Origin of the sequence: Sphingomonas sp. Leaf25, from assembly GCF_001421635.1 — a bacterium.
In the GTDB taxonomy this organism is placed as follows: domain Bacteria; phylum Pseudomonadota; class Alphaproteobacteria; order Sphingomonadales; family Sphingomonadaceae; genus Sphingomonas.
In genome coordinates, this window is the sequence record NZ_LMKU01000029.1 from 1 (window position 1) to 57,671 (window position 57,671).

The window sequence follows — 57,671 nt, forward strand, 5'->3', positions numbered from 1 at the left end:
CTAAGCCCACCCCGCCAAACCGTCAACAACTCTTTTCACTTTTATGGCCACTCCGTTGCAGTTCAGGGACTTGGATAAGGGTTTGCGAGGGAACCAGGCATTGGATCAGGGCGCTTGGCGACGCCCTGCCACGACGAATCAGGCGATTCCGATCCGAATCAGGGCCGTCCCGCCCCCCATTCGCCCATCGTGACATAGTCCAGCTTGCCGGTGCCAAGGACCGGCAGCGCCTCGACGATCCGCAGGTCGCGCGGGATCGCCAATTCGGCCACGCCATTCGCCCTCGCCCATTCCTGCAGCGCCGCGACGGTCGCGTCGGTGCGGGTGGTGAACAGCACCAGTTGCTCGCCCTTGCGCGGATCGGGCCGGGTGACGACCGCGTGCTCCGCGCCCGGCCATAGTTTCGCGGCATAGCCCTCGACCGCCGGGAGCGAGATCATCTCGCCGCCGATCTTGGCGAATCTTTTGGCGCGACCGTTGATCGTGACGAACCCCGCCGCGTCGATCGTGACAATATCGCCGCTGTCGTGCCAGCCGTTCTCGGGCGGTTGCAGCAGTCCCGGCGCATCCGCCTTCAGATAGCCGGCCATGATGTTCGGTCCCCGGACGAACAGCCGACCGCCCGCTGCGATCCCCGGAACCGGATCGATCCTCGCTTCCATGCCGGGGAGCAGCCGGCCGACGCTGCCCGCCTTGAAGTGCATCGGCGTGTTGACCGCGATCACCGGCGCCGCCTCGGTCGCGCCATAGCCTTCGAGGATGCGCAGACCGAATTTTTCGGCATAGGTCGCGCGAGTTTCGGGGCGCACCCGCTCGGCCCCGGCAAAGATGTAGCGCAGCGAATAGAAATCATAGCCGTGCGCCATCCGCGCATAGCCCGACAGGAAGGTATCGGTGCCGAACAGGATCGTCGCATTGGCGTCATAGGCAAGCGCCGGCACGATCCGGTAGTGCAGCGGACTGGGATAGAGCAGCGTCCGAACCCCCGACAGGATCGGCAGCAGCGTGCCCCCGGTCAGCCCGAAGCTGTGGAATACCGGCAGCGCGTTCAGCACCACGTCGCTCGAGTTGAAATCGATCCGCGCCGAGAGCTGGAGACAGTTGGCGAGCAGGTTGCGATGGGTCAGCACCACGCCCTTGGGCAGCCCTTCCGATCCGCTGGTGAACAGGATCACCGCCGGCGCGTCGGGCGATACCCGGTAGCGGCGATGACGCTGTCCCGCCCAGCGCGCGGCGATCAGCGCGCGCAGTTTGGCAAGCCGGCCGATGCTAGCACCGACATCCTCAAGATAGAGAATCCGCAGTCCCTCCGCCTCGAGTCCGGCAAGCATTTCGGACAGCTTGGCCTGAGTGACGAAGGCCCGCGCGGTGACGATCGTGCGCACCTCCGCCGCGGTGCAGGCCGCGCGCAGACTGGCGAGGCCGGCGGTATAATTGAGCATCGCCGGCACCCGGCCGATCCCCTGTAGCGCGAAGAAGCTCGCCACCACCGCGTTGACGTTGGGCAGCAACAGTCCGACCGCCTCGCCCGGCACGGTGATCGGCGCGAACGCCCGGCCCAGCGCGATGCTGCCGGTCAGCAACCGGCCGTAGCTAACGGACTCGCGCTTCACATCCTCGACGATCGGGGTACGGCTGCCGTGGATGTCGCTCGCGTCGACCAGCGCCTGATAGAGCGTGCGATCGGTGTCGGACGTGGCGAAGATCATGTCGCTCATCACGTCGTAGAGCTTCGCCCCCGCCGCCGCACGACGCTGGCGGGCAGTGTCGCCCGTTACCTCGAACCGGCGCGGTGGCAGGATCGTCAGGTCGATCTTGGGGAAGGTCCTGAGCCGCACCTTGCCCTTCAGCCGCGAGAACGGGGTATATTGCGCGCCGGCGATCCGCACCGGCACGATCGGCGCGTCGCTCTTGTCGGCGACCATGCCGGGGCCGTCGAACACCTTCATCAACGCGCCGGTCACGGTGATGCGGCCTTCGGGAAAGATCACCAAGGTCCGCCCCTCGCGCACTGCCTTCACCATCGCCTTGGCCGCCATCGGGTTGGTCGGATCGACCGGAAAGGCATCGAACAGGCCAAGGAACGGCCGGACCCACCATGCCCTGGCGATGCGGGTGGCGACCGCGAAGGTCGGTTTGCCCGGCAGGAACGCGGCGAGCAGCAATCCGTCGAGGAACGAGACGTGGTTGACGACCACCACCGCCCGCTCGCCGGGGCGCGGCATGTTCTCCTGCCCATGCACGTCGACGCGGTAGAGCAGCACCAGCAGCGCCCGGATCAACGCCTTGAACACCGTTTCGGGCAGCAGCCAGCACGAGATCAACGCCACCGCCAGCGTCGCGAACCCCATCGCACCGATGACTCCCGGCACCGACGTGCCCGAGGCGAGCAGGCCGGTGACGACCCCGACCATCGCGACGGTGACGATCGCGTTGACGATGTTGTTCGCCGCGATCACCCGCGAGCGTTCGGCGGGTTCGCTGTGGACCTGCAGGATGGCATAGAGCGGCACGATGAACACCCCACCCGACTGTGCGATGCCCGCCAGCGCGACAAGGATATGCCAACTGCCCGGTGTGGTGAGAAACGCCGGCACGTCCGCGCCCGCCACGCCCGGCGCGAAGCCGCGCGTCGCGATCCACAGGTCGATCAGGAACACCGCCATGCCCAGCGCCGCCGCCGGAACGTAGCGCGCCGACACTTCGCCGCCGAGCAGCTTGTTGACGACCAGCGAACCAGTCGCGACCGACACCGAGAACACCAGCAGGAACAGTGTCACCACCCCTGCCCCGGCGTGCAGCGTGCCGCTGACCAGCGGTGCGAATTCGGACAGCAGGATCGCGCCGATCGCGAAGAACCAGCTAATGCCGAGGATCGCCAGCCACAACCCGCGCCCGGCCCGCGCGACCGACAGGATGTCCCAGGTGCCACGCCACAGGTTGCGGTCGATCCGCACCCCCGGCGCCTGCGACGGCGCGGACGGAACGGCAAGGCTGACGAGGAAGCCAAGCACGGCGATGCCGACCGCCACCAGGCCCGCCTCCCATGCCGGAAGGATGCCGCCGAGCAATTGCCCGCCGAGGATGGCGAGGAACGTCCCCGCCTCGATCAGCCCAGTGCCGCCCATCAGTTCGTGGCTGCCGAGCTGTTGCGGCAGGATCGAATATTTGACCGGTCCGAACAGCGTCGAATGCACCCCCATCAGGAACAGGCAGGTCAGCAGCACCGGCACCGACTGAAACCAGAAGCCGGCCAGCGCCAGCGTCATGATCCCGATCTCCGCCGCCTTGATCCAGCGGATCAGCCGCGCCTTGTCCCATTTGTCGGCCAACTGCCCGGCCAGCGCCGACAGCAGAAAATAGGGCAGGATGAACAGCCCGGTCGCCACCGTCGCCAGCAGCTCCGCCTTGTCGGGCGCGGCGCGGTACAGCGTGAAATTGGCCAGGAACAGCAGCGCGAACTTCAACAGATTGTCGTTGAACGCGCCAAGGAACTGGACGGCAAACAACGGTGCGAAGCGGCGCTTGCCCAGCAGCGACAGATCAGGTGCGGACATGATCGAAAGCTCCCTCGAACGTGAGCGATAGCGGCAAAAGCTTAACGGGACCGGCCGGGCCGACCCGATTACGAGTCGCGATCATAATGATAAATGAGCATCGCTCAATATAATAATTGGACGGCGCTCAATTTTAGTTTTAGGGAGGGGACATGGGCCGCCGATCCGATCATAGCCGCAGCGAACTCGAAACCCTGATCCTCGACGCCGGGGCTGGCCTTGTCGCCGAAGTGGGGTTGAGCGGCTTTTCGGCACGCGAGGTGGCGCGGCGGATCGGCTATTCGATCGGCACGATCCACAATGTCCACGGCACCGCCGACCGGCTGATCGCGGCGATCAATACCCGCAGCTTCGGGCTGTGGGCGGCGTATCTGGAGGAACGGCTGGCGGCTGGCGATGGCGACCGGATCGCGGCGCTGGTCGACGGCTATTTCGGCTTCGCGCGCGACCACACCCATTTGTGGACGGCGATCTACGACCACCGCCTGCCGCCCGACATGAACCTGACCGAAGCGGATGAGACCGGGCGCGGCCTGCTCACCAAGATCGTCGTGCAGGAGGTCGCCGGAGCACTCGGCCGGCCGATCGACGATACGGTGGCAGCCCTTGCCCGCTCGCTGATCGCCACCGTTCACGGCCACTGTGCCTTCGCGATCAGCGGCGCATGGGAATTGATGGGCGAGGCCGCACCCGAAGCCGCCGCGCTGGCGCGCGTGCGCGAAACGCTGGCGGCGTTCAGGCCATCGCCTTCCCGTTGAACAGGAAACCCAGCAATCGCGAACGGCCGATGACCGCCCAGTGGAGCAAGAGGCACGTCGCATAGGCGATGACGATCACCGCCAGCCACTTCGCCACGTTGGCGACAGGCAGTCTGGCGATATAAAACCCCAGTGCCGCAATGACCGCGACGTGGAAGAGATAGACGGTGTAGGACGCATCCGACAGGAAGCCGATCGTCCTCGACGGGCGGTTGCCCCAGCGCGCGAACGCCCACAGCAGCGCGGTGCAGATCTGGAACCCGGCAAAGCCCTTCACCAGAAATTCTACGCTTTCACCGCCCACGACGCCGAAGCGCAAGCGGATGGTCTGGTCCAGATACACCGCCAGCGCGAGCAGCAGCACCGCGAGCGTGGCGGGAATCGGGTGGAAGCTGTGCATTGTCCGGTAGATCGCCGGTTTCCGGCAGGCGAGTATGCCGAGCAGGAACCAGCCGCTGAACACCCATGTTTCCTGCACGATGAAGTTGAACGGTCCGCCGGTCAGCACCGGCTCGGTAAGCAGCAGATGGGCGATCCTGCCCGCCACGAACAGCAGCGTCATGACGCCCGAAAGGATCAGGTTCGCGCGCCAGCCTTCGGGATCGGGGAAGGCGCGGGCGATCAGGTTTCGCATCACCGCGCTGTCGGCCAGCCGCAGGAACGCCGCCGAGGTCAGGCAGTAGAACAGCACGACGATCAGGAACCACAAATGGCTGTGCCACGCCACGAACGGAGGAACCGGTCCCCAGTCGAAGCCGGCGGTGTTCCATGCCGGGGCTGCGAACACGATGTCTGACAGCGTGCGCGGCGCCCCGAACAGGTTGATGAAATAATAGCGTTCGATCCAGCTCACCGTCAGGAGGATCATGACGGCGGGTACGCCGAAGCGGATCGCCCGCTCGCGCAGCACCACCCCGGTCGGCCGCTTGCCCAGCAGCAACGCCATGAAGAAGCCGGCGATGAACACGAACAAGCTCATGCGGAACGCGCCCGACAGGATGGCGACGATCCGCGCCGGCGCGCAGGGCGCGACCAGTCCCGCGTGGAGCGGAACGCCGATGCTCATGATGAGCGCGCGCAGCGTATCGAAATGATGCAGCCGGCCGGCAACAGGCAATGTCACGGTCGAATCCCCCGAGCCCCAAGCGATCCCGCCCCCGGCGCGCTTCGCCGCCATCCATAGGCGGCGATCGCGGACAAGGATAGTTGCCGCCCGGCCCGTCAACGCCCCGGAAACGGCGTCGCCCGGCCATCCCCGTCGACGCTGACCATCGTGAACAGTGCGGTGGCGGCGTGCCGCCTTGCCCCGGTCAGCAGGTCCTCGGCGGCGAGGTCGACGCCGATCCGTACTGAACTGCGCCCCGCCATCCGCACCTGCGCGCTCAGCTCGACCATTTCGCCCTCGCGGATCGGCGAGGTGAAATCGATCCGGTCCGATGCCGCCATCACCATCACCCCGCGCGCATGGCGGGTCGAGGCAATGAACGCCGCCTTGCCCATCATTTTCAGCGCATCGCCGCCATACAGCGTGCCGTAATGGCTGGTCTGCGTGGGGAATACGATGTCGACCATGCGCAGCACGTCGGCCGGTTCCTCGTCATACGCCGGCACCGGCGGCAACGGCAGGCGAACCCCGCCACCCTTCACCGCGACCAGCGTGAAGCGCCCGCGCGTACACAGCCGCCGCTCACCCGACACCGGCGCCTCGGCGACCAGCTCGACCTCGACGTCGAGCGAACTGGTGCCGACCCGCACGACCCGCCCGGTCACTTCCACGATGTCGCCGTGGCGGGCGGGCTGCGCGAAATCGATCTTCTGCGACGATGCGGTGACGAACGACGCGCGGCCATGGCGCGAGGCGGCGAGGAACGCGACCTTATCCATATGCGCCAGCGCCACCCCGCCGAACAGCGTGCCGTGATGGTTGGTATCGCCGGGAAAGACGATGTCGACCAGCCGGACGGGGCTGGCCGGCGGTTGCAGGTCGAAGGATGGGGTGTCGGTCACGGGCGTTCTCGATACTGGAGCGGAGACGCGGACCGGACGCGATGCGATACCGCCGGACACACCGACGGCGGGCGATGACGCGACCCGACCGGGCACCCCGCCGGTGAGTGGTATGGCGCCCAAGGCAGGTCTCCTGGCTCGCGGGTCGGTGCGGAGCGACCCGGCCTTCCCAGCACGCGAGGCACCAGTGACACGCAGGGGGTCGTCCACTCGCCGCTTACAGTTGCGGGGGCAGCGCCGGCATCGCACCGGCTTCCCGTCTTAGCTCCGCCCGGCGACGCCGGCCGAAGAACCTCGAACCCCCTGCCCTTCGGCCGGTGCGTCCCCCGCGTCAACCGCGATCAGTCGCGCGCCGTCCCCGGATTGTCGGGCACATGCTCGGCATAGGTCGGCGCGACCCGCGCGGCGGCGGCCTGTTCATAGGCATAGCCCGCGCCGATCAGCAGCGCATCGCTGTTCGCCGTTCCGATGAACGACAGCCCGACCGGCAGGCCAAGCGCCAGCCCCATCGGCACCGTCAGATGCGGATAGCCCGACATCGCCGGCAACTGGCTGGCCGACGGGCCGGAGAACTGGTCGCCGTTCACCGGGTCCGACAGCCATGGCAGCCCATAGGTCGGCGACACGATCGCCTGCGCGCTCGCCGCCGTCAGCACGCCGTCGATCGCGCCCGCCGCCCGCGCCTGCCCATCGCTGCGCGCTTTGCGATAGGCGGGATCGTCCAGCCCCGGCATCGCCTGCGCCGCGACGAACAGCTCCTGCCCGAAATAGCGATGCTCGCGTGGCGCTTCGCGTTCGTTGAAGGCGATCACGTCGGCCAGCGTCCGGGTCCGCACACTCGCCGGGGTCGTCGCCAGATAGGCGTCGAGGTCGGCCTTCAACTCGGCCTTGAGCACCGTCAGCTCCTGCTCGCCCAGTCCCGGCAGGTCGGGCAGCGTCGCCTCCACCAGCACCGCGCCCGCGCCGCGCAGGCAACCGAGCGCACGGTCATAGGCGTCGGCCAGCGCCTTGGGCATCGCCGGGCGCAACACCGCGATCCGCATGCCGCGCAGCGCGCCCGCCGACAGGCCGGCGGCATAGTCGCGCCGCCGGGTGTCGGCACTCTGCGTCGCCGGGTCGGCGGGGTCGCTGCCAGCCATCGCGGTCATCAGCAGCGCCACGTCGCGCACGCTGCGTCCCATCGGCCCTGGCGTATCCTGGCTATGGCTGATCGGCACGACATGCGTCCGGCTGACGAGGCCGATCGTCGGTTTCAGCCCGACCAGCCCGTTCATCGCCGAGGGACAGACGACCGACCCGTCGGTTTCGGTGCCCACCCCGATCGCCGCGAAACTGGCGGCGATCGCCGCGCCGGTGCCCGACGACGACCCGCACGACGTCCGATCGAGCGCATAGGGATTGCGCACAAGACCGCCGACCGCGCTCCACCCGCTCATCGAGGCGTTCGAGCGGATGTTGGCCCATTCCGACAGGTTGGTCTTGCCGAGGATCACCGCGCCCGCCGCGCGCAGCCGCGCGACGACCGGCGCATCGCGCCCGGTGCGATTGTCGGCGAGCGCGAGGCTGCCGGCCGTCGTCGCATTCTCGCGCGTCTCGATATTGTCCTTGATGAGCACCGGTATACCGTGGAGCGGTCCACGGACCTGCCCGGCGCGCCGCTCGGCATCGCGGGCGCGCGCCTCGGCGACTGCCTGCGGGTTGATCGCGATCACCGCGCGCAGGCTCGGCCCCTTGCGGTTCATCGCCTCGATCCGCGTCAGATAGGCGCGGGTCAGCGCCTCGGCGGTGGTGCGGCCGGCGGCCATGTCGTCCGCCAGCGCGGAGGCGCTACGTTCCTCTACCCGGTCCGTTTGCGCCATTGCCGGGGCAGCCACCAATAACCCGAATAGTACCGCGGCCTTGCGCATATCGATCCCCGTCCAGCCATCATCGTCGGCGAGTGTCGGCCAAGCCAGCATTCTTGTCACGTCGCCTAAAGATAAACATTATCCCACTAAACGAATGGGAATAGTGCCATCGTCCGCCAGCCGGCTAGGATAGCCCTACCGCCAGCAAAGGCGGCTCGCGACGCCGGGGGCGACCGCGACCGGCGAATTTCGGGAGAAGCAGGTTGAAGACCATCGTTGCAGCATTCGGACTGGTTCTGGCGGCGGGCGTCGCCGGGTGTTCGGGATCAAACGGCGTCGACAATTCGGTCGCCGAAACCAACCTGACGACCATCGACGAGCTGCCGGCGAAGGATGCGGCCTTCGGCAATGACGCCGCGCTGCTGAACGACACCGCTTATGGCAACGCCGGCGAGCCGCTCGAAGGCGCCGGGCTGAACGCTGCCGACCCGATCGGCAATGCGATCGAGAACGGCGCCGGCCTCTGATTTCGGCGGCGGCCGCCCACGGCCGCCCGCCACCGTCAACGCTCTGGTGAGGCTCCCTAAGCGACCAAGCGTAGCCTCAAGGCCGGGCGATCCGTCGCCCGGCCGCTTTGTATCGGACGAAGGGGATGCCCGATGACCGCCGATGCCGATCATACCCAAGCGGTGCAACAGGCAGTGCGCGCGCTGTCCGCCGCGCGGGCGGCATGGCGGCATGCCCAGCCGAGCCGCCCCGCCCCGGCACGCTTTCCCTCGCGGGGTCCACTGGCGCGCGCGGTATCGCTGCTCGCCGACGCGCTGTTCCCGGCGCGGATCGGCCGGTTTCGCGGCGATGCGGCGGACGAGGACGCCTTCGTCGCCGACCGGATCGGCGAGGCGCTGCACCTGATCGAAGACGAGATCGCACAGGAACTGGCCTATTGGCACGACGTGCAGGGGCTGGTCGCCGGGGCGGACCGGCCGCGCCAGATCGTCCGGCTGTTCGCCGGCACGCTGTCGCGCATCCGCTCGCTGCTCGATACCGATGTCGCGGCGATCTTTCGCGGCGATCCGGCGGCGCGCAGCGTCGATGAAATCCTGATCTGCTATCCCGGCGCCACCGCGATCCTGCACCACCGGATCGCGCATGAACTCGATTCGCTGGGCGCGCCGATCGTCGCGCGGATCGTGTCCGAACTCGCCAACGAACGCACGGGAATCGACATCCATCCGGGCGCGACGATCGGCCCCAGCTTCTTCATCGACCATGGCACCGGCGTGGTGATCGGCGAGACGGCGGTGATCGGCGCGCGCGTCCGCCTCTATCAGCATGTGACGCTGGGCGGGCGCGGACGGCGCGCCAACGGCCACGAACCCGAACGCGGCCCGCATGGCGAACGCGAGGCGCGCCATCCGATCATCGGCGACGACGTGCTGATCTATGCCGGGGCGACGATTCTGGGGAGGGTGCGGATCGGCGACGGCACAGTGATCGGCGGCAACGTGTGGCTGCTGAGCGACGTACCGCCGCGCAGTCTGGTACTGCAACCCGAAGCGGTCGTGGCACCGCGCTGACGCTTCAGGCGAGGACCGGGTAGCCCGCCGCCCGCGCGGCGGCGTCCTGTGCCAGAATATGCTCGCGCAGACCGGGCCGGCTCGCGACCAGACCGGTGATGCCCAGTTCCTCCGGCGCGTCGGCCACCGCCCGTTCGAGCGCGATCCGCAGCCGGGCGACGACCTCGATCGGCGTCGCGGCGGCGGTGACGAACGCCGGGGTCGCGGCCGGCGCGCTGCGGGCAAGCACGCGCAATCGTCCGGTCAGTTCGGGTTCGAACCGGGCGAGCGCGGCGAACGTCACTTCATCGATCGATGCGACATCCGCCTCTTCGTTCGCGACCGCCCGCGCGCTCTCGCGATGCGCCCCGGTCGTCACGATATCGCCGAAGAACCGCCCGCCCGACGCCAGCGGCGCGACCGCATCGCGCAGCAGCGCCACGCCGGTATTCGACCCCGCATCGTTGATCGCCACCCGCCGCCCGCGCAGATCGGCCAGCCCGGTCGCGGGATCGCCCTGCCGCACCACGATCAGGCTGCGGTGTTCCCCCGCGACCTCGGTCCCGGCATAGGCCGGATGGCCGAGCAGGCGCAGTCCACTATGCTCCAGCGCCCATGGCCGGGTGCAGATCATGCCGAGCAACAGCCGGGGATGGCCCCACACCGCCGCCGTCACCACCCCGCGCGTCAATGTCGCCGGCACCACCCGCCGCACGCCGACATCGCGCAGGTGATCGCGGATCGTCGCCCACAAGCGATCGTTCGCCGCCTGCTGTCCGCCATGGTCGTACATGCCGAGCCATGCGATCTCATCCACGGGGATGGCGCACCGCGTCATGGGCATGGAACGCGAACCGGCGGATCACGTCGCGATAGCCGCGATAGCGCGGCTCGCCCCGTCCGTGACGCCGCGCCTCCACGGCGGGCAGGCGATACCACGGTGCGCCCGGATCGGCATGATGCGCGGCATGAAGATTGTTGTTGAGGAACAGCAGGGCCAGCGGCCCGCGCGACACCACCGTCGCCGCGCGCGACGGCCCCGGCGCATCAGCACGGTGTTCGGCATAGCCGCGCAGCAAAGACGCCGCCTGCCCCGGCAGCACGAAACAGGACAGATAGGTCAGGATCGGCAAGTCGACCACGCGCAGCCACGCCAGCACCAGCGCGACGCCGATCAGATGCGGCCCCCATTCGCGCGCGAACGCCGCCGGCTGCCGCCAAGCCCGCGCGGCTTCGTCGGCGAGGAACAGCACGATGCTGGCGACCGGTCCGACGATCATCTGCCCGACCAGCGTCGACCGAACCCGCGCGACCCACGCGGTCCACCCCGCCCCCGTCGCGACATAGCGCGACTCCGGGTCAAGCCGGGGATGCGTCGGCTCGGCCGAACGGTGATGCGCGACATGCGTCCGACGGTACACGCCATAGGGCAGCCACAGCGACAGCGGCACGCCGCCGATCAGGTCATTGACTGGGCGATAGCGGGTCGGATGGCCGTGGATCGTCTCGTGCTGCAACGATCCGTGCCAGCCGAGGAACCAGCCGCCCGCCAGCATCAGCAGCGGCACCGGCAGCAGCGCATGCGCCGCCGTCACCGCCATCCATCCGCCATAGATCGCCACCGCCAGTGCGAGCGTCGGCCATTCGATCCCAGTCGTCCGTTTCATATTCCCACCATATCGATGGGATAAATAATGACAACCCCTGCTACAGCCCCTCGCCGCCGACCCAGTGGGTGTTCGCGAGGCTTCGGGCGAGCGTCCAGCACTGGACGCGAATGTCGGGGATCGCGACGACTTCCCACCACATGCCGCGCGTCATCGGGCCGATCGCGTGCAGGGTCGGGGTGGCGCTGCCGTCCGCGCCGATCGTCCGGGTGGCGGCATCGACATCGATGCCGAGGTGGCAGGCATCGGGCCGGATCAGCCCCGCGCCGGTCAGTTGTTCGAGCAACGGCTCGCGGCTGCGCGACAGATCGCCCTGCGGCCCGGTGCAGTTGACGATCCGGGCATAGCGCGCCGTCTCAACCGTATCGCGCCCGCGCGGGCGATGGCGGACCAGCGCGGCATCGCCCGCGCCCGTCACCTCGACCAGCTTGCCCGCCGCGAACCGCAACCGGCCGGCGGCGACCATCGCGTCGATCCGCGCACCGACCGCCGGGGCCAGCCGATGGCGATGCACGTCCCAGAACGGCCGCAGGTGGCGCAGGAACCGTCGCCGTTCGGCCCCGTCCGCCCCCGACCATAGCAATTGCGTCACCGGCCGCAGCGCATCGACCGCGCCGCGCCAGCCGTCGCCTGCCGCCGCCTGTCGCACCTCGCGGACCAGCGCGGAGACGCTGCGCGCCGGCTTTTCGCTACGCGGTGCCACCGGCGGCTGGGAATCGTCGTGCGGGCGCGGGCGCAGGCCCCGGCGCGACATGGCGGTGATGCGCCCCGCGAACCCGCGCCTTTCGAGCAGCAGCGCGGCGTCGACGGCGGTCAGCCCCGATCCCAGCAACAGCACCGCATCATCGGCCGACAGGCCGTCGGCGATGTCGCCCGCCCATGGATCGTCGCGATAGACCCCGGCCGGCAGCGCGGCGAGATCGATCCCCGCCGGCGGATGCGGCGGCAGGTTGCCGAGCGCCAGCACCGCGCGGTCGAAGCCTTCTTCACGCCCGTCGGCGAAACGCGCGGTCACGCCGCCGTTGCCTTCCGTCAGCGCGACGACCTCATCGGCAATCAGCGTCAGCCGATCGCCCGCCACCGCCTTCGCATCGGTGAGCAGGCTGCGAAGATACGCGCCATAGACCGTCCGGCGCACGAAGCTGCGCCCGTCGCCCAGCCCCGCCTGCCCCAGCCAGCGGACGAAATGATCGCAATCGTCGGGAAAGGCGCTCATGTTCGCCGCGCGCACGTTGAGCAGATGGCTGTCGTCCGCCGCGCTATAGGCGACGCCGCGCGCCAGTTGCCCTGGCCGGCGCTCGACCAGCGTCACCCGTGGCCCCTCCTGCCGCAACAGATTGACGGCGAGCAACGTGCCCGAGGCACCGCCGCCGACGATCAGGACATGGGGGTCGGGCAAGGTCATCATCGGCCTCCGGCACGGCGGGTGGTCCGGCGGCTATAGGCGAAGCGGGCGGCAGCGGGCAAAGGGGCAGCGACCGCCCCGAACGCGAGTGTAAGCCTGATGTCCTCCCCGTCGCCATCCTCGCGGCCGCGCCGTGCCACCCGCGCGATCCGCCGCTTCTTCGCCGGACAGGCCGCCGGGGGGCTGGTGCTGCTCGGCGCGGCGGTGCTGGCGCTGCTCGTCGCCAATTCGCCGGCCGCCCCGGCCTATTTCGCGGGACTGGAAGCGCATGTCGGGCCGCTCAGCATCCGCCACTGGATCGACGACGGGCTGATGACGCTGTTCTTCCTGCTGATCGGGCTGGAGGTAAAGCGCGAGCTGATCGCCGGACAATTGTCGGCATGGGACCAGCGTATCCTGCCCGGTGCGGCGGCGGTGGCGGGCATGGCGGTGCCGGCCCTCCTCTACAGCGCGATCAACGCCGGCACCCCGGCGCTGCGCGGCTGGGCGATTCCGGCGGCGACCGACATCGCCTTCGCGCTCGGCATCGTTGCGCTGCTCGGACCGCGCGTACCGCTGTCGCTCAAGGTGCTGCTGACCGCGATCGCGGTGATCGACGACCTGCTGGCGATCGTCGTCATCGCCGTCTTCTATACCGAATCGATCGCGGTCGTGCCGCTCGCGCTGGCGATCGTCGGGCTGGCGATCCTGCTTGGTTTCAACCGGATGGGCGTCCGCTCGCTCGCCCCCTATCTGCTGGTCGGGGCCGGGGTGTGGGTCGCGGTGCTGCTGTCGGGCGTCCATGCGACGCTGGCCGGAGTCGCGGTGGCGCTGACGATTCCGCTGCGCGGGGCTGGCGAGACGCCGCCGCTCGAACGGCTGGAACATGCGATCCAGCCATGGGTCGCCTTTGCCATCGTGCCGCTGTTCGGCTTCGCCAACGCCGGCGTGTCGTTCGCCGGGACCGGCCCCGCCGATCTCATCGCGCCGCTGCCGCTCGGGATCATGGCCGGGCTGTTCCTCGGCAAGCAGGCGGGCATCTTCGCCACCGTCTGGGCGATGGTGCGCCTCGGCCTGACGACCATGCCCGACCATGCGGGCTGGCGACAGGTGTGGGGCATGGCCGCGCTGTGCGGGATCGGCTTCACCATGAGCCTGTTCATCGGCGGCCTCGCCTTTGGCGAAGGGCCGGTGATGGACGCGGTCAGGATCGGCGTGCTCGGCGGCTCGCTGCTGTCCGGGCTGGTCGGCTGGGCGATCCTCGCGCGGCGGTGAAGGATCAGGCCGGACGCAAATCCGGCCCGACCAGCCGCAGCGGCCGACCAGCGACCAGCGTCACCGGCCGGCGGACGTTGCCGAGGATCAGCGTGCGCGTACCCGCGCGGTCGGGTCGCAAGGTCGCCTCGACCAGCCGCCCGCCCTGCCAGCGCAGATCGACGCCGCACCCGCCCCGCGCGCGCAGCCCTGCGATCCGGCCGCCGCTCCACGCGCCGGGCAGCGCCGGCAACAGGCGGATGGTGTCGCCCTCGCTCTGCATCAGCATCTCGCCGATCGCGCGCGCCCCGCCGAAATTGCCGTCGATCTGGAATGGGGGATGGGCGTCGAACATGTTGGGATAGGTCCGCTCCGGCCCGAGCAGGAAGCGCAGGATGCGATGCGCATGCTCGCCGTCGCGCAGCCGCGCCCACAGGTTGATGCGCCACGCCGTCGCCCAGCCGGTCGCCTCGTCGCCGCGCACTTCCAAAGACTTGCGCGCGGCAGCGGCCAGCGCCGGGGTGCGGTCGAGCGAGATCTGGTCGCTCGGGAACAGCGCATAGAGATGCGATACATGGCGATGGTTCTGTTCGGGCGCAGTCGCGTCCCAATCGGCCTGCCATTCCTGCAACTGGCCCTGCGCGCCGATCCGGTCGGGGGCGAGGCGGGCGCGCGCCGCCGTCAGTTCGCGGACGAAACCGGCGTCGATCTTCAGGATTCCGGCGGCTTGCATGGTCTGGGCGAACAGGTCGCGCAGGATCTGCTGGTCCATCGCCGGCCCTTCACAGATCGCGATACCGGGGCGATGTTCGTTCTCGGGCGAGAGCGACGGGCTGGTCATCAGGCTGCCCGTCGCCGGATCGGTGACGAGCGTGTCGAGGAAAAAGCGGCACGCCCCGGCCATTACCGGATAGACATCGCGCAGGAACGCGGTGTCGCGGTGATAGTCGTAATGCTCCCACAAATGGGTACACAGCCATGCCCCGCCGGTCGGCCACATGCCCCATTTCGCGCCGTCGACCGGTGCGGTCGACCGCCACAGATCGGTATTGTGATGCACCACCCATCCGCGCGCGCCATACATCTCGCGCGCGGTCGTGGCACCGGTGATCGCGAGGTCCTTGAGCATCGCGACGAGCGGCTGCACGCATTCGCCCAGCGCTAGCGGCTGGGCCGGCCAGTAATTCATCTGGGTATTGATATTGATCGTGAATTTGCAGCCCCATGGCGGATCGACGCTGTCGTTCCAGATGCCTTGCAGATTGCCCGGCTGGGTGCCGGCGCGCGACGAGGTGATGAGCAGGTAGCGCGCATAGTTGAAGTACAGCGCCGCCAGCCCCGGATCGTCGGCGGTCACGCCGGCGACGATCCGCCGGTCAGTCGGCACGTCGGCGCCCGCGTTGTCGCCGAGGTCGATCGAGACGCGACGGTAGAGGCGCTGGTGGCTGGTCGCGGCATCGGCGGCGATGCGGTCGAACGGGCGGGCCGCCGCCTTTGCGATCTGTCGTTCGACGATCGCCACCGGGTCGGCGGTGATGTCATCGAAGCGGCGGTAGCTGGTCGCCATCGCGATCAGGATCGTGACGCTGTCGGCGCCGCGCACCTGGACGGCATCGCCGACCGACTGCATCGCCCCGCCCGAGGGCAGCACGCGGACCAGCGTCGCGAACCGCAGCGCGCCGGGGATTCCTTCGGCCGCCCGCCCTTTGCCAATCATGCGCAACCCGTTGTTCTGCGCGGTGATCTCGGCGGATTGCGGCGTGGTGAGTGCGATGTCGAGGTCGAGTGCTCCCTTGCGGGCGGCACTCACGCGAACGGCGATCACCTGATCGTCGGGCGATGCCACCACGTCGCGCCAATAGGCCACGTCACCGGCGATGAACCGGGTGGTGCAGCGCGCGGTGTCGAGGTCGAGCGCGCGCTGATAGTCGCGCACCGCGCCGAGACCGGGTATGGTCAGCAGCAGGTCGCCGATCGTCTGATACGGCATCTGCTTGATCGGCACGCCCATCAGGTCGCTCTGCGCCAATGCCTGCGCTTCGGCATAGCGTCCGGCGGCGATCAGGCGGCGGACTTCGGGCAGGGATGCTTTTGCCTTGGGATTCAGCGGGTTGTGCGGACCGCCGGCATAAAAGGTGTCCTCGTTCAGTTGCAGCCGTTCGCGCGCCGTCCCGCCGAACACCATCGCGCCCAGCCGGCCGTTGCCGACCGGCAGCGCCTCGGTCCACTTCACGGCGGGGGCGGTGTACCACAGCCGGTCGGGACGTAGCGGCGGTACGCTGGCCGAGACGACATCGGGCAGCGCCAGTGCCGCCGACGCGGCGAGCGAGGCTTCCAGCATGGCCCGGCGGGTCAGTCCGCCTGTATGATCGTCCGTCATCCCGCCATCTCCCCGCTGTTTTGACAGACCCTATTTATCTGACCACGGAAGGTCAAATCCGGCATCACATAAGGATATAACAAAGCCTTTATATGATTTTGCCGAAAAGGATGGGATGCGGATATTCAACTGGTGGTCAGCGCGGGCGCCGCCGGTGCGGGTCGTCGAGCTGGGCCAGCCAGCCGGCCCCTGCCGGTGAGGTCTTGGCCACCGTGCCGCGGGGTTTGCGGGCCGAATCAATGTCGATGTTCGCCTTGTCGAACCGCAGCCCGGCCAGCCGATCGGTCGCCCACACCACTTCGCCGCGCAGATGGTGGAGCGTGCCCATCGACACCAGCACGCGGGCACCCGTCGCCAGTTCGGCCTCGTTGTCGATACAGGCGCCCGAGGCGGAGAGGTTGCGGACGCGGCATTCGATCGCCGCGTCGCTGGTTTCGACGAGCGCGCGCAGGATGACGCTGCTGCGGCGTTCGCGTTCAGGGACATCGTTCGCGGGATCGGTCATCGCTACGCGGTATCGCCCCGGGGGTCCTAAAGCTGCGTTAATCGCGCAGCGTAACGACCGGTATGGGTTGGGAATTGGTGCCCCTGGCCGGGCTCGAACCAGCACTCCTTGCGGAATCCGATTTTGAGTCGGACGCGTCTACCAATTTCACCACAGGGGCACGCGGGGCTCCGTTAGCAAAGGCCGCGCGCCGCTGCAACTAGGCGAAGACATCGGTATCGTCGAGCCGGCCATAGGGGTCCTTGGGATCGGCGCCGAAGCGGTTGGGGCCGGGCGTGCCGGGCAGGATCATCAGCACGATCTGCGCAACCCATACGAAAAAGCCGACGAGCGGCACGAGGCTCAGGACATAGAACAGCAACAGCCACCAGCCGCTCATGTCGCGGTCGTGCAGCCGGCGGACCTGCACCGCGAGCGAGGGGATGAACAGCCCGAGGCCGATCAGCCCGAGGATGCCGAAAACGCCCAGCATCGGACCGTTCACGTCCTGCGAGGGGGCATCTTCCTGCAGCAGCGAAAAGGCCCCGAGGGTGCCGAGGATCGTGCCGAGAACGGCGAAGATCAGCACATAGCCGAGGACGAACATCCAGAGTTCCTTGCGACGCGACCGACCACGGAAATCGGCGTAGCGTTTGAGCGGCAGCAGCATCCAGTACATCGTCGGGACTCCTTGAGCGGATCGTTCAGTTGACCGGCGCGCGCCGGCGATAGCCGAGCGCCTCGGCGACATGGGCGCGGCCGATCGTTTCCACCCCCGCCAGATCGGCGATGGTGCGCGCGACGCGCAGGACGCGGGTGTAGCCACGCGCCGACAGCCGCATCGCCGCCGCCGCCTGCGCCAGCAGGGCGCGGGCACCGTCGTCGAGTGCTGCCGCCTGCGCGAGTACCGCGCCGTCGGCCTCGGCATTGGTGCGCGGGCCGTCGGCACCATAGCGGGTACGCTGGACCGTTCGGGCGCGGGCGACGCGGGCGGCGACCTGCGCCGAGCCTTCCGCCGGGGGCGGCAGGACGAGGTCGGCGGCGCTGACCGCCGTCATCTCGATCACCAGATCGATCCGGTCGAGCAAAGGCCCCGACACCTTCGCCTGATAGTCGGCGGCGCAGCGCGGCGCGCGGGCGCAGGCGAGCGCGGCGTCGCCCAGATGGCCGCAGCGGCACGGATTCATCGCCGCGATCAACTGCACCCGCGCCGGAAAGGTGACATGGGCGTTGGCGCGCGCGACGCTGACCTCGCCGGTCTCCAGCGGCTGGCGCAGCGAATCGAGCACGGCGCGCTGAAATTCGGGCAGCTCGTCGAGGAACAGGACGCCGAGATGCGCCATGCTGATCTCGCCGGGCTTCACCTTCAGCCCGCCGCCGGTCAGCGCCGCCATCGATGCGGAGTGATGCGGCGAGCGGAACGGGCGGGCGCGCGTCATCCGCCCGCCGGTCAGCGTGCCGGCGACCGAGGCGACCATCGACACCTCCAGCGCCTCGGCGGCGTCGAGCGGCGGCAGGATGCCGGGCAGGCAGGAAGCGAGCAGCGACTTGCCCGCCCCCGGCGGCCCGACCATCAGCAGATCCGATAAGGCTACACCGCTCTTGGCACAAGTTTTGAAGCACTCCGAAGGTCGACGCGCCACTGGGATTAGGCGTTGCAGAGCGACGACGGTGATATATGATCCCTCCAGCTCGCGTTGCGAGCTTCGACGGTATCATGGCCGAACCATCCCGTGAGATCACGGGTGAAAAAGGACGTCGTCGACTTCACCAACCGCGAATCGCGGATGGGGAGTCGCGCGAGTCCATCCGCTCCTGCTCGCTCCCAGCCGCTATTCGGAGAAGCAGAAAGTGCAGCATGCAGATCGATCCCTACGAACAGCGTCTCTACAATCTGAAGGACCGGTTCGACCGGCAACAGGTATTCCGCCAAGACCTAGAGGACCGACTCGCGCATCGGCTGTTCCGCCTTCGCGGCGGCACCGATGAGGAACTAATGCGCGACAGGCCGTCGCAACGATGGCTCCTGGCGTGCGAAGACGCTTGTCTCGAAGACGCTCGTGCAGTCGAATCGCTAATCGAGGACGCCCTTGATGAGCAGAAGTCGTTGTTGGATCGCGATGAGCCCCTGGCAGGGTATCGGCTCAGCGAGATCGAGTGCAGCATCACCGAACTCGACGAAGAACTGAGCGACGCCAACGGCGATCTCGGTGACGAACGCGGACACGTCTGACCGTAATCCGCGTAGCGCCACACCCGCAGGTCCCACGACCTGCGGGTGAAGGCGGAGTCGCGCTCACACCCCGGTTTCGCGCCCTATCGCAGATGAGGCTTTTCTCAATCATTCCCGCACTAGCAGCGAACCAACCTGCATCTCATCCCAATCTCCGTCGGTCCAAATGACTTGCGACCGATCGGTCGAGGAGATGCGGCATCCTGTGCCAATGTTCACAGGCGAGTCGCGCCGTAGCAGGTCAATATAGCTTCACCAGAAAGCTGTTGTGATCATTCCACCGGCTTCCTCCCGAAAGGAAGCATAACCTAGCATCATGGCGACGGCGCCTTCCGACGCTTTGGTGGCAAAACCTTGGAACTGACGGTCCGCACGGAAATGTTCTGAATGCTGCCGTTTCGCCGGCGCAGGCGGTCGAGGTATCCCAGCGGAGTGTCCGCCAGGCCCGTTAGGTGCTTCGGGCGGACGGGATCGGTGCCGTCAACTACCGCGAGGCCTAGCATCGATGCCGCTCCCGATGCCTGCGAATACCGCTCGCGCCATTCCGACAACCGGTTTCGCGCTGCCTTCATCCTGTGATCGATCAGATCGCGAAGCGACAGGTGAACTTCGCCAAGCTGGGCGACGTAGCCGCGTACGATCGACTTGAGGTCCGGCTCGACGCCGGCTTCGTCGAGCTCCTTCAGAACCGACGCCTTGAACTTCTTGTCCTCCCGCAACAGCGCAAGATCGAGCTTGATGCGGTAGTTTGCTTCCAGTCGACGGTCGCCCCCTTCGTCGATCCAATGCGGCTCGTATGAGAACCCGTGGACCGGCATTCCCCGATGCTGGGAATAATTGCGCATCGCCTCCATGACCCGATAGTCGAGGGATGCATCGTAGCGATCAGCGAAGAGCGCATCCACGGCTGCCTTCACTACGGCGTCGCCGGGATGCATCGCGCTCATGTGATGCTTCACGTGATCGACATAGGTCCTTGCCGCTGACATGAGGTTGAGCAGCCTCCTCGCAAAGGCGAGCTGGTCGTCCAGCATGTCGTGCGCGGACTGGAACCCTCTCAGGTTCGTTACCAGCGCCCGGTCCAGCAGCTCGCGTTCCAGCTCCAACAGATTCTCGAGAAGGAGATCGAATTTCTGCTCGAAGGCCACCAGGTGCTTGAGATCGGACATCGCCGACACAAGGTCGTCCGCTTCGCTCGCGCTGATCGGAAGAACGTGGTGGGCGCCGAGAGCCCAGATCGTCAGACCAAAACTCTTGCTCACGCTCTAGCGTCCAGGATCGACGGGGTGGTTGTGGAATGCCGCCAATATCGACGTCTCCATGTCACTCATACTAGTAAAATGAGCATCGTCTGCCTCGAATTTGAAAAAGGCGATGCACGTGGTGGGTCAAAGAACATCACGATCTTTGAACACGATGGCGATGAGGTTCGAAGGTGGGACAACTGTGCGTTTTGGTCGGCGTCCTCGGCACCGACAGGCTTCCTCGTGCCTGCGGGACAGGACTTCTCCTTTTTGTATGATGGGCCCACCTCCGAAAAGTTGGCTCGGTGCCAGCTGACGATCTGATCGGCGGCGCCAAGCGTGCCAAAATTGTGATGAAGCGGATGGCAGCGCGTGTGCCGCGGGAGCTGCTGAAGGGACACGCCTCCAGCACGTTGAACTGATCCGGCGGCGCTAGGGGGATCCCGCGTTGGCCGCTCTGGTTCAGAAGCAGTCACCAACAATGCCGGTCTGCAAAGGCGAGGCCGAAGAATATGGCCTGCGAGGGCGTTGGCCGATCTTCAGTTCAGCATGCTTCGAACCCAGGGGCGCCGACTCATGCCGAAGCGAGGCAATGAACGAAGTAGCTGCTTAGTAGATACTGGAGGAAATTGAAGGTGAATACGAGGGACATCGACACGGTGCGCCGCGGGAACGCGGCAATGAACTTGCTAATCTCGGGCCCGACGTTTCTCGGAGCCTTGGACCCGGCCTATGTGCTCCCTGGCGCCGGAACCGGTTTCACAGAAACGGAAAAGCGACAATTCAGCGCAAAGCTCATCCACTCTAATCGCAGCATGGTCTTTCAAGAATACTCGATGAAGGCGGGCAAGCTGGCATAGGATCGTCTTCACGTCGCCGAAACCCATAGCCAAGGCGCTTCGTGGTGTAGCGATTGCACGTGCTGGGCGCCCAGCCCGTCCGCTGAAGTCATCCTTGTTCCGTTAAACGAGGACTCGGAAGGGCACCTTGTCAATCGCGGCGGCGCTCTTTAATATGTCGCCTCTCTCCCCTCGATGACGCAAGAGGGTATCGTCCTCGCCGCGGAGCGGCTGGCAGGCATCGCCGAGCGCCTCAAAAAAGACGATTACGCCGGGCAAGTTCGCGACAAACTCCCCGGTCGCGGGCTGCGATATTGGCAGCGTGAGGGCTTCCGCTTCCGATTGGACAGTTGAGCGACCGGCCCGATAATGATGCCGACTAGCTCGAATGAGCAAAATTCTTAAAGACCGCTCTTCAGCTTCTTGACGGTGGCAGCGTTCATACCCGCACGGTCGAGGCACTTCTGCCCCTCCTTGTCATCCATGAGCCACTGCCGCTGTCGCGCTAGAAGGACACCTCGACCGATCTGGAAGCCACTTCCGCCGACCGGACCGCGACGCCGAGTTCAAAGTCGATGCAATGCTTGCGCCTCGAGCGCTCGAACAGCGCTGCAATCTCGACGTCGAACCCGATCGAGACACTCGAGGACCGTCTCCCTAGCCTGGCAGACTCCCTAGATGACGGTGCGATTGCGGCGCAGGGCTTCGCCCACCATCTACGCTGCAATGAGGGAGGGAATGCGTGGCCGATATGAACGTTCCGTTGGTCATTCAGCTGCAGCAGGCCGCAATGGACGAGAGCGTTAGCGCGTCGTCGCTGCTGCTCAAGGCAAAGCTGGTGGCCAGCAAGCTCGGGCTGGCAAATTCCGAGATGGCCCAGTGGATCGGTCACGAGCTCGACGGCTACGCCGGTGCCGGCGCAGAGCTTCCGCTGTGCAGGTTGCTGACCGTCGAGCCGTTCGCGATCAACCCATACCGAGGCGAGGTCCCGGTCCAGGTCGGACATCCCGCGGCAGACGTCCTGCTGAAGGTTCTATACGAGCTCCCCTTTACTAACCCCGTCGGAGAGATCGAGGCGCTGATCGCGAAGGGAGAAACCTCGGGCCTCCGGGTTCCTTTCCCGTCGGAGCTGCAGCACCTCGTCTCGGAACTAGCCGGCATCAACTTTCCGCTGAGATGGCGGCTGGGACCGGGCGTCCTCGCGGCCATCCTGCAGGCGGTTCGAACGCGCACGATGGAGTGGGCGCTCCAGCTCGAAGCCGGCGGCGTCGTCGGCGAGGACTTCAACTTCACGCTCACAGAAAAGGCGACAGCCATGACGATCACCAACCACATTACGAACAGCAACGTCGGCACGCTCGGCAACGTCACCGGCGGAAGCCAGGTGACCAACAACCAGAACGTGTCTAACGTCGTCGCGATCGACAAGCTGGCAGCGTTCCTGGACCAGCTCCGCCCGGCGATCCCCGCTCTGCCGGCCGACGTTCAGGCGTCGCTGGAGGAGCCTGTGGCGGTCCTGTCGCACGAGGTCGAGGCGAAAGAGCCTTCTCAGTCGAAGATCCGTGCCGCGCTCACCTCAATGAAGACAACATGCGAAGGCGCGGCGGGCAACCTGATCGCCTCAGGCGTCTTGGGCCTGGTCGGCCCGCTGCTCGGCTGATCCGAGCGGCCGGACGCCGTCGGCCGGCCAAGCCGCCTGACGTCGACCCTTCGATACGGGATTAGCCTTCACAATGAACAACCCTCCAAGCCTATATGGGAGATGTCCTGTCCCCGATCCATTTGCGTGAGGCGAAAGCCGGCCGGTAAGTTAATCCCATTGGATCTAGGAATCCTATGGTAAACCCAGGATCAGCGACGCTGCGCAGAATGGCGACTTCGAGAGGCCAGTGGTATTTTGCTGGCACTTCAGTCAATGGCAGTCTTTATGAAGATACTGGCTATATCGGGAAGCGCCCGTGCAGCATCTACGAATACGGCGATGCTGCGTTCAGTAGCCTCCGTCTTCAAAGAGGAGTATGACATTGAGGTGTTCGACGGGATAGCCGCTCTGCCAATTTTCACTCCAGACCGCGAAGGTGAAAGACTACCCGAAAAGGTGCAGCAGTTCGCCGCCTTGGTGGAGGCAAGCGACGCGCTCATCATCTCAAGCCCGGAATATGTTCATGCAATTCCGGGGGTCTCAAAAACGCCATCGATTGGCTAATATCCCGCAGCGAGATTATCGGCAAGTCCATCGCCATTTTGCATGGGTCAGGCCGCGGCGACGACATGCTTGCCCAGCTTCGTTTGGTCCTCTCTACAGTTTCCGAGCGGTTCTCTGCGGAGGCATTTCTCAGTATAGACTTGCTGGGTCTTTCACCCGAGGAAGTCCACGCAAAGGTTACCTATCCGTTGCACGTCCAACAAATACGTAACTTTCTGTCGATTGTGAGCCGAAACCATCGGACGGTTTAGGAGCGCCGCAGATCAGCGTGACCGGCCTTGATTGTGCCCTTCGGAGCAAAGCGTTTCAACTAGCGAGTGCCTTGAGAGACGGCGCAGACGTTCCGGGTGGCGGCAGCCCCGTTCCTCGCTGATAAGATCGGACGTTCCGCAGATCTCATCCTGCTGTCATTGACCGGCCATCGACCGCAGAGCCGGAGGAGGAGATCGAGATCGTGTTCGAAATGACCGCCGCCTTCATGAAGCACATCGTCCGCATTTCGCGCTGATCACCGGGAGATCCGCGCTAGCATCGACGTCCCCAAAAGGACTCGCTGGGAGCCTCCGAGCGGTGCCCAGCAGCATCTTGGGCGAATTGCGCCGTCGATCATCTCGACTGACAGGCAGACGACGATGTGGAGGCGGACACCCGCTATCCTCGGCAGATCCGTTTCAGCAAAGCCGCCACTATCGCCTCAGGCCGATCCTCCTGCACTAGATGCCCGCATTCGGGGACGACGGAGCAGTCGCGCTCGGAGATCAACGCCGCCAAGGCGATGCCCTTTTCGACCGGTATCCATTCGTCGTCCCTGCCCCATAGAACGGTGACAGGGCATTCCATCCGGCCATAGCAGGCCTCCACCTCGTCGGTATGCCTCTGATCCATCTGCGAGATCTGGCGATAGAAGGCAGGCTGGCCGACCGGCCCGAGCCATGGCGCGCTGTAGATTTCCAGCGCTTCGTCGGACAACGGGTTGTAGGCCGCCGTCTGCAGATATGACCGCAGCATCGCCCGATGCATGTAGTCAGGCATGCCCGCGAAAGCCGCTTCGTGCTTGCGGACGTGCTGCACGAACTCCGAACCCCATGGAGCCAAAGCGACGGCGTCGAAGATCGTCAGGGACGCATACCGCAGGCCGTTCAAATAGTATGCCCGCAGCGCCGTAGCGCCGCCGAAATCGTGAGCCAGCACGTCAGGTCGTTCGATCTGCCACTCGAAGAACAGGGCGGCAAGCACTTGGTTCTGCACGGCCAGCGACACGTCCTGGCCCTCCCGCATCTCCGACAGACCGTATCCGACGAGATCGAAGTAGTAGATGGTTCTACGATCGACGAAATGCGGCACGATCCGGCGCCACACCTGCGACGAGAACGGTGTGCCATGGATCGCAACTAGTGGAGGCCCCTCTCCGACCCGGCCCCAACGAACCGCATTTCCATCAACGATAGTGGTATTAGGGAGCGCCAGCATCACTCAACTCGCTTCGCAAACTAGCGGGATCACGCCATACTAGCAGCCTTGGCATATGCGGCGCGACATCGAGCCTCGAGATCCCGGGACGCAGTCGACCTTCGAATGTCCGGTTGATGCTTGGCATGCGCGCGACCTCTAGGAAAGCGTGGCGTCAATCACCGCGACCTTGATCAAGCGATCAGGTCCAGACAGACCGACCGCCTGGGCCTGAAGCGTCGACCGCAGCCCTGCTATCGTCGTCTCAGCGTTCGGCTTGCGCCCGGCGACCTGCTGCGACTCCCACTGCGGGCAGACATACCAACCCACGACATAGAGTCCGACCCCCGAGCCCGTGGACGCGAGATAGCGGTCGACCAGCTGCGATTGCATCGCGGTATGGAGGTCGTCGTTCCAGCAACCCTTCACCTCCACGGTCAAGTTCGCGATCGGACGCCGCCCGCCCTCCGAATCGGCTCCGGTGAAGGCCTGGACCTGGATATCGGTGCGCTGTCCCGAGGTGTCGTTCAGCCTGGATCGAAGCTGCACCTCGCGATCAGCCACGACGGCGCCCCTGACGAGGTCCTGCCGAAGATGATCGACGAGGACGTCGGAAAGGAAGTTCTCGTCCTTCGGTTTTGTTGGTGAGCCCTCTGCGCCCTCATTCCAGAGCGCGCGGACGATCGGATCTCGGCCCTTCAGCCGATGCTGAAAGCGGACGAGCGACTCCATCACCACTTCGAGAAGATCGCGGTCTCCGAGAACCAGTCGAGCGTCGCTTCGGCGAACCAGCGCTAGGACGGCCACGACGTCGACCGGCGGCACGTCGTCGCGCCCGCCGGCCGTCGCCTGTATGGTCAAAAGCCGCCAGTCGAGCATCGACCTGACAATCGGTTCGACGTCGTCCTCATCCGGTCCGGCACCAAGCTCCTCGCCTTCTTCAGCCCCTCCCTCCCGCGAGCTCTCCCACCAATCGGGTGCCTCCCAACGCTCGTAGCCCCTCGGCATGGTAAGGCCGGCGATGGCGATGCGCTGTATCTCCGCGGGGGTGGCCCCCTGCTCTCTAAGATGACCGTAGGGCGCGCCGCCGCTGCCAAGCGCCACCTCTGTGGCTAACGTCGCCCAGATCGACGCCAGCGGTCCATCGAGCGCAGCCAGAGCCTCTTTCACGAGCCACGGGAGGTCGTCGTTCTCAAGCAGGAAGCACGCTTCGAGGAGATTGCGAGCAGCATCGACGCTGGTCGGGCTCAGCTTCGCCACAATGGCGATGAGCGCCCGACGACGATCCGGGGTGGCGGTCTTGGGCAGGCCGCGCTTGTGGAGCGGGAATGACCAACGCAGCCATGGTTCGACGGGCGGGAGTCTCGATATAAACCTCGCCAACGCCGCCATGGTCGACGCGTCGTCCAAGTGCGCCAAGGCGCGCGCAGCGACACTCTGCGCAATAATCAGATGGTCGTCACTCGGCTCTACGATGCGTCGGACAGCGACTTCCGCGACCGCATCCAATACCTCGGGAAGAGCTGAGGGGTCGAGAGCTCGCAGGAAGCGGAGCACAAGAAACGACTGCTTGCCCATAAGGGCGCCAGGCTTAAGCCGGCCAACGACCTCACCCGGTGCCAGCAGCGTCTTCATCGCGATCGACAAGGCGGACAGGCGCAGGTCCTCGTCCGGCTCGTCCAGCAGGCTCAAAGCGAGTATCGCATCCCGCGCTCCTTCCGGTGCCTCCGCAAGCGCCGACAGCGCGGCGCGTCTAACCTTCGCGGGCTCGCTGCGATCCACCGCAACGGTCACGCAGTCGGCGACGGGCACGCATCCCGTGTCCGCGGCCATTCGAGCGGCGAAGGCCCGAACCGCCGGATTCTTGGCCCTGTCGCTGACGAACGACGCAAGAAGTGGAGCCAGTCCGGGACTCGCGACCAGGACAAGGTCTCCGGTTGCCTCCAACTCGTCGACGTCGAGACGGTCGGCGGCCGCTTGCGCAAGCAGTCGATTGGCGAGGTCGAGGCGCTGCCCCGGCGTTTCAGCAGGTATGCCGGACCTGAGCAGCACCTGCGGATCGAACTCTACGAACCGCTCGAAGTGAGCGGCGTCAAGCGCGCCCAGCCAGGAGGCGACGTCGATCCGATTGGCGCCGACAAGACCGCCAGGCGCGAACAGAAGCGGCCGCGTCTGCTCTGGCGACGCGCCGCGTTCGAGCAGATAGGTGGCTGCCAGGAAGCTCGCGAAGCTGGGATGAGCGAAGGCAAAGCCTGCTGGGCCGATCGGGCGAAACAGGGAGGTTCCCACCACCTCGCGCACCGCGCTAGCTGTGACGTGAACCTCGCCGCGAGTGGTGTGCTCGACCCCGCCTGCGACAAGGTCAATGTGCAAGCCCGATCCCGACGGTTCGCTCCCGACATCTATCCGGTCGTGCCCACCGAACGTCGTCAGCGCTGCAACGCGAGCTGCCACCGCGAGGCGGTCGGGCATGTCCAGGTGGCCGATCAATCCGGGATTATTGCCACCCAAGGCCCCCAGACGCCCCCGGCTGCCCTCTCGAAGCAGAGCGGCACAACCCGCCCGATACATCTCTTGGCGGCGCTTTGGGAGATGTCCGTCCTTCTTCCAGAGACCCAGGAGCATCTTGAGCGTCGGGGGACGGGCTGCCAGCGGCGCCACGCGGAGTCCCTCCACCGCGGACAGGAAGTCGTCCGGGTCGATTGCCTCGGCTCTGGCCGCGATCATGACGTCCTCGGCGCGCAACGGCGCCAAGGCCAATTCCTCGAAGCTATCAGAGAACTTTTCGGCGAGCAGCCCAGCGAGGCGGTGGACGGCAAATTCCGACCTGACCGAAATCCGAAGACGGACACGCCTGATGTCGTCCAGCTGCGACACTGCCCGACGCAGGGTGACGTCCAGCGTGGGATCAAGCATCAGCGCTTCATCCAGGCCGTCCAGAAAGATCGTCGGACCTGCACCCGCGACCAGGCTACCGAACAGCGCTGCTACATCGACGAGTCCATCAGCGAGATCGACGAACTCCACCTCAGAACCGCCGCCGCGCAGCCGCTCGACCTCCTGCCGAATCGCGACGGTCTTCCCGGCACCCGATTCCCCGCGAAGGAGCAGCGCTCCGATGTCCGACAAGTCCTGCAGCGTGCTGGGCTCGGGATGACCAGTCGCCCCTGCCAAGGAATGCAGCTCCGGAGAAAACAGTCCGCGCGCACCCGTTCCGGGAACGTCATCCGCCGACAGCCACAGCCTGCGCCAGCGGTAGGGTTTCTCGCTTCCCGACAATTCGACCCCCTCCAAACTCACAATCGAACGCTGGCAGCGCCCACTTCCCCAGCCACGTATTCGCTGCGCCTTTCGAAGGTGGCTACTCAGCGTGCGCAGCTGCCACATCCGGCGCGCTAGTCGCGAGCGCGACCGATCGATTGTCGCAGCTTACCATCACATGATATTTGCCGACCGCTTTGGTCGGGTGTCACAAACGGCAACATCAGATCGTCATCATAGTATCCACGGAAAAGGAAAGCTGTAATGATCGGACTGATTGTCACCCACCGCGCTCAAGCCGGCCAACGCGCATCGTTGGTGGACGCGTGGGAGCGCCACATGCCATCCGCCATCTCTGCCAACCCCGGTCACGTCGCCTACAGCTACGGTCTCGGAGACGACCCCGATGCGATCATCGCAGTCCAGATCTACCGCTCGCCAGCGGACGCCGAGGAGTTTTTACGCACCGACGCATACCGCGAATATCTCGATGCCTCCCGACATTTGCTGGCGCACGAGCCCGAGCTGACGCGCTTCACGCCGCATTGGATCAAGGGGATCGCGTGAGTGTCGAGATTGCGCAACTGTTTGACGAGGCTCGACCAAAGCTGCTCGGACTGGCCTACCGGATGGTCGGCACCTACGCCGAAGCGGAGGATGTCGTCCAGGACGCGTTCGCGCGCTGGCTTGCAGCCGATCATGACGCGATCGAAAATCATCAAGGGTGGCTGACCACCGTTTGCACGCGGCGCGCGATCGACATGCTGCGTTCAGCAAGACGCGTGCGAACCGAATATGTAGGGGCGTGGCTGCCCGAACCCCTGCACGCGCAGACAGCTATCGACGAGGGTGAGGCTGGATCCCTCGAGACAGCTCTGCTGCTCGCGCTCGATCGCCTGTCTCCGCGCGAACGTGCTGCGTTCCTGCTCGCCGACGTCTTCGGCGTATCCCACCAGCAGATCGCGGAGACGCTCGGCATCGGGGAAGTCGCCTGTCGCAAGCTGGCTTCGCGCGCTCGCGCCAAGGTGAGGGACGGCAGATCAAACTCTGTCGCCCCATCGGAATTGAACCGGGGCATCCTGGCCACGTTCGACCGAGCGCTGGAAACGGGTGACGCCAGCGAACTCTCCGAACTGCTTGCCGAACACGTGACGCTCGTCGCCGATGGCGGCGGCAAGGTCCGGGCGGCGCTGAAGCCATTGATCGGCCGCGGTGCGGTCCTGGATTTTGCAGCTCAGGCGAAGGATTGGTGGAGCCCGTATCATCGGAGCCTTGAACGTATGGCGACTGGCGAAGCCTTGGTCATCCGAAACGGCTCGACGGTGATTGCCGTGCTATGGGTCGGGCCGATCGGTGGCGACGGACTAGCGGACAGGCTCTACGTCATGCGCAACCCGGCAAAACTCGGCACGATCACCTCTGTCGCACAGCCGCGATCCGTCGCTGTCCGATGAGCCTCCTCGATCGACGTGCCCCGCCTTCCAAGCGTTCCGCGGGCGTTTCACCGCCGAGGACCATCTCGCGCGGGACATCCAGGTCCAACCTGGCGGGACTTCGCTTGAGATTTTTAAGCGACTGACCCTAGTTAGCGACGATGTATTCCTGGATAGATGCCGCAGCGATCTCTCGGATCGATAGCGCAACGCTCGCGCACGGGCGGCTGGACGGCGATCTCGGGGAACTCGAACAGCTGGCCGTCCTTTTCAGGCCTCCCTTTCTCAAGGCACTTTACGAGGCGCTCGCACCGACGACGTCGCAGGGGAGACTGACGCGTGCGCTCACGATCAAGCTCGGCTGGATCGACAAGATACCGCTTGCGGCGACGAAGCGGTTCATCGAGCGCGTGGAACTCGGCGATTTGGCGATTTTCGCGTTTGAGCAGACGGTCACTTCGGATAGTCGGCCCGCCGGACCGGCGAAGGCGCGCGGTGTCTTCGCGCAGGCTAAGGTCGTCCGCGCGCTGCACCGCATGCGTCGACCCGTGGTTCCGGCCGCGCCTATAAAAGACAGCACAAGCCGAGAGCTGGAACTTCTAACCGACTGGCCGAAGTTCACGCTCTACAAGTCCTCGACATCCAACGACCCACTGGCCACCGGCGTGGATCTGCGGGGCCATGCGTTGGGCGCCCTACCCTTCGGTTGGTATGTCGCCGCGCCATGCGACCCGCGATCGCGGCTGGGAACGCCACCGCTTCCCTGGTCATCCTGGTGGATGGCGGGACCTCCGATCAAGTCGGCTCCAATCGACGTCACCTTCGGATCCTTTCTCGTCGCGTTGCTGCAGGGGACGCCGATCTCCACGGGAACCGGTGAACTGAACGTTGGGCACTCGTTCGCGTGCGCCACCTACCCACCAGCTCGGACAGGGGACGGTTGGGACCGCGTGTGCGCCGAGGTGCTCACACTCGTCGAAGAGGGGCACGCGCCGCAACATGTATTCGGTCAGAGCAAGACCAAGATCTCTTCCGTCGAACCGATCCTGCACAGCTTCCTATCGCGCAAACAGGGGCTGATGCACCTGTTCCCACGATACGCCTGGTGGCGCCCGGACGACGGGCATGGCCCGGTGTTCGAAAGGACGGGCGACGGATGGCGAAGAGACCATCCCGCCGAACGTCCACCGACCGGGGAGGGCATGCCGGTGCTCATCATACACTCGATTGTTCCAGAAGGTTGAAGCGGAAAGCTGCGCCAACCCTGCACACATCCGAAACCTAGCACCAAACTCGGGGGGGCCCGATATGCGATGCAGTCGCGATGACCGGCAGGGTTGCGGCAGACCTGCGTTCCGCTACGCTCACCATGGGCCCGTCCGACAGGAGAAAGTCCTCTGCCGATCGAACGCAACGACGTCGCCTTCCCTCTTTGGCGAAAGAAGGTGGATGGGACCTTCGTGCGCCTCGGTGTCACGCCGATACCGCTCTGGGTGGATCGGATGTGGGGCGTCGCACCCACATTCTCGGCCGTAAAGGGGCGGAGCGATCCGAGCGCCTCGATCACCTGCACCTTTCAAGGAGAGATGTTCAAGGCGGAGATCGTTCCGCACCGCGAAGCGCGGCAGTTCCGCCTCTTCCTGCAGGAGGAGCTGCGCGCCGCGCTCGCTCGAACGTTCCTTATGTCCTACATGCGGGAGCTGGACACCAAGCTCGCAGGTTCCGCGAGCGGCGGCGCCGCGCGCCGACGCGTCGAGGACGCCGAGCGGGCGTTCTGGGAGTTTGCCGATCTCGAATTCGACACGTCGAACCGAACGATGCGCATCGTCGCGCACTACGTGCAAAAGCCGGACTTTCCCCACCTTTTCGCGCGCCTCGCCGGCTCTGCGCCGATGCGGCGGATCGACGACGAGCTGGGCGGAAAGATCCGGCCTCGCATCCACAAGCAGCCATGGCGGCCGCGGGATCAGTATCTGATGGAGATCGGGGCGCGCAACGTGGTCTACATGCTCGCCGACTGCGCGAATCACCTGATCTACGTCGGCGAGGCGGACGACATGGTCGCCCGCTTCCGTCGAGGGCATGGGCCCATCCCAGACTGGACCCACTACCGCTACGACCTGCTTCCTCCGGAACTCGCGACGATACGGGTCACCATCGAGAGACAGCTTATCTGCGACGTAGACGCGATACTCGGGGGATGGGCCGTCGGGCTGCCAACCCATCCCGGCACCTTCCGGATGGTGAACACGAAGATTGATCGATAGCTGCTGATCCGCCGCGACCTCGGCGCGGCACGTAGCTGCCGGACCTGCCGCAGCCGAGACTTCGGCGACAGCGTGAGGTTGCCGTGCCGGCGCGGCATTAAAAGCACTCAGATCAATCCGACCAGTCCGCACAGTCCGAGGAAGCAAGTGCAAGTCCGGGCGTGAAATGGTATCTTCGGCGACGACGTTGGGGACGTCGCCGTGATGACGGAGGGGCAAGAATGCGATCACGCAAACGTAGCTGGACAAATGAACCCGGCAAGAGGCGCGGCATCAACGCCGCAGCTGGCGCCAGGGGAGCCATCTAAGCGGTGACGCTTGTCTGTCCCGAGTGCTTCGGCGAAAAGGGCCTGAAGCGTCGCATCGAAGGCATACGCCCCGGCTACGACGAAGGACCGTGCGACTTCCATCCCCGGCGCAAAGGGGTGCCGGTCGAAGCCGTCGCGGCGATCGTCGACGAGGTATTCCGCAACAACTACGGCTTCAGCGAAACCGAGGCGTTCTTTTCGAGCGATCCGGACGACGACCGCATCTATCACCAACCCACCGGCACGGACTTCCGGGAAACGGTCGAGTCGCTGACGAAACCGTCCGAGGACGGAGCGTTCGACGCGCTGTGCAGCCAGCTGATCGCGGCGGACGACTACTGGCCGCCCGACGGGGGGGAGGCGTTTTACAGTGAAGACGCCCACTACGGACCCGTCCGGGCAAGCGACGGAGGCAACGGCCTCCTGTGGCAACGCTTCTGCCAGGACATCGTCCATCGAAGGCGGTTCTTCAACGACGACGCCAGAGGCGCGCTCGCCACGATCTTCAGGAACGTGCACCTTCTGCAGGACCTTCACCGCAATCCCGCGGTATACATGCTCGCGCCAGATGAGGCCGGCGACCTCCACCGCGCCCGCATCGTCGACGAGGCCGAACTGCAGAAGATCTCCGACGATCCGGTCGGCAGGATGGGCGCCGCCCCGCCGAAGGTCGGCCGCGCCAACCGAATGAACCCGTCCGGCGTGCGAGCCTTCTACGGCTCCTTCGACCAGAAGACCTGCCTCTCCGAGCTGCGCCCGCTGGTGGGCGACCGCGTGGCGGTGGCCACGTTTCGGCTAAGGCGCCCGGTCTGCGTGCTCGACCTTACGCGCTTCGGAGCGGGACCGAAGGAACTGAACGTCTTCGCGAAGGACCACGCGCGCCGGCTCGCGCAGTGGCGCTTCATGCAGCGGTTCATGAGCGAAATCGCGCGACCGATCCTGAAGTCGGACGAACACCTCGATTACGTCCCGACGCAAGCCGTCGCCGAGTTCCTCGCGCACGAGCTCGAGGTCCATGTCGGCGGGAATGAGCGCCGGATCGAGGCCGTCATCTACACGTCCGCACAGCGCTCGCCGGGCAGGAACATCGTTCTGCTCGGCCACGCCGCGCTCGCGGAAGCGAGCGACGCCGCGGTCAGGAAGGCGGCCAAGACGCCCCCTCCGTCGAGCTTCGAACTGAACCTGCTCAAGCCAACGATCCCGCCAGACCCCGGCATATCTCTCGCCGAGCGGTCACTGGTCGTCCTCAGCATAACCGGCGCCGAGTTCACACCCGGCGATGCAGCTGGACTTCGCGACGTCATCAACCCGGCGTTCTAGGCCTTCATCCAAGCATTCCCGGCTGGCATCGCCTAGAAGCTGTTCAAGTCGTCGATGCGGCACAACAAATGCCCAGTTGCCCAACGGCCGCGACTGGTGCCACCCGACGCACGCGCTAGACATCGTTCGGGACGCGAAGCGGCGCGCGCAATATCTCATATGCTGCCCGCACGCTTCACCACCAGCGCACGCGCGGCTCCCTAGGCCGCGGCCTAGCGCTCGACGGATCGAAAGGATCACGGCCGTTCACACCGCGGCAGTCCTGTCGGAACTGTCAGGCCGACACGCGACCGCAAGCACTGCGCCGGACGCGACGACCGTCCGAGCGGTTGAGCCTGGTCTCCCGCCCACAACCTTCCAATCGAAAATCAGACGGGTCCCGTCAGTGCGCACGGAGCGCATCGACCCTACCGTGGCGAGCCAGCAGGTCGAGCACCACCCGCACCCGCTCCGGAAGCCCTTCCGAGCGACCTACGCCGACAGCGTGAAAGGCCTCGCTCCGCAAAGGCTGCACGTCCGGGAGCAATCGGATGAGCCGGCCCGTCTCCAGATCCTGCTGAACGGTGAATGCGGCGAGCACCGCCGGGGCGACGCCGGCCAGCGCGAGCTGGCGGATCGCTTCGCCGTCGTTGACACGAACGTGTTCTGGCGGATCCGTCGATGCGCGCAGCCAGCCCCCGGCCGCGCGCTGATATGAGAAGCCGAGCCGATCGTGCGCCGCGAACTCCGCAAGCGTCGCCGGAGCCCCGTGCCGATCAATCCAGCCTGGCGCGGCCACGGTGATGGCTCAAACGCGACGGACACGGTTGAGAACATGTAGAAGTAGTCCTGCGCTTCGGCAGCGATCCGCAAGGCACCGTTAACAAGAATTCGGCAGAGTGTGATTGGAATGAGGAGTTGAACCTCAATGGGATTTGAAAAATGATTCAGAACGTATTCGAACTTCTTCACGATGCAAGCGCGATCATGCTCAGCAGCCTGGACGCCGCAGGCCTTAAAAAGATGTGGGAGGAGCGCCAGCTGACCGTCCGTAGCCACACCCGTCAACGGTCGAACGAACCCGCGCTATTCTTCGTCGGCTGCGTGGCTCGGACGCGAGGCGGCCTCCGCGTTCCGATCGAACGGAGCATCGTTCTCGGAACCAACGAGCGCTACGATCCGCAGGACATCGCCGAACCGTTCATCAGCGCATTTCGACGCGTCGCTGCGATCGCCGCGTCCGTGACGGAGCGAAAGGCGGGTCTGAGGACCGCGACAGAGCGGGCGGTCGCCGACGGCATCCGAAAGGGAGCCCAATGGAGCCTTATCGACATCGTTGAGCGTCCGGTAGCCGTCATATCCGAGCGTTCCGACATCGAGATCTACTTCGACGTCTCAATGACCATGATCATCGAGCAGGATCTCGGCTTGGACGTGTGCATCATGGACGCGTGGGACAGCGAGGAGTTCACGACCTATCTGAATGGCTCGGTCCTTGACGAGCAGATCGAGCTCGCCCGGCGCCTGCAGGCGACCGGCGTTAAAAAGGCGATAGTTCTTCCGGAGGATGCGTGACGCCAAGCGCGATTTGAGGCGCTGGCCGATCTGCACAACGATCGATCTACGCTCACGGCCTTCGATCGCTAGCCGCTCGTAGGGGTGCATCACATCACGCCCCTAACTCCTTTCCACGTTTTGCGATGAACAAAGATGTGAACACCTCACGATGCTCATAGAATGGAATATGGACAAGCGGAATTGTCCACCTTGTTGTTCACCAATCAACTGAAGAAAAAAACGATGCGCGACACGGGCTACACCGTTTCCGAACACGACCTCATGGCCAGGATCGAGGGATTTCCAAATCCCTACGACCGCTATTCAGTCGTACGCTGGAAGTCTGGCACGACAAGGCGCGTGGCGCAAGAGCTCGGCCTGCAGGACCTGCGCCCCGCCAAGCGCGACCTGCCTGCCGGCTTCCGATACCTGGTGAACCTCACCACCGGCGCCGTAGTGGCGCCCGCCCTGCTCTTCCTCGCCGAGCAGGCCGTGGGCATCGGCGACGAGAAGCACGCCGACAACACGATCAGCGCCTACGCCTACGACCTGCGCGCCTGGTTCGAGTTCCTCGCCACGATGGGTGTTGCATGGGACGCGGCGACCGAGCACCACTTCCGCGACTACGTCTACGAGATGACCGCCGAGGCGTTCGACGAGGAGACCGAGCAGGGCTTCCAGTTTGCCAGGAACACCATCAAGCGGCGCGTCTCGTCCCTGCGGTCATTCTACGTCGACGCGCGTTCGCGCGGTCTGACCGACGTGCGCTTCGTGACCAAGTTGGGCAAGACGATAGGCCGCATCCCCGAGACGGCTATCCGTCCGGTCCCGCTGGAGAGCCTGAAGCCGCTCATCGCCTGCTTCGGGCCGCGGCCGTCCAAGCGGCGCGACGGCGAGACCTCGCGCCTCTGGCTGTCCTCGATGATCGCGCTGCTGGGCGGCCTGCGCCGGTTCGAGGTCTGCGGCCTCGACCGCAAGCAGATCGAAAAGGTGAGAAACAACCCGCGGGCGCCGCTGGCCGAACATGCGATCGATCTGACCGTCACCAAGGGCGGCAACCCGCGCACCATCCTCCTGCCCGGCTTCCTCATCGCCGAGCTCAAGCTCTACATCGCGAGCGAGCGCGCCGCGTGCGTGCCGCTGCCCGACGACGAGCACACCCCGGCGCTGTTCGTGAACCACAGATCGGCCGGTCCAGCGGCCGGCGACCGGCTCTCGCCGGCGATCCTCGGTCGGGATTTCTCGGCCGCCGTCGCCCGCGCGGGCCTGCTCCGTCAGCTTCCCGGCCACCGCCACGGTGCGGGCGCCTCGACGACCGCGCACACATTCCACGATCTCCGGCACACGTGCGCCTGCCTCTACTACGTGAACTCGCGCGGCCACAGCGCCGACCCTTGGCTCGAGGCCCAGCGCCGCCTCGGTCACGCCCTGCTAGAGACGACGCAGAAGGTCTATCTCCGCCACGTGCACGAGTTCGCCGGCGGTGCCGACGACCTCGTGCAGTCGATCGTGTTCGGGCTGCTCGGCTGATGCGCGCGGGCAGCACCGCAGCGCGCAGGGCGGCGCTTGCCAAGTCCAAGCCGGTCCCGTCGGCAGCCCTCGTGCCGCCAGAAATCGCATCCGCGACCAACAAGCGGTGCGAGGACGTCCTCGCCTTTCCCGCGCACGACGATCACGCGCCGCAGATCATTCCAATGGGCCGCCTGTCACGTTTCCCGAGCCTGCGCGACGCGATCGTCCCCACCCTGCTTCCGCTGCTGGGGCATAAGTCGCCGTCGACGAGATCGCGGGTGATCGCCTCGCTCAAGTCCGGACTGCTCGCGTTCTTCGACGAGCAGTCGAGTGGCGACATGTCCCCGAACGACATCGACTGCGACACCATCTCTCGCTTCGTGTGGTGGCTCGACCGCGTGGTCGACGACAAGGCCGCGCTGAGCGTCGGCGTGCGCCGCTCCTATCTGGGCGACGCAAGGATGGTGCTGGAACCCGTCAGCCGGGAGACCGGCAACGACCGCCTCGCGGAGGCCATCCGCGAGTGGCCCGAGAACCCGTGGCCGGACGCGGTGCGGCCGTCGCGCGAACTGAAGACCGTCCCGGACGCGGCGGCGATGTCGAAGCTGCTGCGCCACTGCCGCGACGAGATCGAGCGTCGGATCGAGGAGACGGAGCCGCTGCTCGCGATGTTCGAGGCCGGCGACGCGTCCGACAGGCTGGTCGCGAAGGCGCTGATGCTGCGCGAGCTCTTCATCGCCGGCCGTGCCGCAGATCCGGACTACAACGTCACCGACGAGGTCAACGCGCACTGTTCGCAACACATGGCGCATCGCTTCCGGAAGAGCTTCACGCCAGGGGCGGAGGAGCTGATGCCCTTCATAGTAGTCCTGCTGCACTACACGCGCTTCAATCCGGCCGTGCTGTTCGACCTGAGACTGAGCGATGTGCGCAAGAACTCGCTAGGCAATGCCCATCGCATCGTGATTACTGCACGCAAGCGCCGTCCGGTCGACACCTGGCAGACGGCCTCATTCGCGATCGACGCCTCGTCCACCAATCCTGCGCGACTGCTCGACTTCCTTCAGCGCTGGACCGCGATCGGCCGGGAAGTCGTCGGCAGCGAACTCTATTTCGTGGCGCGCGGCGCCTCGCGCTTCGGCGAGATCGGTCCCGATATCCGAAACAAAGGCGGCGGCGCCATCGCAGGCGCGCTGACGCGCATGATCAAGAGCGCGAAGGTGTCCAACATCCCCATGAAGGACATGCGCAAAGGCGTGCTCGACCTCGTCCACTTGGCGACCGGCGACACCGAGTCGGTCCGAAAGACCGGCGGCCAGGCATCGCAGCAGGTGGTGATCGACCACTATCGCTCGCATGCAGCTGAGAGCCGGGACATCGAGATGCTGGCGCGGGCGGCCGAAGAGCGTGAACGCTGGCTGCTCTCGGATGGCCGCATCGATGCGCGCAAACTTCCGGAAAAGTCGGACCGCTCCGCCGCCACCCCGGGCTTCTCCTGCCTCGACCGCTACGCAAGCCCGATGCCCGGTCAGAAGGGTCAGGCCTGTCACGCCTACGGCCAATGTCCGATCTGCCCCCTGGCGGTGATGGACCTGACGTCGGAGCGGTCGTGCGCCTACGCTCATCTCCTACTCGACGCCATTGAGCGCAGCTTCGACGGCGAGGACGCGCTGTCTGCCGGAGCGTATCTCGGCATCTGGCTGCCTGTCGCGCAGCGGCTGGCCGACGACTGGCTGCCCGCCTTCACCGACGAGGCCCGCGCCCTGGCCAAGAAGATGGACCTTCCACCCCTGCCGGAGATCGAATGATGGCGACCGCCCTCACCACGCAGGAACTGCTGCGCCACCCGGAGGCGTTGAGCTTCGGACCGGGCAAGCGGGTTTCGTCGCTGAGCATGTGGACGGACGTGGTCTGGCGGCTCGACACCGACGATCCCGGGCTCACGGCCTCCGGCATCGGCCTGTATTGGACCACCGGCCTGCCGGACGGCTGGAATCCCTCCCTTCCGGACGGCGGCGTCGGCGCGGTCGACGCCGCGATCGTCGACGACTTCCGCAAGCTGCTCTGGATCGCGCTGGCCGACCCGCGCATCCGCTTCGTCAAGAAGGTCACCGGGGCAGCGAGCATCATGACCGGCATCACCAGCCTCATGCGCTACATGGTCGACCGCGGGCTATCCAGCTTCGAGCAGCTCACTCCGGTCGCCGCGGACGACTACCTGCGGCACCTAGCCGAGAAGTTCGCCGGCGAGGAGAACGCAGCCATCCAGCGCGGCGAGGCTGACGAGGACGAGGCGTCCTCCCATCGGAAGGCAAAGGCGAGTCTGGAGGGTCGCATCAAGACGCGGATCGCCACCTTGGGGTTCATCTGGCAGGCGCGCAGGCAGCTTGCCAAGGCCGGCATCCCGGTCCCGGCGCTGGATCCGCTCGGCGGTCGATCCGCCTCCAAGGTCGCGAACTACGTCGTCAACGTCGTCGAAGACGCGATCCCGCCCATACCCGACGAGGTCTATCTCCGCATCGTGAACACGGCTGAGCGCGTGATCGCCATACACGCGCCGGACGTCTTCGAAGCCCAGCGGCTGTGGTTCGAGCATACTGGCGGCCTGGGTTCCGGGCATGAACGCAATCAGGCCTACGAGGCGTTGCGGAGCCTTCAGTTCCGCACTCACGGCGCGAGCAAGGTGGCTTGGCCAGCAGCGCTTTCCGAGTCCGGTCTGTCCAATACCGGGGCATCCAACAGCCCATCGCTCGCGCTGCACAACCTGCTCTCGACTCTTCGCGACGTCTGCCTGCTCACGGTCATGGCGACTTCGGGCATGCGGCTGTCGGAGGTCGTATCGATCCGTGGCGGCTGGACGCCAGGCAACGCGCATCCAGACTGCATCGTCGTCGAGCGCTCGCAGAGCGGAACGCTCGACCTGTTCTTCGTCCGCGCCAAGCTGCTGAAGAAGCAGACGACGCCCGTCGACGACCTCTGGCTCGTCGGATCGCGACTGGCCGGAACGGGCGAGGTCCCGCTCGCCGTCAGGGCGATCGAGACGCTGGAGCGCCTCATGTCCCCCTGGCGCGGACTGTCGCCCGACCAGCAGGCGCGGACCGCTCTCAGTGTCTGCATGAACTGTCCGGGCATGCCGTGGAAGCCGTCGAGCATCTGCCGAATCACGCGCCACCGCTTCGCCACCTCGGTGAAGCAGTTCTACGCCCGCTTCGTCGACTTGACCGGGCTGCCCGACGTAGGCGCCAGCCTGGACGGCCCGGACATCAGGCCATACCGGGAGTCCAGATGCGCGAACGTGCGGGCGCACCAATATCGCAAGAACTTCGCGAAGTTCATGCTGCGCCTCGACGGCAGGCTGCTTCCCGCGATCAAGCGGCAATACAAGCACCTGCGGATCGCCACCCTCCAGACCGGCTACATGGGTCGCAACCCGGCCATGTATTTCGGCGGGGACGACGAACGCCGGCTCGTCGCGAACCGCAGCCTCGCCACCATGCTCGGTCTCGAGGAGGCGGTCGGCGGGCGGCTCGAGGACGTCATCTCCCGTCACGAGAGGATGCTCCGCTCGCGACGCGCCATCTCCGAAGACGAGGTGAGAGTCCCTACCGAAGACGACGAGGGCAAACGGCTCAAGGCCCGCCGGCACTTCCCCGAACTGGACGAGAAGGAAGAACTTGAGATCCGCACCGCGGTGACGAGGGCCGCCCTGGCCGCCGCCGCGGATCCGAGGAAGAGGACGGCCGGATCGCTGACGCGCTTCTTGTCCGTGGGCGACGGGACGGCAATGGCGCCGGACGTGTCGGAAGAGCTGATCGAGACCGGTGCCACGCTGACCCCCGGCGAGCACGGCTCGTGCGGGATTGCCCTCGCGCCGCATCGGTCGCGCTGCAACGACATGACAGGCAGCGCCACCTTCCTCAACAGCACGCCCGATCAGATGATACGCAGTCCGTCGATCTGCGGCGGCTGCCAGCTGTTTCTCGCCGACCAGAGCCATCTCGGCTATTGGCGCCGCCGCTATCTCACAAACGAGCGCGTCTGGCGCAGTGCCAAGCGGCGCGGCCTGGAGGACCAATACTGGGTCGCCAATCGGCGGGCCGAGCAGTCGCGCGCCATGCTGCGCGCGCTCGGATACGAAAGGTATGACCGGTGAGCTTCAAGGTCAGGACGCTCGAGAACGAGGATCCCGTGGAGACCGCCTTCTTGCAGGCCCTCCAGCGCGTGGTCGACGGGACGCCATCACAACAGAAGACCCGGGCGCTCAAGCTGTCCGGCAGGCTCAGCGTGTGCCAGCAGCATGTCGCCTGGGAAGCCGGCAAAAGCAGCCGCACGCCCATCAGCGGCGACGGAGCGAAATGGCCCCGGGTGCGCGACGAAGTCGAGCGCGCCAAGAGATACGTGGGGGCTGCCGCCCGCAGCCAGCCGGATCCTGGAGAGCGGAGTGCGCGAAAGGAGCTCGCCGCACTGCGGGCGGAGATCGCCGCGCTCCGCACGGAGCGGCGCATCCTGACGGCCGAGCGCGACCTCGCCTTCGCCAAGAGCGCCGCCCTCCTGCTGCTGCTCGAGGAGCTGAAGCGAGAGCGTCTCGTCCCGGTCACGAGCGAGGACGAACGCCTCGCGACGCGCCGCGCGGCGGAGGAGCGCTACGCCGCCAGCTAGTCGAGCCACTCGAGTAGACGCGGATCGATCCCGGGCTGATCGTCCGACGGGGTCCAGCCCTCGCCCACCCGAACCCGTTCGATCGCCATGATGGCGTGGAAGAGGCTGGTCTCGGCCGCCCGGACGTAGACCTGCGCAACGGGAACTCCCAGCCAGCCCAAGCGCTCGGCGCAGCCGTCCAGCAGGCCGAGCGGCGGCCACAGGCTTTCGGCGACCGCCGAAAGACCGCCGTCGAGGATGCCGACGACCGGCTCGGAACGCTCACCGGGCATGTCGGACGCGCCAGTCGATCTCGCTCACGCTCGGCACATCGGTGGCGGCGTAGATCTGGATTGTCGCCCAGTCGATCTCGTCGTCCTTCAACGACCCTTCCACCTCGATCGACCAGACGCCGCGAACCGGCGACCAGCGCCAGCCGCGCGCCTTGAGTTTCTCCGACGCCGACCGCGGCGCCCGAGCCGCGTCGAGCCGGTAGGTGGTCCGACGGGCCCGATCCAGCATGTGGGATAGGACCGTGGTTCCATCGTGCAGCGTGTGATCGAGCAGATGCAGCAGCGCGTTGACGTCCACGCCCGCACGGTGGGCGTCGTAGAAGCCGCCGATCGCGGCGACCAGCTGCGACTGGGTGCGCCCCTCGAAGCCGAGGCCTCGCCAATCCACGTCGTTCAGGCTGCAGGCCCAGGCAAGGTCGCGCGCCTCTGGCAGCCGCGCCTCTACGAACGGCCGGTCGAAGGACGCGTTGTGGCTGACGACGAAGTCGGCATAGGCGAGGATCGACCCGGCCTCTCCGTCGCGGATGGCCTTTCCCTTCACGTCCTCCGCCCGGATGCCGGTCACCTTTGTGATCTCCGGCGTGATCGGGATGCCGGGATCCTCGAAATAGGCGACCAGCGGCTCCGCCGACACGATCCGGCCTTCCGCGTCGGCCTCGAAACGCTGCATCGCCAGCTCGATGATCCGGTCGTCTTCCGGATGGAAGCCGGTGGTCTCCACGTCGAGCGCGACGCCGGTGATCACGCCGGTCCTGAGCGCGGGCACGTCGCGGCGCTCGAACGGCGGAAGCCTGCGCAGCACGCGGTAGTCCGGGTGGCGGTCGAGCACGCGCGCGATCGCCGACGCTTCGACCGGCACGTTGACGAGACCCTGCACGCTCATGCGCGCCACTCCAGCACCACGGCGAAGCCCTCCGCCGTCATCTTGCCGGGGTCCGTCGCGAGGAAGGCGAGCTCGTTGGCGATGTGGTCGGACACCAGCCGCGAGCCGATCGTGTCGTAGAGGTCGAACCCCTCCCTAACCTTCGCGCCCAGCGCGGCGATCGCGCCGTAGCGCTCGAACAGCCGGTTCCTGAACGTCCGCTCGCTGTCCACGACCGCGGCGACGAACACCAGCATCCGCCCGCCTGCCGCATACTGCGAGAAGCCCGTCGAGAAGAGCCGGTCGCCGGTGTGCGTGCGCTGCGCCGCGCGGCGCCGCCAGGCCCGCGCCTCCGGCGACTTCTGCGGGAACGGCGGGTCGTGCCGCGGACCGGCCCCAGCCTCCGCGTCCAGCTCGGACACGGCGATGTCGTCGAGCAGCTCGTCGTCGAGGACGTCGTCGTCGTCATCGGAGAGAAGTTCGTCGAGCAGCTCGGGATCCGCGTCGAGCCCCAGGTCGGCGCCCTGCGCATGGAGGACAAGCGCCCGCTCGAACGCCCTGCCCTCCAGACAGGCGGTCAGGGCACTCTCCCCGTCGAACATCGCGCGGGGAGAGAGCATCCACGCCATCGGGTCGCACGCAAGCCCGTCCCTCTCGAACCGCGCGCCGACGGTCGTGGCGACGATCGCCAGCCTGACCAGCGCCGGGCGCTGGGCGTCGTCGGGACGCCAGTGCAATCGGTCCGCGGCGAAAGGATCCGCAATCGCGGGCACTTCGAGCTGCGGCTCCGCAACGACGATCTGACCTTCCATGTTCTTTAACTCCCTTGTTTCCGACGCCCGGATCGGTGAAACCAATCCCGAGCGCCCATATATCGATATATCGTGAAATAACGAAATATCAAGGGTGTCTTGACCGGCGCGCTTCGAAAAGCACACTGGACCCATGAATTCCGAACGGATCCCGACCATCCTGGCAGCCGCCGGCCACCCGACGAGGTTCGAGGTCCTCCGCCTGCTGTCGGGCGAGAAGGACGGGCTCGCCGCGGGCGAGATCGGACGTCGTCTCGAAGTCGGTCAGAGCACCCTGTCGTCGCACCTGAAGAAGCTCGCCGACGCGGATCTCGTCAGCACCACGCGCTCGGGGACGACCATCTCCTACCGATTGAACAGGTCGACCGCCGAAGCGGTCGGCAAGGCGATGACCGAGCTCTGACGACTGTTCCGGAAGGAGCTACTTGTGCGTTGTCCCCCGCCGCCCGACCTTCCTTACATAGATGCGATATCGACGCGCCTGGTCGAGCACCTCGGCATTCGTAAGGGCCTGACGCACAGCTGCCGGACGTGCCGGAGTGTAATCGGGAAAGCTCAGCACCATGCTTTCTAGTTCGTCGGCTCCGGCGGCGAAGATGGACTTGGCAGCGTCGGTGCATAGGAACGACGTGATGCTGTCGGACGGAACAGGCGTGCCGTCCGGCTGGACGTAGAACGGAACCTTGTCCTTCTCCGCAACGAACCGGACGTAGTCCGCTTCGAGCGTCGCCTTGTGCGCGAAACCAAACAGATCTGCGCTGACCGGCTCGGGCGCCCAATACTTGGTGGCGGGCTTACCGGTCGATCCACCATGCGTGTGTGGATGCGACACGGCCAGCGAATTGGACAGGTTATACATGATGTTGCCGATCCGATACTGCCCCGGGTCGCCCTGCAGATAGATCACAGCCTTCAGGTTCGCGAGCGTCATCACGCCCGAGCACTGGGCACATGACTCCAAGCTCGTGTAGAGCGTCACCGCGCTCAGCAGCGTTCCGTAGGGGACCTCCTTGATCTCGCTCGTGTCGATCGTCTGCCAGTGATCGTAGTTCTGGTTCAGGTTAAAGATGCGGCGGACCAGCCGAGCCTCCGCGTGCTCCGTCGAACTGTTGTAGAGCTCGTTGTGGTTGAACTCGAAATCGATGATCTCGCCCCGCCCGTCGACAGCGATGCAGGCGATGTTGTGACCGAAGTAGCGGTCGCCGCAGGCATCGCCCGCGTAGCGCCCCTTCTCGATCATCTGGCTGGCTCGTCCGGGATAGGTGCCGGCCGGCCCCTTCTTGTTTCCGTTGAACGCGTCCGCGACGATCGCGAAGACCAACCGGCTGTAGATGGTATGGCGTTCGGCGTCCTCGGCAGACACGTTGTTGTTCTCGACCTGCGTCAGCTCCTCCACTGTCTTCTTCGCGTAGAATGCGAGAGGATCCTGATCGGCTTCGCTGGTCGCTTTCGGCTCGCCCCCCATTTGGCGTCTCCTCCCCTTCCTGGCCCTCAATCAGCATGACGCAAAGCCGCTGTCTTGCAAGTAAACAAGAAGGGCGGCGCCCGATTTACTTGCGCTCTTCGCTCGTGCATCCTGCAGCCGCTGCAGCTCGGGGCTAATTCGACGGCAGGCTCGTCGCGACAACCGTGGCAGCACACGGGGGAGAGCTGCATTGGGCCAGAATCAACCGAAATGGCTGGAACCTGATCTTCGCCGTGCCAAGATCACAGGAGAGAAGGTCTTCGCTAGCGACTATCGCTCGGACGATCTCGGCTGGGGGGAGGACTGCGCACACGCGCTCGTGGTGCGAGCGACCTGCGTCACGAAGAAGTTCAAGCGCCTCGACCTCACCAAGCTGAGCAAAGAGAACCAGCCCTCCAAAGTGATTACCGAAGAGACAATCCGCATCGCGGGCTACGACCCGAAGATCGGCGTGATGCCTGCCCCGAAGGACGCCAACTGGACGGTGACCCGCCAGATATGCCTCGCCGACACCGTTCCCGAGTTCCTCAGCCAGCCCCTTGCCATCCTCATCTACGACGACTTCCTGACCTTTCGAAGGTCCGCGCAGGAGCTGCGCGAAGACCGCGGCATTGTCGTATACGAGGACGTGCCCCCGGAAGTCCTGCCGGCTAACCCGACGCTGGACGAGATACTCGGGGACTGGCGCAACTCGAAGGCGGATGCGACCCTTGCGAGACAGCACTACCTCTGGTCGACGGCCCCCTATCCATCTTCCAGCCAGTATTCTAACGGGCCGCTGACCTTCAGCGGCGGGGCCTGGTCACGGGCAGATCCGACGGACCGAGTCACGGCCAGCGCCACGGCGGCGGCAATCCAAGTGGAACTTGGGCAGCTGAAGGCGGGCCAGCTCTGCGTGGAGACCACGACCTACACGCAGCAGGTGGACCCCGCATTTCTCGAGCCGGAAAGCGGGCTGGCGCGTTTGAAGGACGGCACGCTGACGATTCTGGCCGGGACGCAGTCGGCGTCTGGAGAACGCCGGGCGCTCGCGGCGCTCGTTACGGCCAATTCCCCGGTCAAGAAGATCGAGCTCTGGGGTGCCGACATCGGCGGCGGCTTCGGTGGTCGCGACATGGCGCCTCATCTCTTCCAGCTCGCCTTCGCCGCCATTTTCGCCGGCAAGCCCGTCCGACTGGCATATGACCGCTTCGAGCAGTTCCAGGCAGGACTGAAACGGCACGGCTCCGCCGTCCACAGCCTCGTGACGGCAACCGAGGAAGGATTGCTCGACCGTGCGCTCATCCACGTGGTGTTCGAAGGCGGGGCCGAGATCAACCTGAGCAATCCCGTGATGTCGCTCGGGTCTCTGCACGCCACCAGTTTCTACAGGTTCCGGCAGGCCAGCGTGAACGGCATCGTGACGAGACGCGCCGTTCCGGTTGTCGGCTCGATGCGCGGCTTCGGCATCCCCCAGGTCAACTTCAACATCGAGACGGCCGTCGACAAGCTCGCCGTGCTGGGTCTGAAGGAAGACCCAGTCGCATTCAGACGCCGCAACGTCCTCAAGCACGCTCGACTGCCGGCTGACGCCGACTGCGATCTCGCCGGCACCCCACTCAAGTTCCACGTCGCGAACGCCGAGGTCTGCGATCTCGCCGGCAAGCATCCGCTCTGGACCGGGCGAGCAGAAGCGCGCGACGAGGGCGCAGCGCGCGGCGTCTATCGGGGCGTTGGGTTCGCCGGCTGCATGCAAGCCTATGGCACCTCGGGGGATCCGCAGTTCGCGGCTGTGCAGCTCGAGCTCGACGGCGCCGTCACCGTATGGAGCGAGACCGTCGACATGGGCCAGGGAGCGAGGCAGTCGCTCGCCGCCGTGGTCGAGGCCGCCTTCCACACCCGTGCCCAGGTCCAGCTTGGCACGGCGGAACCCTTCGCCGCCTTCTCGGCGCTGATGTTGCAGAACGCGCAAAACGTCCCGAAGAAATGGGGGGACCGGTCGTCGGCGAGTGCGTCGAAGACGGCCTTCTTCCATGTTCACGTCGTCCGCGAGGCGCTGGCCGCTCTGCTGCGGTTCCGCGTCCTCCCCACGCTGCGCGCCATCACGGGATCGAAGCTAGACGACGAGGCGATCGCTGCTGCCTGGAACGAGAAGGGCTTCGTGGTCGACGGTCGAACTGTCACGTTGGCCGAGATCGCCAAGCAAATGGAGGACACTGGCCGCGAGAGGATGGCGATAGCGCACGGGTACTTCGCCAACGGCTGGTCAAAGGCAAGGTTCGTCGAGGGACCGATCGAGCACCAGACTTTCGCCGACGCGATCGGCTTCGCGCGCGATCCCCTCGCAGCGCCGACGCTGCTCGACGTCTACGAACGCGTCTTCCCCGACCCCACGGGCCCGGGAAAGTCGCCCGTGCCTCGGTCCGGATACGCAGCCGGCGCGCACCTGATCGCGGTCGAGGTCGATCCAAAGGCCGGCCGCATTGTCGTCACCGACGTGGTCGCGTTTCTCGATGCCGGAGAACCCATCATCGAAGCTGTGCTGGCCGGACAGGTGGAGGGCGGACTGCAGATGGGCATCGCCCACGCCCTCTTCGAGGAGCTGCCGCGCGAGTCCGGCCAGGATCGATACGTGAATTTCGACCGCTACATTATGCCGAGATCGTCCGACGTTAGCGGAATCAAGCTCGAGCAGCACTGCGTCGCCCTTCCGATCGGCGGTGCGCTCAACGCCGACGACGCCCACATTCGGCACAAGGGCGCTGGCGAAGTGACGATGACCACCGTCGCCGCCGCGATCTCAAACGCGATAGCGCATGCGCTGGGGCATCATTCGTCGGACGCTTGGCCCAATCGGCTGCCAATCAAGTTTGCAGACCTCAAGATCGTGGGGGGCCTAGGTGCTTAGAAAGACCTCAGACGTCAGCTTCACCGTCAACGGCACGTCCCAGATCGTAAAGGACGTCCCCGAGGACATGCACCTCGGACACTACTTGCGCGAGGTCCTGGGCAAGACGGGCACCCGGATCGGCTGCAGCATCGGCGAATGCCGCGCCTGCACCGTCATGGTGCGCCACGGTCCCGGCGAGCCACCCGTGACGAAGCAATCCTGCATGATCGCCATGCGCCACGTGAACGACTGGGAGGTCACGACGATCGAAGGCATCGCCAATGGGACCAACCTCCATCCGGTCCAGCAGGCCATTCTCGACGAGGGCGCGATGCAGTGCGGCTACTGCGCAGCCGGCTTCGCCGTCGCCGGCGTGGTAGCTTACGAGCAAATGGCGGCACTGCCCCAACAGGATCCCGAGACGGTGATCGAGGCGGTCGCGGGCCACAACCTGTGCCGGTGCACCGGCTACGCGAGATACCGGAAAGCCATACGACGGGCGATCGACGAGCGCGCGCCGGCACACGCGCCAGCCAACTTCTCTCTCAAGATGAAGGACGACCCGCTGACAGAGCGGTTCGACATGCTGGGCCTGCTGGAACCCACCGTCGAGAAGGGCGCCGTCCACAACCTTCGCGCCGACTTCAGCCTCGACGCGATCGAAATCCCGCTCGCCGTGAGTCTGGCCGCCAGCCCGACACCTGCTCAAGGCTACGTGCCGCTCTTCGCAAATCCGCTGATCGAACTGATAAGGCTGCTGCGGGACGCTGCCGAGATCGAGCATTCGCTGCTCGTCCAGTATCTCTACGCCGCATTCTCGGTGAAATGTCCGGAATATCTGTCGTTGGCAGGATGGGCGAGCCACCGCTACGGCGGCCGTCCGCTCCACATCCTCGGCGTCGCGATCGAGGAGATGACCCACCTCGACGTCGTCAACGGCCTGCTGGTCGAACTGGGCGCCGGTCCACACCTCGGACGGCAGCAGTTCCCCTACGAGCAGGACATCTATCCATTCGCCTTCGCGCTAGAGGCTCTGAGCCTCGAGACCGTGGCCAAATACGTCTATGTCGAAGCGCCGGCCGATAGCATCTCGCCCGAACAACAGGATTCGGCAGATCAGAAGTTCGTGGATCAGCTGTATGGCATATTAGGCACGGCGAGACCCAATCAAGTCGGCTCGCTCTACAGGAAGATCGAGGCGGTTATCGCGGAACTCCGCAGCCGCGAGCCCGATCTCATCGACTTCGACCTCTGGCTGAAGCGGCTTGAGGAGGTGCGCATCGAAGGCGAAGCCGAGCACTTCGAGCTCTTCAAGTCGATCTTCCTAGGCACGCACTCCGCGCTCCCAGGACCAGAGGTGTGGACGACGGGCCACCCACACTTTCCAAGCCATGAGCTGCGGGTGGAGACCGGCCTTCCGCCAGCCGGCGAAGACGTGAAGGACGAATTGCTCCCCGCTTTGCGCCACATCGGCAATCTTAACTACTGGGCCGTCTGCATGCTGCTCGACCAGTCCTATCGCCGGCGCGGTCGCTATCATAATGCGTCCCGCCGACACATGACTGGCCCGCTCCGGAGCATCGCAAGCGCGCTGGCGCTGCACGGCGAGGGCGTCCCATTCGACGCACTCCCGCAGGGTTACTCGTTCGGCCTGGACGACAGTCAGAATCTCGCGCTCACGCTGACGATGGTCCGCGAAATCACGCAAGCTGAAATCCGCTTCAGTCGCTTCCTTCCCCCGGACTACTCGACGCGCTGCGCGCTGGAGACGGTGGAGGAAATACTCGTCACCCTTTAGCCGACAGAAGGTCCGCGCACGTCCACTCCTACACTCAGGACCACGTCGAACCAGGAACGCGTTCGGAGCCGGAAGAAGATGCCGAGAGGTCGTCGTCAGGACAGCATCCGAACGACGCCCGCGATGTCGTGCCACGGCGGATCAGCCACGTCGTGCGACCAGGAGATCCTGATCGTTCCCCTCAGCACCTCGTCGTCCACGCCCATCGCCTCGAGCACGTGGGAAGGCTTGTAGCTCGCCGACGTGCAGGCGGAACCGTTGGACACCGCCGCGACGCCGCGCAGCGCGACCATCAGCGCTTCGGAATCGATGCCGGGAAACGCCACCGAGAGGATGTGCGGCAGCGTGCGCCCGCCTTCCCCGTGGAACACGCCGCCCAGCGAGCCAAGCGCATCCAGCGCGTCCGACCGGATCACCGCGCAGCGCTCGCCGCGCGCCGCGCCCTCCGCCTCGGCCAGTGCGCTGGCGAGTCCAAGGCCGGCGACGAGCGGCACCGGGACGGTCCCCGGCCGCAGACCCCGCTCCTGCCCGCCCCCGAACATGATCGGCGCGATCGGGGGACGACCGTCGCCACGGCGAGCCACGAGCGCGCCCACGCCTTTAGGTGCATAGATCTTGTGGCCGCTCACGCTGATCAGATCGATGCGCGGGTAACGCAGGTCCTCGTTCAGCCGACCGAAGGTCTGCGCCGCGTCGACGTGAAAGGCCGGCTCGGCGCGAAGGCCGTCGGCGATCGCGACGATCGGCTGGACGGCGCCGGTCTCGTTGTTCGCGTGCATCACCGACACCAGCAGCGTGTCCTCCCGAACCGCTGCCAAGACGTCGTCGGCCGACACGTGGCCGCGCCGGTCCGGCGCCACGCGGGTCACCTCGTAGCCGTCGCGCTCCAAAGCCGCTATCGGCCCCTCGACGGCGCTGTGCTCGATCGCTGTGGTGACGATGTGGCGCGCAGCGCCCTTGTTCGCGCGCGCCAGGCCCAGGATGGCCAGGTTCGAAGCCTCGGTCGCGCCGCTGGTGAACACCACCTCCTCGGGTGACGCCGCCAGCGCGCGGGCGACCAGCTCCCTCGCCTTCGACACCTCCCGCGCCGCATGCACGCCCATCTCGTGGGTGCGGCTACCGGCGTTGGCGAAGTCGTCGCGCATCAGCCGCAACACCAGCTCGGCGACGCGCTCGTCCACCGGGGTCGTCGCGGCGAAGTCTAGATAGGCTACGTCATTTCCGGAATAATTTGCCAAACTACGTCTCTTCGATTGACGCAGTGCGTCTCTATAGACATAGCCTATCACGCGTTCGTCGAGGCGTGAAGCGGGGATAGCGATGCAGACTGCCGGAAGCTACGTCTTTCCCGCCGTGCGAGGGATTCAGGCAGGGCGAGAATACTACGTCTCCATGTGTCCTCTGCGGATGCTGGTGATGCTCTTCCAGTTCGACGACATCGAGCCGCCGGAGCTGCGCGCGCAGCGCCAGCTCAACCGCGGGCGCGTGCCCGAGATCGCCCGCTACATCGTCGACCACGCCGACTCATACGTGTTCTCCGCCATCACCGCGTCGATCGACGCCGACGTGCGGTTCGAGGCCACCGGGGCCAGCGACGTGGGCACCCTGCACATCCCGCTGTCGGCGCGCTTCATCATCAACGACGGCCAGCACCGCCGGGCCGCAATCGAGCAGGCGCTGCGCCAGCGTCCATCCCTAGCGGACGAGACGATCGCCGTCGTCTTCTTCCACGACCGCTCGCTCGCACGCTGCCAACAGATGTTCGCGGACCTCAACCGCTACTCCATCCGGCCGTCCTCCTCGCTGAACGTCCTCTACGACCACCGCGACGAGAAGGCCGGTCTGGCGCGCGCCGTAATCGAACGTATTCCGGAGCTGAAGGAGCTGGTCGACATGGAGCGGTCGAGCTTGTCCAAGGGCTCGAAGAAGCTGTTCACGCTGAGCGCGCTGCACACGGCGACCAAGCAGCTGCTGTCGGCCGCGCCCGAGGTCGATCGGCTCGAGACGTCGGTCGCTTTCTGGCGCGACCTCTACTCCCGCTTCCCGGCCTGGGAGGAGGTCCGCGCTGGCAGGGTGTCCGCCGGGCGGATCCGGTCCGAGTGCATCCACACGCACGGCGTCGCCCTTCACGCTCTGGGCCGGGTCGGGAGCTGCCTCGTCCACAACGGCGGCGGCACTCTCGGCGATGGACTCGCCGGCATCGAGGCACTCGACTGGCGCCGCGACGCTCCCGGTTGGGAGGGCAGAGCGACCACCGGCGGCAATCTCGCCAAGAACTCCCAGAACGTCATCCTGACGGGCAATCTAATCAAGACGGCGATCGGCCTCGAACTCTCCCCGGAGGAGCAGCGGCTCGAAGACGCCTTCAACAGGAGCCAGAATGTCGACTGACCCAGCGTCCCGGCGGGCCGCCTCGGCCTTCGCGGACGGCTTCAAGGCCGCCATCGCGCGAATGATGGAGGAGATCGTCGAGCTCTATCGGGCTGACGAAATTCCGTGGATCATCGGATACAGCGGCGGCAAGGACTCGACGGCGACGCTGCAGGCCGTGTGGCTGGCATTGTCCTCCCTGCCAAAGGATCAGCTGCACAAGCCGGTCCACGTCATCTCGACCGACACGCTCGTGGAGAACCCGGTCGTCGCGGCATGGGTGTCGCGCTCGCTCGACCTGATCGGCCAGCGCGCGAAGGCGGCCGGTCTGCCAATCACGTCGCATCGGCTGACTCCCGATCCCATCAACACCTTCTGGGTCAACCTGATCGGCCGCGGCTACCCGGCGCCGCGCCCGAAGTTTCGGTGGTGCACCGAGCGGCTTAAGATCGATCCGTCCAACCGCTTCATCGGCGAGGTCACCCGCGCGAATGGCGAAAGCATCGTCGTGCTTGGGATGCGCAAGGCCGAGTCCGGCGCGCGAACGAAGGTGATGGAGCGGCTAGAGGGGCAGCGCCTGCGCGACGGCCTCAGTCCCAACGCGTCGCTGCCCAACTCCTACGTCTACACCCCGATCGAGACCTGGACCAACGACGACGTCTGGCTCTTCCTCATGCAGGTCCAGAACCCTTGGGGCTTCGACAACCGAGACCTGCTCACGATGTATCAAGGCGCGTCCGCCGACGGCGAGTGCCCGCTGGTAATCGACGCGTCCACGCCATCATGCGGCGACAGCCGCTTCGGCTGCTGGGTCTGCACGCTCGTCGACAAGGACAAGTCGATGCAGGCGATGATCCAGAACGACCAGGAGAAGGAGTGGATGACGCCGCTCCTCGCGCTGCGCGACGAGCTCGACGTGCGGAGCGAGGAGACCGGCAAGCGCGACGATCGCCACCTTCGCGACTTCCGCCGGATGAACGGCTCGGTTCAGCTTCACAACGACCGCCTGATCCATGGACCCTACACGCAGGACGCCCGCTCGATGTGGCTGCGCCGCGTGCTCGAGGCGCAGACGAACATCCGCCGCGAGGGACCGCCTGAGATGGCCGAGATGGAGCTTCTCACCCCGGAGGAGCTGCACGAAATCAGGCGGCTGTGGGTGTTCGAGAAGCACGAGACCGAAGACCTGCTGCCCGGCATCTACGAGACCGCCACCGGCAAGGCGTATGACGGACCGCCGATCGCTGACGACCTCACGACCGCCGCCGAGGACACGCAGCTACTGAAGGAGATGCTTGCGGACGACGCTCTGTTCGCCCTCACTCGCGAGCTGCTTGACGTCGAACGCAGGCACCGCACGATGACACGCCGCGCCGGTCTCTTCCGCGCGCTGGAGAATTCGCTGCGGCGCGGCGTCTTCCTCGACGCCGAGGAGGCGACGACGTCCGCACTCGAGCGCCGCGCGGCGTTTTCGCGCGACGATGGTCCCGCCGCACCGGAACTCCCGCTCTCGGAGATCGGCGCTTGATCATCGACGAACTCACGGTCCACGACTTCGGCGTCTACGCGGGGCGTCAGACGGCAGTGCTGACCCCCCACTCCCAGGACCGCCCCATCATCCTGTTCGGCGGGCTGAACGGCGCAGGCAAGACCACGCTTCTGGACGCCCTGCAGCTCGGTCTCTTCGGCACGGCGGCCGCCGTCTCGAACCGGTCGGGCGGTTCCTACGACGACTATCTCCGTCGCTCCATCCACCGACGCGCTCCAGCGCCGGAGGCCGCGATCGAGGTGGCCTTCCGACACGTCTCGGAAGGTCGCGAGCGCTCGGTCCGCCTGCACCGCTCCTGGTCGGTGCGCGGCGAGCGCGTGCGCGAACGCTTCGAGGTGCTCCGCGACGGAAAGCCCGACGCGCTGGCGGCGGAGCACTGGGCCGAACTGGTCGAGGAAATCCTGCCGGCGCGGATCGCCGAGCTCTTCCTCTTCGACGGCGAAAAGATCGAAGCCTACGCCGATCTCGAGGGCGCGTCGCGCCTGATCCGCACCGCGATCGAGAACCTCCTCGGCCTCGACGTCATCGAGCAGCTCGCCACCGACCTCTTGCTGCTCGAACGGCGGAAGCGGACCGAAAACAGGACGGACCCAGCACCCGACAAGGGTGCGGACATCGCAGCAAGGCTCGAGACGGTGGACGGCGAGCGCAAGGCGCTCATCCAGCGCCGGGCGGCTGCGGTGAACGAGATCGAACGACTGGAAGCAACACTTCGGGATCGGGAGGAAGCCTATCGCCGCGAAGGCGGTGGCATGGCCGATCAGCGCCTTGGCCTCGAAGCCGCGCTCAAGGAGGCGTCCCATCAGACTGAAGAGCTGAGGCACGACCTGCGCGAGATCGCCGCGGGCGTGCTTCCGCTCGCGCTCACGCGCCCGCTCCTGGATCGCGTTCAGCGCCGCTGGCGCGAGCAGGACAGCCGGTGGCGCAAGGCAACCGCGCACGCGCTGCTCGTGGAGGAGCGTGCGATGTTCAGGGAAATGCTGAACGAGCCCGGCATCGACGGTTCCGTCCGGCTGCGTCTCCTGGCCGCTCTCGATGCCCGCGACGATGACGCCGCGACCGCGAGCGAGCCCACGGCCGAGGTTCCGACCGTCGCCAACGACCAGCTCGCACACCTGCTGGCTGGACAACTGGACGACGTGCGCGAACGCGCCGCGGCCGCCGCAGGCGCGCTGAAGGCGGCTCGCACGCGTCTGGCCGACGTCAAGGGCGCGATCGACTCCATCCCGGCCGAGGAGCGACTGGCCCCGTTTGCCGCCGACCTCGAGCAGGCGCGGCGCGCACTCGCCGACGCGCGCGTCGAGCAGGAGGCGCGAGCTGAGGCGGTGGCCCGGTTCGATCGCGAGGTGGCGGACCTGAAGGCCGCGGCCCAGAACGCGCATGACGCGATGATGAGCGCAAAGTTCGCGACCGAGGATCTCCAGAAGATGCTGTCGCAGTCCGTCCGGGTCCGCGAGAGCCTCGTCGGCTTCCGCAAGGCGGTGCTGGAAAAGCACGCGTCCCGGATCGAGGCCGCGATACTCCAGAGCTTTCACGAACTCGCGCGAAAGCGCACGCTCATCGCGGGCGTCCGCATCGATCCGGCGAACTTCTCGCTCGAACTCGTCGGCCGGCGCGGCGACCGCGTCACGCCCGAACGTCTTTCGGCGGGCGAGCGGCAGATCCTGGCCGTCGCGGTCCTGTGGGGGCTGGCGCGGGCCTCGGGACGACCACTGCCCACCGTCATCGACACGCCTCTCGGCCGTCTCGACTCGGCGCATCGCGGCAGTCTCATCAGCCGCTACTTCCCACATGTCAGCCACCAGACCATCCTCCTGTCCACGGACGAGGAGATCGCCGGACGGACGCTCGCGGCGCTGCGTCCGTCAATCGGGCGAAGTTACCGCCTGGTCCACGACGAGGCGGCGGACGCGACCAGAATCGAAGACGGAGAGCTGGAGACCGCCAATGAGCATTGAGCAGGTGACCGTCTCGAAGCAGGCGCGCGAGCAGCTGATCCGGCTCAAACGCCGGACCGGCATCGAACACTGGAACGTCCTGTGCCGCTGGGCGCTTTGTCGATCGCTCGCCGAGCCGAGCGTTCCGCCGGCGACGCGCCATCCCGCCGACAGCAACGTCGAGATGACGTGGAGGGTCTTCGGCGGAAAGCACGCCGATCTCTACCTTGCGCTCCTGGAGGAGCGCTGCCTCGTCGACGGGATGACGCCCGATCCCGCCACCGTGGCGCAGCAGTTCCGGCTCCACCTTCACCGGGGCATCTCGTATCTGGCCGCAGACCGCAGCATCAGCGACATCGACGCCCTGACGGCGCTGGCCGCCTAGCGATGATCGATCCGCCGCAACGCCATCGGAGCGCGATGCGGCGGACGAGCCTCTCCCGTCCGATCAGAACCGCCATCGCGGACGGGCTGATCGGGCCGGAGAGGACGCTCCTCGACTACGGCTGCGGACTGGGTGGCGACGTCCGCGGGCTGCGCGATGCTGGGATCGACGCCGTCGGCTGGGATCCGGTCCACGCGCCCACCATCAGCCGGGCGCCCGCGGCGATCGTCAACCTAGGCTACGTGATCAACGTCATCGAGAACGTCGAGGAGCGGTGCCAGACTCTGCGCGACGCATACGGGTTCGCGCGGGAGCTGCTGATCGTCTCCGCCCGCCTCACCGACGAGGCGCCAGCCGGCGGTGGTCCGCGCCTTGCCGACGGCGTGATCACGCGGATCGGCACGTTCCAGAAGTTCTTCGAGCAGCAGGAGCTTCGGTCCTGGATCGACGCCACACTGTCAGTGAAGTCGATCGCCGCGGCACCGGGGATCTTCTACGTCTTCGCCGACGAGCGGACCCGCGCGTCCCATCTCGCCGCGCGGCAGCTGCGCACCCGCGAGTTCCGGGCCGCCCTTCGCCCCATGCCAGACAGGTCGGAGCTCGAGCCCCTGGTCGCCTTCATCGCGACGCACGGCCGCGCGCCGAACCTGACCGAACTGCCCGGACTAAACGCGATCAATCGCGCCGCCGGCGGCGCGGCCCGCGCGGCCATGCTCGCCTTCGAACACGCTGGCGACATCGACCCCGTCCGAGCGGCGCGATCGGAGGACCTGCTCGTCATGCTTGCTCTCGCCCGCTTTGACGGCCGCCCCAACGCCTCGGCCATGCCTGCCGTGGTTCTCACCGACGCGAAGGCCTTCTTCGGCAGCTATGCGGCCGCCTGCGCCGAGGCTGACGCCGAACTCGTCTCTCTGGGGAAGCCTGGCGTGATCGGGGACGAGTGCAGGCAGGCGCCGTTCGGTAAGCTGATGCCGACCGCGCTCTACGCCGCGCTCGAAGCCGTCGCGTCTTTGCCCCGCAGGCTTCGCCTCCTCGAAGGGTGCGCCCGCGGCTACGTCGGCGCGGTGCCGGACGCCAACGTGGTGAAGCTCGGCATCGACGAGCCAACGGTGACCTACCTCTGCTACGAACCGCTCGACGGCGTCGCCCACCCCGCCCTCCTGTCGTCGGTCAAGGTCCACCTTCGGGAGCTGACCGTCAGGTCGCGCAGGTTCGGCGGCCGGGCGAACCCGCCCGTCCTCCACCGCAAGGAACTGATGCTGCCGCAAGACCACCCGCGCCGCGCGACCTACGCCAGACTGACCGCGGCGGAGGAGCGTCACGGGCTCTATGACGAACCGTCGGCGATCGGCACCAGAAAGGGTTGGGAAGAAGCGATGGCCCGCGCCGGCGTCGAGATCAGGGGTCACCGGTTGCTCGTCCAGAAGTGACGCGCGCGCCGGCCATGCGCTGAGAGAACAAGGCACGTCTTCAGATCAAGCGATCTGGAGGAAACGATGAAGGACTACTTCAGCGACGAGGAACTGGCACTGCTCGTCGAGAACGGACGCAGATCCGCAGCCGAGCCCGACTTCGATCCGGTTCCGGTCGCCAGGCTGTTCGTGCCGGACGGTGCCGCGTCATGGCTTTTGACGGAAATCGATCCATCGGATCTCGATCTCGCCTACGGCCTGTGCGACGCCGGCATCGGCCTCCCGGAGGAAGGCTACTTCAGGCTCACCGCGCTGGCACGGCCGACCGGCGTCCTTGGCGCCGCCGCCGAGCGCGACCTGCGCTGGCGAGCCCCGCCCGGATTGACGCTCTCCACCTTTGCGCGTCTTGCGGCCGCAGCAGGGCGCATAATTGTCTGAAGGCCGGCGTCGACCAGCAGTTCGCCGATCAGCTCGACGCGGGCCATCGCGAACTCTCCGCCGACCGACCAGCCGCGCGAGGCTATGCCGACGAGAAGGCTCTGCTCCAATGCGTGCGCCGCTTCCGCCGTCATCATGGGCGACGCCGAAAAGGGAACCCAGCGCAACCCCAGCGTCGACGGGAAGCCCCAGTTCAGCTCTGCGGTCCGCCGGCGCAGATCGCCGCTGCGGCCGATTTTGAACAGATCGCGACCCTCGGCAGTGCCGGCGGCAAGCGTCGTCGCGCCGCCTTCCAGCCGAAGGGCGTATACCAGGCTGGGGTCGGCTGTGCGATCGACGCG

The 57,671-nt window shown here is 66.3% G+C and carries 46 protein-coding genes, 1 tRNA gene, 1 pseudogene and 1 riboswitch; of the genes and pseudogenes, 27 read left to right on the forward strand and 21 right to left on the reverse strand.

Annotated elements, in window-relative coordinates:
• Positions 1 to 158: 158 nt before the first annotated feature.
• Positions 159 to 3,557 carry an acyl-[ACP]--phospholipid O-acyltransferase gene (locus ASE78_RS11680; protein WP_056497332.1) on the reverse strand — a complete coding sequence of 1,133 codons (3,399 nt, stop codon included), beginning with the start codon at positions 3,555 to 3,557 and terminating at the stop codon, positions 159 to 161.
• Positions 3,558 to 3,709: 152 nt separating this feature from the next.
• Between ASE78_RS11680 and ASE78_RS11685 the strand changes: the two genes are divergently transcribed.
• The gene (locus ASE78_RS11685) at positions 3,710 to 4,315 is read left to right on the forward strand and encodes a TetR/AcrR family transcriptional regulator (protein WP_056497335.1); all 606 of its coding nucleotides are present in this window, start codon (positions 3,710 to 3,712) and stop codon (positions 4,313 to 4,315) included.
• On the opposite strand, the gene ASE78_RS11690 is transcribed toward ASE78_RS11685, so the two are convergent.
• The 3 genes from ASE78_RS11690 to ASE78_RS11700 all read right to left on the reverse strand — a co-directional run bounded on the left by ASE78_RS11690 (position 4,293) and on the right by ASE78_RS11700 (position 8,181).
• The gene (locus tag ASE78_RS11690; protein WP_162236498.1) at positions 4,293 to 5,438 is read right to left on the reverse strand and encodes an acyltransferase family protein; all 1,146 of its coding nucleotides are present in this window, start codon (positions 5,436 to 5,438) and stop codon (positions 4,293 to 4,295) included. The two genes, ASE78_RS11685 and ASE78_RS11690, sit on opposite strands and share 23 nt — an antisense overlap.
• 98 nt (positions 5,439 to 5,536) lie before the next feature.
• Positions 5,537 to 6,322 (reverse strand): acyl-CoA thioesterase, encoded by a 786-nt coding sequence (locus ASE78_RS11695; RefSeq protein WP_235515039.1) that lies wholly within the window; start codon positions 6,320 to 6,322, stop codon positions 5,537 to 5,539.
• A 105-nt stretch (positions 6,323 to 6,427) separates the two neighbouring features.
• A riboswitch (cobalamin riboswitch) is annotated at positions 6,428 to 6,634 on the reverse strand.
• A gap of 29 nt (positions 6,635 to 6,663) precedes the next feature.
• Positions 6,664 to 8,181 carry an amidase gene (locus ASE78_RS11700; protein WP_235515040.1) on the reverse strand — a complete coding sequence of 506 codons (1,518 nt, stop codon included), beginning with the start codon at positions 8,179 to 8,181 and terminating at the stop codon, positions 6,664 to 6,666.
• A 251-nt stretch (positions 8,182 to 8,432) separates the two neighbouring features.
• Between ASE78_RS11700 and ASE78_RS11705 the strand changes: the two genes are divergently transcribed.
• Together ASE78_RS11705 and epsC are read left to right on the forward strand one after the other, a co-directional pair.
• Positions 8,433 to 8,696 (forward strand): hypothetical protein, encoded by a 264-nt coding sequence (locus tag ASE78_RS11705; protein ID WP_056497344.1) that lies wholly within the window; start codon positions 8,433 to 8,435, stop codon positions 8,694 to 8,696.
• A 132-nt stretch (positions 8,697 to 8,828) separates the two neighbouring features.
• The gene (epsC, locus tag ASE78_RS11710; protein ID WP_056497346.1) at positions 8,829 to 9,746 is read left to right on the forward strand and encodes a serine O-acetyltransferase EpsC; all 918 of its coding nucleotides are present in this window, start codon (positions 8,829 to 8,831) and stop codon (positions 9,744 to 9,746) included.
• A 4-nt stretch (positions 9,747 to 9,750) separates the two neighbouring features.
• On the opposite strand, the gene ASE78_RS11715 is transcribed toward epsC, so the two are convergent.
• The 3 genes from ASE78_RS11715 to ASE78_RS11725 are packed head-to-tail and all read right to left on the reverse strand — an operon-like array spanning position 9,751 to position 12,800.
• Positions 9,751 to 10,542 carry a phosphate/phosphite/phosphonate ABC transporter substrate-binding protein gene (locus ASE78_RS11715; RefSeq protein WP_162236499.1) on the reverse strand — a complete coding sequence of 264 codons (792 nt, stop codon included), beginning with the start codon at positions 10,540 to 10,542 and terminating at the stop codon, positions 9,751 to 9,753.
• Complete coding sequence (locus ASE78_RS11720) at positions 10,535 to 11,392, reverse strand: fatty acid desaturase (protein WP_056497354.1); 858 nt, start codon at positions 11,390 to 11,392, stop codon at positions 10,535 to 10,537. Before ASE78_RS11720 ends, ASE78_RS11715 begins: the two co-directional genes overlap by 8 nt.
• 40 nt (positions 11,393 to 11,432) lie before the next feature.
• On the reverse strand, positions 11,433 to 12,800 hold the full coding sequence (locus tag ASE78_RS11725) for an FAD/NAD(P)-binding protein (protein WP_056497357.1): 1,368 nt from the start codon (positions 12,798 to 12,800) through the stop codon (positions 11,433 to 11,435).
• Positions 12,801 to 12,896: 96 nt separating this feature from the next.
• Between ASE78_RS11725 and nhaA the strand changes: the two genes are divergently transcribed.
• Positions 12,897 to 14,051, forward strand: coding sequence for a Na+/H+ antiporter NhaA (gene nhaA / locus ASE78_RS11730; protein WP_056497360.1), 1,155 nt, complete (start codon positions 12,897 to 12,899; stop codon positions 14,049 to 14,051).
• 4 nt (positions 14,052 to 14,055) lie between these two features.
• Here nhaA and ASE78_RS11735 read toward each other — a convergent pair whose 3' ends face one another.
• From ASE78_RS11735 to ASE78_RS11755, 5 genes and pseudogenes are all read right to left on the reverse strand, one after another.
• Positions 14,056 to 16,410 (reverse strand): glycosyl hydrolase family 95 catalytic domain-containing protein, encoded by a 2,355-nt coding sequence (locus tag ASE78_RS11735; protein ID WP_056497364.1) that lies wholly within the window; start codon positions 16,408 to 16,410, stop codon positions 14,056 to 14,058.
• 136 nt (positions 16,411 to 16,546) lie between these two features.
• Entirely contained in the window at positions 16,547 to 16,915 is a 369-nt protein-coding gene (locus ASE78_RS11740; RefSeq protein ID WP_056497367.1) for a PilZ domain-containing protein, read from the reverse strand.
• A gap of 75 nt (positions 16,916 to 16,990) precedes the next feature.
• Positions 16,991 to 17,075 (reverse strand) — tRNA-Leu (locus ASE78_RS11745).
• A gap of 39 nt (positions 17,076 to 17,114) precedes the next feature.
• Positions 17,115 to 17,573, reverse strand: a complete 459-nt coding sequence (locus ASE78_RS11750) for a DUF805 domain-containing protein (protein WP_056497368.1) — start codon at positions 17,571 to 17,573, stop codon at positions 17,115 to 17,117.
• Positions 17,574 to 17,598: 25 nt separating this feature from the next.
• A pseudogene (locus ASE78_RS11755) lies at positions 17,599 to 18,477 on the reverse strand (ATP-binding protein); the annotation flags it as partial.
• 275 nt (positions 18,478 to 18,752) lie between these two features.
• On the opposite strand from ASE78_RS11755, the gene ASE78_RS11760 reads away from it, so the two are divergent.
• Positions 18,753 to 19,127, forward strand: coding sequence for a hypothetical protein (locus tag ASE78_RS11760; RefSeq protein WP_056497371.1), 375 nt, complete (start codon positions 18,753 to 18,755; stop codon positions 19,125 to 19,127).
• Between the two features lie 314 nt (positions 19,128 to 19,441).
• Here ASE78_RS11760 and ASE78_RS11765 read toward each other — a convergent pair whose 3' ends face one another.
• Positions 19,442 to 20,389, reverse strand: a complete 948-nt coding sequence (locus ASE78_RS11765; protein WP_056497374.1) for a hypothetical protein — start codon at positions 20,387 to 20,389, stop codon at positions 19,442 to 19,444.
• A gap of 1,016 nt (positions 20,390 to 21,405) precedes the next feature.
• Here ASE78_RS11765 and ASE78_RS18750 point away from each other — a divergent pair.
• The 3 genes from ASE78_RS18750 to ASE78_RS19245 all read left to right on the forward strand — a co-directional run bounded on the left by ASE78_RS18750 (position 21,406) and on the right by ASE78_RS19245 (position 23,416).
• A complete protein-coding gene (locus ASE78_RS18750) occupies positions 21,406 to 21,564 on the forward strand; it encodes a hypothetical protein (RefSeq protein WP_156351486.1) in 159 nt (52 codons plus the stop codon).
• Positions 21,565 to 21,961: 397 nt separating this feature from the next.
• Positions 21,962 to 22,870, forward strand: a complete 909-nt coding sequence (locus tag ASE78_RS11775; protein WP_056497380.1) for a hypothetical protein — start codon at positions 21,962 to 21,964, stop codon at positions 22,868 to 22,870.
• A gap of 267 nt (positions 22,871 to 23,137) precedes the next feature.
• Positions 23,138 to 23,416 carry an NADPH-dependent FMN reductase gene (locus ASE78_RS19245; RefSeq protein WP_200911048.1) on the forward strand — a complete coding sequence of 93 codons (279 nt, stop codon included), beginning with the start codon at positions 23,138 to 23,140 and terminating at the stop codon, positions 23,414 to 23,416.
• A 651-nt stretch (positions 23,417 to 24,067) separates the two neighbouring features.
• On the opposite strand, the gene ASE78_RS11785 is transcribed toward ASE78_RS19245, so the two are convergent.
• Both ASE78_RS11785 and ASE78_RS11790 read right to left on the reverse strand, forming a co-directional pair.
• The gene (locus ASE78_RS11785; protein WP_056497384.1) at positions 24,068 to 24,886 is read right to left on the reverse strand and encodes an alpha/beta fold hydrolase; all 819 of its coding nucleotides are present in this window, start codon (positions 24,884 to 24,886) and stop codon (positions 24,068 to 24,070) included.
• Between the two features lie 138 nt (positions 24,887 to 25,024).
• The gene (locus tag ASE78_RS11790) at positions 25,025 to 28,252 is read right to left on the reverse strand and encodes a hypothetical protein (RefSeq protein ID WP_156351488.1); all 3,228 of its coding nucleotides are present in this window, start codon (positions 28,250 to 28,252) and stop codon (positions 25,025 to 25,027) included.
• A gap of 138 nt (positions 28,253 to 28,390) precedes the next feature.
• Here ASE78_RS11790 and ASE78_RS18970 point away from each other — a divergent pair, with 138 nt between their 5' ends.
• The 5 genes from ASE78_RS18970 (at position 28,391) to ASE78_RS11815 (ending at position 33,454) form a co-directional block, all read left to right on the forward strand.
• Entirely contained in the window at positions 28,391 to 28,693 is a 303-nt protein-coding gene (locus ASE78_RS18970) for a putative quinol monooxygenase (RefSeq protein ID WP_056497388.1), read from the forward strand.
• Complete coding sequence (locus ASE78_RS11800) at positions 28,690 to 29,580, forward strand: sigma-70 family RNA polymerase sigma factor (protein ID WP_056497391.1); 891 nt, start codon at positions 28,690 to 28,692, stop codon at positions 29,578 to 29,580. The genes ASE78_RS18970 and ASE78_RS11800 overlap by 4 nt, the downstream gene beginning before the upstream one ends.
• Positions 29,581 to 29,720: 140 nt before the next feature.
• Positions 29,721 to 30,803, forward strand: coding sequence for a hypothetical protein (locus tag ASE78_RS11805; protein ID WP_056497396.1), 1,083 nt, complete (start codon positions 29,721 to 29,723; stop codon positions 30,801 to 30,803).
• Between the two features lie 216 nt (positions 30,804 to 31,019).
• Positions 31,020 to 31,826 carry a GIY-YIG nuclease family protein gene (locus ASE78_RS11810; protein WP_156351490.1) on the forward strand — a complete coding sequence of 269 codons (807 nt, stop codon included), beginning with the start codon at positions 31,020 to 31,022 and terminating at the stop codon, positions 31,824 to 31,826.
• Between the two features lie 311 nt (positions 31,827 to 32,137).
• A complete protein-coding gene (locus ASE78_RS11815) occupies positions 32,138 to 33,454 on the forward strand; it encodes an RES domain-containing protein (protein WP_056497403.1) in 1,317 nt (438 codons plus the stop codon).
• Positions 33,455 to 33,836: 382 nt separating this feature from the next.
• Here ASE78_RS11815 and ASE78_RS11820 read toward each other — a convergent pair whose 3' ends face one another.
• Complete coding sequence (locus ASE78_RS11820) at positions 33,837 to 34,232, reverse strand: LysR substrate-binding domain-containing protein (RefSeq protein WP_056497405.1); 396 nt, start codon at positions 34,230 to 34,232, stop codon at positions 33,837 to 33,839.
• 143 nt (positions 34,233 to 34,375) lie between these two features.
• On the opposite strand from ASE78_RS11820, the gene ASE78_RS11825 reads away from it, so the two are divergent.
• The 5 genes from ASE78_RS11825 to ASE78_RS11845 all read left to right on the forward strand — a co-directional run bounded on the left by ASE78_RS11825 (position 34,376) and on the right by ASE78_RS11845 (position 41,161).
• A complete protein-coding gene (locus ASE78_RS11825) occupies positions 34,376 to 35,008 on the forward strand; it encodes a hypothetical protein (RefSeq protein ID WP_056497407.1) in 633 nt (210 codons plus the stop codon).
• A 183-nt stretch (positions 35,009 to 35,191) separates the two neighbouring features.
• Positions 35,192 to 36,520: a tyrosine-type recombinase/integrase gene (locus ASE78_RS11830; protein ID WP_162236500.1), complete on the forward strand. Its 1,329-nt coding sequence runs from the start codon at positions 35,192 to 35,194 to the stop codon at positions 36,518 to 36,520.
• Positions 36,520 to 38,310: a hypothetical protein gene (locus tag ASE78_RS11835; RefSeq protein ID WP_056497412.1), complete on the forward strand. Its 1,791-nt coding sequence runs from the start codon at positions 36,520 to 36,522 to the stop codon at positions 38,308 to 38,310. The genes ASE78_RS11830 and ASE78_RS11835 overlap by 1 nt, the downstream gene beginning before the upstream one ends.
• Positions 38,310 to 40,655 (forward strand): hypothetical protein, encoded by a 2,346-nt coding sequence (locus ASE78_RS11840; protein WP_056497414.1) that lies wholly within the window; start codon positions 38,310 to 38,312, stop codon positions 40,653 to 40,655. Before ASE78_RS11835 ends, ASE78_RS11840 begins: the two co-directional genes overlap by 1 nt.
• Positions 40,652 to 41,161: a hypothetical protein gene (locus ASE78_RS11845; RefSeq protein WP_056497418.1), complete on the forward strand. Its 510-nt coding sequence runs from the start codon at positions 40,652 to 40,654 to the stop codon at positions 41,159 to 41,161. Before ASE78_RS11840 ends, ASE78_RS11845 begins: the two co-directional genes overlap by 4 nt.
• Here the strand turns inward: ASE78_RS11845 and ASE78_RS11850 are convergent.
• Genes ASE78_RS11850 through ASE78_RS19250 form a run of 3 tightly spaced genes read right to left on the reverse strand, consistent with a single transcriptional unit; the run spans position 41,158 to position 43,107 of the window.
• On the reverse strand, positions 41,158 to 41,433 hold the full coding sequence (locus ASE78_RS11850) for a hypothetical protein (protein ID WP_056497421.1): 276 nt from the start codon (positions 41,431 to 41,433) through the stop codon (positions 41,158 to 41,160). The genes ASE78_RS11845 and ASE78_RS11850 overlap by 4 nt on opposite strands.
• Positions 41,423 to 42,316 carry a 3'-5' exonuclease gene (locus tag ASE78_RS11855; protein ID WP_156351491.1) on the reverse strand — a complete coding sequence of 298 codons (894 nt, stop codon included), beginning with the start codon at positions 42,314 to 42,316 and terminating at the stop codon, positions 41,423 to 41,425. The genes ASE78_RS11850 and ASE78_RS11855 overlap by 11 nt, the downstream gene beginning before the upstream one ends.
• Complete coding sequence (locus tag ASE78_RS19250) at positions 42,313 to 43,107, reverse strand: hypothetical protein (RefSeq protein WP_056497427.1); 795 nt, start codon at positions 43,105 to 43,107, stop codon at positions 42,313 to 42,315. Before ASE78_RS19250 ends, ASE78_RS11855 begins: the two co-directional genes overlap by 4 nt.
• Positions 43,108 to 43,240: 133 nt before the next feature.
• Between ASE78_RS19250 and ASE78_RS11865 the strand changes: the two genes are divergently transcribed.
• Positions 43,241 to 43,510: an ArsR/SmtB family transcription factor gene (locus tag ASE78_RS11865; protein WP_056497429.1), complete on the forward strand. Its 270-nt coding sequence runs from the start codon at positions 43,241 to 43,243 to the stop codon at positions 43,508 to 43,510.
• Positions 43,511 to 43,528: 18 nt separating this feature from the next.
• Here the strand turns inward: ASE78_RS11865 and ASE78_RS11870 are convergent, their stop codons facing one another.
• Positions 43,529 to 44,572, reverse strand: a complete 1,044-nt coding sequence (locus tag ASE78_RS11870; RefSeq protein ID WP_056497432.1) for a deaminase — start codon at positions 44,570 to 44,572, stop codon at positions 43,529 to 43,531.
• A 190-nt stretch (positions 44,573 to 44,762) separates the two neighbouring features.
• Here ASE78_RS11870 and ASE78_RS11875 point away from each other — a divergent pair, with 190 nt between their 5' ends.
• The gene (locus ASE78_RS11875) at positions 44,763 to 47,459 is read left to right on the forward strand and encodes a xanthine dehydrogenase family protein molybdopterin-binding subunit (protein ID WP_156351492.1); all 2,697 of its coding nucleotides are present in this window, start codon (positions 44,763 to 44,765) and stop codon (positions 47,457 to 47,459) included.
• Positions 47,452 to 49,239 (forward strand): ferritin-like domain-containing protein, encoded by a 1,788-nt coding sequence (locus ASE78_RS11880; protein WP_056497438.1) that lies wholly within the window; start codon positions 47,452 to 47,454, stop codon positions 49,237 to 49,239. Before ASE78_RS11875 ends, ASE78_RS11880 begins: the two co-directional genes overlap by 8 nt.
• A gap of 95 nt (positions 49,240 to 49,334) precedes the next feature.
• On the opposite strand, the gene ASE78_RS11885 is transcribed toward ASE78_RS11880, so the two are convergent.
• Positions 49,335 to 50,477 (reverse strand): aminotransferase class V-fold PLP-dependent enzyme, encoded by a 1,143-nt coding sequence (locus tag ASE78_RS11885; RefSeq protein ID WP_056497442.1) that lies wholly within the window; start codon positions 50,475 to 50,477, stop codon positions 49,335 to 49,337.
• 82 nt (positions 50,478 to 50,559) lie between these two features.
• Between ASE78_RS11885 and dndB the strand changes: the two genes are divergently transcribed.
• The 6 genes from dndB to ASE78_RS18370 all read left to right on the forward strand — a co-directional run bounded on the left by dndB (position 50,560) and on the right by ASE78_RS18370 (position 57,330).
• Positions 50,560 to 51,630, forward strand: coding sequence for a DNA sulfur modification protein DndB (dndB, locus tag ASE78_RS11890; RefSeq protein WP_082467190.1), 1,071 nt, complete (start codon positions 50,560 to 50,562; stop codon positions 51,628 to 51,630).
• Positions 51,620 to 53,137 (forward strand): DNA phosphorothioation system sulfurtransferase DndC, encoded by a 1,518-nt coding sequence (dndC, locus tag ASE78_RS11895; protein WP_056497447.1) that lies wholly within the window; start codon positions 51,620 to 51,622, stop codon positions 53,135 to 53,137. Before dndB ends, dndC begins: the two co-directional genes overlap by 11 nt.
• Positions 53,134 to 55,116, forward strand: a complete 1,983-nt coding sequence (dndD, locus tag ASE78_RS11900) for a DNA sulfur modification protein DndD (RefSeq protein WP_056497450.1) — start codon at positions 53,134 to 53,136, stop codon at positions 55,114 to 55,116. The genes dndC and dndD overlap by 4 nt, the downstream gene beginning before the upstream one ends.
• On the forward strand, positions 55,106 to 55,480 hold the full coding sequence (dndE, locus tag ASE78_RS11905; RefSeq protein WP_056497453.1) for a DNA sulfur modification protein DndE: 375 nt from the start codon (positions 55,106 to 55,108) through the stop codon (positions 55,478 to 55,480). Before dndD ends, dndE begins: the two co-directional genes overlap by 11 nt.
• A gap of 2 nt (positions 55,481 to 55,482) precedes the next feature.
• Positions 55,483 to 56,910, forward strand: a complete 1,428-nt coding sequence (locus ASE78_RS11910) for a DNA phosphorothioation-associated putative methyltransferase (RefSeq protein WP_082467191.1) — start codon at positions 55,483 to 55,485, stop codon at positions 56,908 to 56,910.
• 66 nt (positions 56,911 to 56,976) lie between these two features.
• On the forward strand, positions 56,977 to 57,330 hold the full coding sequence (locus ASE78_RS18370; protein WP_082467192.1) for a DUF2958 domain-containing protein: 354 nt from the start codon (positions 56,977 to 56,979) through the stop codon (positions 57,328 to 57,330).
• Positions 57,331 to 57,671 lie beyond the last annotated feature (341 nt).

What these genes read in the sequence shown, in the direction of transcription:
- ASE78_RS11680 (WP_056497332.1), bottom strand. Translation starts at nt 3,557, where the DNA reads ATGTCCGCACCTGATCTGTCGCTGCTGGGCAAGCGCCGCTTCGCACCG.
- ASE78_RS11685 (WP_056497335.1), top strand. Translation starts at nt 3,710, where the DNA reads ATGGGCCGCCGATCCGATCATAGCCGCAGCGAACTCGAAACCCTGATC.
- ASE78_RS11700 (WP_235515040.1), bottom strand. Translation starts at nt 8,181, where the DNA reads ATGGCGCAAACGGACCGGGTAGAGGAACGTAGCGCCTCCGCGCTGGCG.
- epsC (WP_056497346.1), top strand. Translation starts at nt 8,829, where the DNA reads ATGACCGCCGATGCCGATCATACCCAAGCGGTGCAACAGGCAGTGCGC.
- ASE78_RS11720 (WP_056497354.1), bottom strand. Translation starts at nt 11,392, where the DNA reads ATGAAACGGACGACTGGGATCGAATGGCCGACGCTCGCACTGGCGGTG.
- ASE78_RS11725 (WP_056497357.1), bottom strand. Translation starts at nt 12,800, where the DNA reads ATGATGACCTTGCCCGACCCCCATGTCCTGATCGTCGGCGGCGGTGCC.
- nhaA (WP_056497360.1), top strand. Translation starts at nt 12,897, where the DNA reads ATGTCCTCCCCGTCGCCATCCTCGCGGCCGCGCCGTGCCACCCGCGCG.
- ASE78_RS11735 (WP_056497364.1), bottom strand. Translation starts at nt 16,410, where the DNA reads ATGACGGACGATCATACAGGCGGACTGACCCGCCGGGCCATGCTGGAA.
- ASE78_RS11740 (WP_056497367.1), bottom strand. Translation starts at nt 16,915, where the DNA reads ATGACCGATCCCGCGAACGATGTCCCTGAACGCGAACGCCGCAGCAGC.
- ASE78_RS11750 (WP_056497368.1), bottom strand. Translation starts at nt 17,573, where the DNA reads ATGTACTGGATGCTGCTGCCGCTCAAACGCTACGCCGATTTCCGTGGT.
- ASE78_RS11760 (WP_056497371.1), top strand. Translation starts at nt 18,753, where the DNA reads ATGCAGATCGATCCCTACGAACAGCGTCTCTACAATCTGAAGGACCGG.
- ASE78_RS18750 (WP_156351486.1), top strand. Translation starts at nt 21,406, where the DNA reads ATGACGCAAGAGGGTATCGTCCTCGCCGCGGAGCGGCTGGCAGGCATC.
- ASE78_RS11775 (WP_056497380.1), top strand. Translation starts at nt 21,962, where the DNA reads ATGAACGTTCCGTTGGTCATTCAGCTGCAGCAGGCCGCAATGGACGAG.
- ASE78_RS19245 (WP_200911048.1), top strand. Translation starts at nt 23,138, where the DNA reads ATGAAGATACTGGCTATATCGGGAAGCGCCCGTGCAGCATCTACGAAT.
- ASE78_RS11785 (WP_056497384.1), bottom strand. Translation starts at nt 24,886, where the DNA reads ATGCTGGCGCTCCCTAATACCACTATCGTTGATGGAAATGCGGTTCGT.
- ASE78_RS11790 (WP_156351488.1), bottom strand. Translation starts at nt 28,252, where the DNA reads ATGTGGCAGCTGCGCACGCTGAGTAGCCACCTTCGAAAGGCGCAGCGA.
- ASE78_RS18970 (WP_056497388.1), top strand. Translation starts at nt 28,391, where the DNA reads ATGATCGGACTGATTGTCACCCACCGCGCTCAAGCCGGCCAACGCGCA.
- ASE78_RS11805 (WP_056497396.1), top strand. Translation starts at nt 29,721, where the DNA reads ATGTATTCCTGGATAGATGCCGCAGCGATCTCTCGGATCGATAGCGCA.
- ASE78_RS11825 (WP_056497407.1), top strand. Translation starts at nt 34,376, where the DNA reads ATGATTCAGAACGTATTCGAACTTCTTCACGATGCAAGCGCGATCATG.
- ASE78_RS11835 (WP_056497412.1), top strand. Translation starts at nt 36,520, where the DNA reads ATGCGCGCGGGCAGCACCGCAGCGCGCAGGGCGGCGCTTGCCAAGTCC.
- ASE78_RS11840 (WP_056497414.1), top strand. Translation starts at nt 38,310, where the DNA reads ATGGCGACCGCCCTCACCACGCAGGAACTGCTGCGCCACCCGGAGGCG.
- ASE78_RS11850 (WP_056497421.1), bottom strand. Translation starts at nt 41,433, where the DNA reads ATGCCCGGTGAGCGTTCCGAGCCGGTCGTCGGCATCCTCGACGGCGGT.
- ASE78_RS11855 (WP_156351491.1), bottom strand. Translation starts at nt 42,316, where the DNA reads ATGAGCGTGCAGGGTCTCGTCAACGTGCCGGTCGAAGCGTCGGCGATC.
- ASE78_RS19250 (WP_056497427.1), bottom strand. Translation starts at nt 43,107, where the DNA reads ATGGAAGGTCAGATCGTCGTTGCGGAGCCGCAGCTCGAAGTGCCCGCG.
- ASE78_RS11865 (WP_056497429.1), top strand. Translation starts at nt 43,241, where the DNA reads ATGAATTCCGAACGGATCCCGACCATCCTGGCAGCCGCCGGCCACCCG.
- ASE78_RS11870 (WP_056497432.1), bottom strand. Translation starts at nt 44,572, where the DNA reads ATGGGGGGCGAGCCGAAAGCGACCAGCGAAGCCGATCAGGATCCTCTC.
- dndB (WP_082467190.1), top strand. Translation starts at nt 50,560, where the DNA reads ATGCAGACTGCCGGAAGCTACGTCTTTCCCGCCGTGCGAGGGATTCAG.
- dndC (WP_056497447.1), top strand. Translation starts at nt 51,620, where the DNA reads ATGTCGACTGACCCAGCGTCCCGGCGGGCCGCCTCGGCCTTCGCGGAC.
- dndE (WP_056497453.1), top strand. Translation starts at nt 55,106, where the DNA reads ATGAGCATTGAGCAGGTGACCGTCTCGAAGCAGGCGCGCGAGCAGCTG.
- ASE78_RS11910 (WP_082467191.1), top strand. Translation starts at nt 55,483, where the DNA reads ATGATCGATCCGCCGCAACGCCATCGGAGCGCGATGCGGCGGACGAGC.
- ASE78_RS18370 (WP_082467192.1), top strand. Translation starts at nt 56,977, where the DNA reads ATGAAGGACTACTTCAGCGACGAGGAACTGGCACTGCTCGTCGAGAAC.